Source organism: Coprococcus sp. RTP21204st1_G4_RTP21204_210225, assembly GCF_040915385.1.
Lineage (GTDB): Bacteria > Bacillota > Clostridia > Lachnospirales > Lachnospiraceae > Allocoprococcus > Allocoprococcus comes.
The window spans coordinates 115,344-173,014 of record NZ_JBCPDP010000001.1 but is presented as its reverse complement, the minus strand read 5'-3'; the positions used below and the strand labels follow the sequence as shown (position 1 = coordinate 173,014).

The following is a 57,671-nucleotide window of genomic DNA, read 5'->3' as shown; positions in this document are numbered from 1 at the left end:
GAAGCAGATCCTTCTTACCTCGGTGGACCGATTCCGATCGCAGGAGCAGCAGGAGACCAGCAGTCCGCACTGTTTGGACAGACATGCTTCAATGCAGGCGAAGCAAAGAATACATATGGAACTGGATGTTTCATGCTGATGAATACCGGTGAGAAACCGATCTTCTCAAAGAACGGACTGGTAACAACCATCGCATGGGGACTGGATGGAAAAGTAAATTATGCACTGGAAGGTTCAATTTTCGTGGCAGGAGCTGCAATTCAGTGGCTGAGAGATGAACTTCGTATTATTGATTCCGCACCGGATTCAGAATACATGGCTAAGAAAGTAAAAGATACAAACGGATGCTATGTAGTACCTGCATTTACCGGACTTGGAGCACCGCACTGGGATCAGTATGCAAGAGGAACGATCGTAGGAATTACACGTGGCGTTAATAAATATCACATTATCCGTGCAACTCTGGAATCCCTTGCTTATCAGGTAAATGATGTTCTGGAAGCAATGAAAGCTGACTCTGGAATTGAACTTGCAGCACTTAAGGTTGACGGTGGAGCAAGTGCAAATGATTTTCTGATGCAGACACAGTCTGATATCATCAATGCACCGGTTAACCGTCCGCAGTGTGTAGAGACAACCGCAATGGGAGCTGCTTATCTTGCAGGTCTTGCAGTTGGATACTGGGCAAGTAAAGAGGATGTTATTAAGAACTGGGCAATTGATAAGACATTCGAGCCAAAGATTGCAGATGAAGAAAGAGAAAAACGGATCAAAGGCTGGAATAAGGCTGTCAAATATGCTTACGGATGGGCAAAAGAAGATTAGATTTTGACAGTAAAAAGGAAATGAAAACAGAACATTGAATAGGGAAAAGGGGGACTTATCATGTTACCTTATATAGCAGAGTTTCTTGGAACAATGATACTTATTATTCTTGGAGATGGAGTAGTAGCAAATGTGAACCTTAACAAATCCGGTATGAAAGGTGCCGGTGCGGTTCAGATTACATTTGCCTGGGGTCTTGCAGTTCTGCTTCCGGCATTTATTTTCGGAGAGGCTTCAGGAGCTTCCTTTAATCCGGCACTTACGATCGCGCTTGCAGTGGACGGAAGTTTTGCATGGTCGATGGTTCCTGGATATATCATCGCCCAGATCGCAGGAGCATTCGTAGGCGGCTGTATCGTTTATTTACTTTTCAAAGGACAGTTTGACGCCACAGAAGATCCGGGAACAAAGCTTGGTGTATTCTGTACAGGACCTTCGATTGCAAACACAGGACTGAATATTTTCAGTGAAGCAGTTGGAACATTTATCCTTGTATTTGCGATCAAGGGAATTGGAAACGTGACAGGACTTTCCACAGGCGTTGACAAATTATTTGTATTCGGAATTATCGTATCAGTAGGTATGTCACTTGGCGGACTGACCGGTTATGCGATCAACCCGGCAAGAGATTTTGGACCAAGACTTGCACACGCAGTACTTCCGATTAAAGGAAAAGGTGATTCAAACTTCGGATACGGTCTGGTTGTACCGATCATCGGACCAATCATTGGAGCAATCGCAGCAGTATTACTGTATGGGGCAATTCCGTGGTAAAAGTTCAGAATTGAAAATGGTAATGGCATGAGATGAGAGAGCCTGACAGGATAACCGCATAAAGGAAATGCGTTTACTTGGCAGGCTTTTTTTCATAATCAGGAAGAAAAAACAGTTATTAAGGAGTGATCTGGGAATGTATGATGTAATAATTATCGGGGCTGGAGTATCCGGTGCGGCAACAGCAAGAGAGCTGTCACGTTATAAAGTGAAGGCATGTGTAATCGAGAAAGAAGAGGATGTATGCTGTGGTACTTCCAAGGCAAACAGTGCAATTGTCCATGCCGGTTATGATGCGGCAGAAGGATCGCTGATGGCAAAACTGAATGTCAGGGGAAACCAGATGATGGAACAGCTTTCAAAGGATCTGGATTTCCCATTTAAGAAAAATGGATCTCTGGTTGTATGTATGCATGAGGAGGATATGCCGAATCTTCAGGCGCTGTATGACCGAGGTGTTGCAAATGGTGTTAAGGAGTTAAGAATTCTTAACTGTAAGGAATTGAAAGAAATGGAACCGAATATTTCCGATCAGGCGTATGCCGCACTTTATGCACCGACAGCCGGAATTGTATGTCCGTTTAATCTGAACATTGCAATGGCTGAGAATGCAAATGTAAATGGTGTGGAGTTCAAATTTGATACGGAAGTTACGGATCTTAAACCAATAGATGAGGGATGGGAGATCCATACAAATAACGGGGTTTTCCAGACAAGGTACGTGGTAAATGCAGCCGGAGTCTATGCAGACAAGTTTCATAATATGGTAAGTGAGAAGAAGATCCATATTACCCCTAGAAGAGGGGATTACTGCCTGCTTGATAAGAGTGCGGGAAGTCATGTGAGCAAGACGATTTTTGCACTTCCGGGAAAATATGGAAAAGGTATTCTGGTTGCACCGACGGTTCACGGTAATCTGATCCTTGGACCAACGGCGATCGATATCGAAGATAAAGAAGGAACCAATACAACAAGAGAAGGTCTGGATCAGGTGATCGAAAGAGCAGAGATGAATGTGAAAAATATTCCGCTCCGTCAGGTGATTACTTCATTTGCCGGACTTCGTGCACATGAGGACGGACATGAGTTCCTGATCGGGGAAGTGGAGGATGCAAAAGGATTTATCGACTGTGCAGGCATTGAATCACCGGGACTTACCAGTGCACCGGCAATCGGAGAAATGGTGGCACAGATCCTGAAAGAGAAAATGAATCTGGAAGAAAAAGAAGATTTTATCGCAACAAGAAAGGGTGTTCTGGATCCGAATACACTCAGCAAGGAAGAAAGAATGGAACTGATCAAAGAGAAACCGGAATATGGAAATATTATTTGCCGTTGTGAAATGGTTACAGAGGGTGAGATCATGGATGCGATCAACAGACCGCTCGGCGCCAAATCTCTGGATGGGGTAAAACGCAGAACAAGAGCCGGAATGGGACGATGTCAGGCTGGATTCTGTTCACCGAGAACGATGGAAATCCTGGCGAGAGAACGCCATGTGAGTATGTTCGAGATCACAAAATCCGGTGGAGATTCTAAAATTGTCACAGGTACTAATAAGGATTCGTTATAAGAGGGAGGCATTGCATCATGAGAGCTTATGATATTGTTATCATTGGAGGAGGACCGGCAGGACTTGCGGCTGCAATTTCGGCGAAGAAAAGCGGAGTGGACAGTGTCCTGATCCTGGAAAGAGACAAAGAACTTGGCGGAATCCTGAATCAGTGTATCCACAACGGATTCGGACTCCATACATTTAAGGAAGAACTGACCGGACCGGAATATGCAGGACGTTTTATTGATCAGGCGAAAGAACTGAATATTGAATACAAGCTGAATACAATGGTTATGGATATCAGCCCACAGAAGGTTGTCACCGCAATGAACTGGGAGGAAGGTCTTTTCGAGATTCAGGCGAAGGCAGTTGTCCTGGCAATGGGATGCCGTGAACGTTCCAGAGGCGCACTTAATATTCCGGGCTATCGTCCGGCGGGTATTTTCTCAGCAGGTACGGCACAGAGACTGGTCAATATCGAAGGCTATATGCCGGGGCGGGAGGTCGTGATCCTTGGTTCCGGCGACATCGGACTGATCATGGCGAGACGAATGACATTTGAAGGCGCAAAGGTTAAGGTTGTTGCAGAGCTGATGCCGTATTCCGGAGGACTGAAGAGAAATATTGTACAGTGTCTGGATGATTATGACATTCCGCTGAAGCTGAGCCATACGGTTGTCGATATCAAAGGAAAAGAGCGTCTGGAAGGCATTACACTGGCACAGGTGGACAGTCACGGAAAACCGATTCCGGGAACCGAAGAAGAATACAGCTGTGATACCCTCCTCCTTTCCGTAGGTTTGATTCCGGAAAATGAAATTTCAAGAGGTATGGGCGTGGATATGAACCCTGTCACATCAGGACCAAAGGTAAATGAGAGCCTGGAAACAAACATCGAAGGCGTATTTGCCTGCGGAAATGTCCTGCATGTGCATGACCTGGTTGATTTTGTATCGGAAGAAGCCGGAACTGCAGGAAGAAATGCTGCGGAATATGTAAAACAGGGAGAAGCGCGCAGACAGGGCGGAAAAGAGATTCGGATGAATCCGATTGAAGGTGTCCGCTATACTGTGCCCGGAACAATTAACGTAGACCGGATGGATGAAAATCTGACTGTGCGTTTCCGTGTGGGCGGTGTCTACAAGAACTGTTATATCAGTGCATATTTTGATGATGAGAGAGTGATCCACAGAAAACGTCCGGTTGTTGCACCAGGTGAGATGGAAGAGATTAAGCTGACAAAAGAGCAGCTTCTGAAATATCCGGATCTGCAGACCATCACAGTAAAGATTGAGGAGGCGTAGACGATGGAAGAGAGAAAATTGACATGTATCGGCTGTCCGATGGGCTGCCCTCTTACAGTTGTAATGAATGGGAAAGAAGTAGTGGGTGTAACCGGAAATACCTGCAAGCGCGGTGATGTATACGCAAGAAAAGAAGTGACGAATCCGACGAGAATCGTAACTTCGACCGTGCGGGTGTCCGGCGGAAGCATCGACATGGTATCGGTGAAGACGAAAGAAGATATCCCGAAGGGCAAGATCTTTGAATGTGTGAAGGCGCTCAAAGGAATTGAAGTTCCGGCTCCGGTTCATATTGGGGATGTGATTCTTGAAAATGTGGCGGACACGGGCGTGGATATTGTTGCGACGAAGAATGTTGAATAAAAGGAAAAGAAGGAGAAGTCCTGTATGGTGACGGAAAGGGTTGCCATATGGGACTTTTTTAATGTGAAAGACTGTGACTTTTGTTTGAAATTATGCAGAATACTTAACAAACTTAAAAAAATTACACATTTTTTGGAAGAAATTTATAAAACCAAAAAATTTTATACATTCACATAAAAAATGAATATAGTGAAAAAACAGGCGCCATTCTAAAATATTCACATAACAAAGAATCGTTTGAAATGAACGACAGGAGAATATGAAAGTTTAAGGGAGGAACGAGAAATGAAAAAAGCAAAATGCTTTAGTGACATCCATTACGACATTGGAAAAATTGATGACAAAATGTACTCGTCTTTTACAGAACATCTGGGACGAAGCATTTATACAGGAATCTACGAGCCGGGGCATCCAAATGCAGATGAAGACGGATATCGTAAAGATGTCATGGAATTAGTAAAAGAATTAGGCGTTCCGGTAATTCGTTATCCAGGTGGAAACTTTGTATCATGCTATGACTGGCATGATGGAATTGGACCAAAAGAAAAAAGACCAAAACGTATGGATTATGCATGGTCAAGTATTGAAACAAACCAGTTCGGTATTGATGAATTTTGCCAGTGGGCAGAAAAAGTTGGTATTGAACCAATGATCGCAGTCAACCTTGGAACAGGAAGTATTAAAGATGCCGGCGATCTGGTTGAATATTGCAATCATCCGGGTGGAACCTATTGGAGTGATTTGAGAGCCCAGAACGGACATCCAGAACCATATAATATCAAATATTGGTGCCTTGGGAATGAGATGGAAGGAAGCTGGCAGGCAGGACATTTGTCAGCAGAAGATTATACAAAGAAAGCACTTGAAGCAGCAAAGATCATGAGATGGGTTGATCCTTCTATTAAACTGGTTGCCTGCGGAAGCAGTTATGAAATGTTACCAACCTATATGGAATGGGACAGAACAATGCTGACAGATCTTTATAATCAGGTTGATTATTTATCAACTCATAACTATACAATGAACTCAGGACAGGGAACAACAAATTATCTTGCTTCCTATAAACAGCTGGATTCTCATATCAAAAACAGCGCAAAAGTTATTGAGTATGTAAAGGCTAAAAATCATTTTGATAAAGATTTAAAGATTTGTCTGGATGAATGGAATGTGTGGAATTTCCAGGACATCAAACTGGATTCTCTGGATGATTTAATGGGACTTACAACGTTCGAGATGACATCAGCTGGAAAATGGGAAATCGCACCACCGATTCTGCAGGAAAAATACAGTCTGCTGGACGCAGTTGTTGTTGGAGGACTTGGAATTTCATTGTTGAACAATGCAGATACAGTTGAAATTGCATGCCTGGCACAGCTTATCAATGTGATTGCTCCGATTACAACAATTCCGGGAGGCGGAATTTTCAAACAGGCGATTTATCATCCGTTCCATATGCTCAGCAAATATGGACATGGAACTGTTAAGAAAGCCATTGTGGATGCACCGAAATATCAGTGCGATTTAGGTGAATTAAATGTTGTTGAACCAGCAGTTATCTATAATGAGGAAAATGATGAAGTAAGAATCTTCGTTCTGAACTGCGATCAGGAAGAGGACGTTGAATTTGAAGTTGATTTACAGGGATATGGAGATAAGAAAGTAAAGAAACATCTGGTACTTGCCGGAAATGACTATTCTGTAATGAACACAATTGAACATCCGGATGCAGTTGAAATGGAAGAGAAAGAGGTAACAGCTGCAAATTCTGTAGTATTACCAAAAATGTCATGGAATGTAATTGTTTTAGGATAATAAAACAAGAAGGAAAGAGGGAGGTGGCAACGAAATGAGCGTGATTTTGGAAGCAAAACATATTTCAAAAAACTTTGGACTTACTCAGGCATTGAAAGACGTTTCTGTAACCATTGATGAAGGAGAAGTTATTGGTCTGATCGGAGAAAATGGTTCCGGAAAGTCAACTCTTTCCTCTATTATTTCCGGAGTTTATCCGCAATCTGAAGGAGAGCTTACTCTGGACGGAAAACCATATAAACCAGCAGACACATTGGATGCACAGAATCATGGAATCAGTATGATTGCCCAGGAAATGGGAACACTTCCGGGAATTAAAGTAGCAGATAATCTTTTTATCGGAAAAGAGCAGTTGTTTACAAAACATGGTGTTGTTGACAGAAAAAAGATGTATCAGGAAGCAAGAAAGGCACTTGAAAAAATCGGAATTGACAATATTCATCCGGAAGATCCGATCATAAAATACAGTCTGGAAGAAAGAAAACTGATTGAAGTTGTAAGAGCACTGTATACGAATCCAAGGATTTTCATCGTTGACGAAACAACAACTGCCTTGTCTCAACGAGGAAGGGATATCATTTACCAGGTTATTAAGAACATGAAGAAGGAAAATAAGACAGTACTGTTTATTTCCCATGACCTGGAAGAACTGATGGAGGTTTGTAGCAAGCTGATTGTTTTGCGAGACGGTGTGTTTGTTGCTGAACTTGAAAAATCTGAGTTTGAAGAGGAAAAGATAAAAGAGTTGATGGTAGGACGTAAACTTACCGGAGATTATTATCGAAGTGATTACGATGGAAGCTATGGGAAAGAGGTTGTGCTTTCAGCAGAAAAACTGTATGTAGGAGATAGCCTTAAAGGTGTCTCACTGGAACTTCATAAAGGAGAAATCCTTGGAATAGGTGGGTTAACAGATTGCGGAATGCATGAACTTGGAAAAGCGTTGTTTGGAAATGTTAAACCGTTGTATGGTGAAGTAAAACTTGGAAATGGAAAAAAGATTACATCAGAAAAACAGGCAATCAAGAACAAGATTGGATATGTATCCAAGAACCGAGACCAGGAAGCACTGATCTTATCAGCAAGTATCATGGAAAATACCGTTTTACCATCCTTGTCAATGATCGCAAAAGGTGGTGTAATTACCAAAGGTGCTGAAAAGAAATTTACCGATAAACAGGTAAAAGATATGAGCATTAAATGCAGAGAGATTGGACAAAACGTAGGTGATTTAAGTGGTGGTAATAAACAGAAAGTTGTATTTGGAAAATGGCTTGGTAATGAGTCAGAAATTTATATCCTGGACTGCCCGACACGAGGAATTGATATTGGTGTAAAGGCATTTATGTATCAGCTGATGTACCGCCTGAAAAAAGAAGGAAAATCTATTTTGATGATTTCAGAAGAACTTCCGGAACTGATTGGAATGAGTGACCGTATTCTGATTATGAAAGATGGTCAGATACAGGATTCATTTACCAGGTCAGAAGAGTTAAATGAATCTGTATTAATCAAGAAGATGGTTTAGGAGGGATAAAAGTGAAAGAGAAAGCTAAGGCAAAAGAAATTCTTCAGAAAATAATTCCTTTCCTTGGAATCATTTTAATGATTATCATATTTCAGGTCGGAGGAGAAGGGAAACTGCTGACAAAAGGTAATATCAATAGTATTCTGAATCAGACCGTATATATTGCGATTATGGCATTTGGTGCAATTTTCGTATACTCACATGGCGGAATGGATTTGTCATACGGTGGTGTTATCGGTTTCAGCGTTTTAGTTGCGATTTTAGTTGCGAACACAGGAGTACCTGCAGGAGTAGTATTTATTACAAACATTCTTGCAGCACTGGTATGGTTCGTATTGAACGGAGTTGTTTCCGTATATTTGCAGGTTTCGCCATTTATCACATCACTATGCATCATGTATATGTGTCGTGGAATCTTAAATACGGTATGTGCATCACAGAAATATAGTATTCCGGTTGAACTCTTTGAATTTGATAATCAGAAATTTAAGCTGGGAATGCTGTTAGGAGTCTTTATTATCTGCTATATTTTATTTGAAAAAACAGCAATTGGAAAAGATAATAAAGCAATTGGAGGAAATCCAGCCGCTGCAAAGCAGGCAGGCGTAAACGTTAATAGAACCAGAATGATCGCTTACATTATCAGTGGTATCACGGTAGGTATTGCAGGATTTATCCTTATGGCAAGAGCCGGAAGTGTAAGTACTTCAACCGGTCAGGGAATGGAAATGAACGTTGTCACAGCATTGGTACTTGGAGGTGTGCCATTGTCCGGAGGTTCTAAAGTAAAAATGATCGGAGCTGTGGTCGGAAGCTTTTCTGTTATCCTTTTGAGAAATGGATTGATTATCCTGGGTGTTAACGAACGTGTGGTTGAAGGAATTCAGGGACTGGTACTGTTACTGTTAGTATTCCTTACATATGTAAAGAACAAAGATGGTGTACTGGAGTAATAGATGAAACAAGGAGAAAAAGAGGAGGAAAAGAAATGAAAAGAATTAAACGAGCAGTAGCTGTTTTATTAGCAGTTATGATGGTATTCTCTGTAATCGGTTGTGGTGGTTCTTCAGGAAGCAAGAAATCAGACAGCAGTTCAAAAGAGACAAAAGATGCAAAGACAGAGGAAGTCTGGGGAGACAAATCAGGTCAGGATGAAATTTGTGGAGATCCAGATGGTAAATACACAATTGGTGTAGTTATCCATACAACAACAGATTTCCTTTGCGCAAAATACAAAGCATACACAGATTATCTTGGAAAAGCATATGGTGTAAAATTTAACTATTACATTATTGAAAACTTTGCAGATGAAACATATCTTTCTGCAATTGAGAACCTCTGTGCACAGGGTGTTGATGGTATTATCACAACAAACTTCTCAGGAACAGCAGTCCTTCAGGGATTAAAAATTTGTGAAGAAAATGAAGTTTATCTTGGTGTAGGCTGGTCACAGATTGATGAAAGCATCAAAGATCAGGTTTACAAGAGTGATTACTTTGTTGGTGGATCTTATGAAGCAGATTACGATGCAGGATATGAAATCGTAACAAGCCTTATTGATTCAGGATGCAAGAACATTGCAGCAATTGGCTATGAACCTGGAATTACCTGCCATGACAGAAGATGGGAAGGTATGATGAAAGCATTTGAAGATCATCCGGAAGTTAAAAAAGCTGGTGAATACAGAGGCCTTGAATTCACAAAAGCAGTAGAAGATTTCCTTGCAGCGGATGATTCTATCGATGGTATTGCAATTACACTTCTTGGTATTGAATACTGCTCAGAACCAATCAAATCAGCAGGACGTGAAGGTCAGGTTAAGATCGCATTCTGTGACCTTTCAGAAAACTGTCAGGGAAGCCTTGACAATGGTGAAACAGTATGTGCAATCGGTGGACAGTATGCTGATGCAGTATTCCCGTTCGTACTTATCTACAATGCACTGGAAGGAAATGCTCTTGACAAAGTAGAAGTACCGGTTAACTTTATTGTATGTAAATCTGGTCAGGAATTCTCTGATTACATGACATACCTTCATAATGATGGTGTATATGCATGGACAACAGATGAAGTTGATCAGCTGATTAAATCAAAAAATAAAAATGCATCTTCTGATGAGCTGCTTGAAATGGGCAAGAACTACAGTATTGAAGATACAATTGCAAGACATGGAAAATAAATTACTACTTTAACGGATATGGAAAGGGAAGGCGTATGAAAACGAAATCAGATACAGTTAAAAATGTATGCAAAGTCGTTATGCTCCCGGTATTTGTATATCTTCTGTTTTTCATATGCTCCGGCGGAGCATTTGGAAAACCGGCGAGTCTTATTATGAACCTGAAGCAAACGCTGGCCCCTACGCTAATTTCATTCGCAATGTGTTCGAACATGTTGTGTAACAGAATGGATCTTAGTGCAGGTGCGGTTGTAATGCTCTCGGCAATGTTCGGAGCAAAAATGGTATATCTTTACGGAATCGGATTGATACCATTTGCATTGATTGTGGTTGGAGCGGGCATTGTACTTGGAACAATCTCAGGTGTTATGTATATGTTACTGAGAGTTCCGGCAATTGTTACAGCACTTGGTGTTTGCATGGTATATGAGACATTATCCAACCTGGCAAGTATTTCATGGGTAACAGCTATTAACGGAGAAATTACAACACTTGGAAGATTTCCGTATTGTTTGATTATTTTTGCGATCATGTTTGTACTGTTCTACATCATTTTCAACTATACAAAGTTTGGATATAATGTAAGAGCATGTGCAAGTTCACAGAGAATTGCAAAAAATTCAGGTGTCAATACCAAGAAAACAGCATTCCTCTGCTATGTAGTTTCATCATTATTCCTTGGAGTTGCGGCACTTTTGAAGATTTCTATACAGGGATCAATTGATACGCCGATGTACATGTCAAGTACGAATATTATTTTCAACTGCATGCTTGGAATTTATGTTGGACTGGCACTTGAACAGTATTGTAATCTGGTAATCGGAATCTTTATCGGAAACTTTATTTTAAATATGCTGACGACAGGACTTCTCAGCATGGGACTTTCAGCTTCGCTGCAGGATACAGCATCTGGAATCTTCCTTCTGGTTATTATGATCTTTACTTACAACAACCAGAGAGTAATGAACTTTATCAGTGAACGAAAGCTGAAAAAAGAGCTTGTGAGAACAAACGCACAATAAAAAATAATTTAAATGACACCCGGAGTATACGCATCCTGTCAGCTTGCGATACTCCGGGTGTCGCTGTATAATCGGAATAGACAGCATTTGACAGGGCATAATGGGAGGAAGAAAATATGATAAAAGTATTGTTAGTGGATGATGAAAAGCTGGCACTGGAGTATTTGGAGCATATTATTGATTGGGAGTATCATGGATTTGAATTGATCGGGGTAACGACAAATCCAGAACAGGCACTTGCAATTTACAAGACACACAGACCGGATCTGGTGATATCAGATGTAAAGATGCCTGGATTAAATGGATTGGAATTAGGGGATGCAATTCGCGAATATGGTGGAAATACACATATTCTGTTCCTTTCAGCATATAAAAATTTTGATTATGTAAAACAGGCAATCCGGTTAGGAATTGATGATTATATCTTAAAAAGTGATCTGGAGGAAGATGGGTTTTTAAGAAAAATACTAAAATTAAAAGAAGAAATTATAAAAGAAAAAGCAAAAAAGCAGTATACAATTACAGCAATTTTAGAGGAATTATTTAGAAAAAATATTTCAGAAGAGGTATATAAAGATATTCTTGATGAAAATGATTATATAGGTTTGCATAAGAAATATTATTATATTATCGTTTCTCAAAGAAAGGTTCCGAAGATTTTAAAGAAATATATTCCACTTGATAACAATCAGATGACATTGGATAATCGGCTCATAAAAAGAGCGTGCGAAAATGTATCTGAAAATACTGGGATTCATGTAGGGGCCAGGTTTCCGGTAAACGAAGATGAATATCTGATTTTGCTTGAATTCGGAAAAGGAATTGTTTCACAAAAAGAAATAAATGACAGAATTTATGATTTTGCAAGAAAGCTGTATGAATATATTAACAGAGAAGAAAAACTGTATCATGTATATTATTGTTTGCATGGAAGTATGGTAAGGCAGTTCCGGTCTAATTTTACAAATTATCAAAGACAACTGGAAAATAATATTTTAAAAAATGAAGTAGAGTTACAGGAGCTGCGTTATGACGGAAAAGAGGAAAATGAGAAGAAACTGTCAGGAATTTCATCAGAAGAAATTTATCAGTCTTTACAACAGGGAAAAACAGAAGAAATTGAAAAAATAGAAAACCGATTGCATGAAACAGAAAAAAAACAGAATGTTACAGAATACTTGGAATATATAGAACATATTTTGGAGGCTCTTAGTTTGTTTGATGGAAAACTGATTGGAGAAACAAGCGGTCAGAGATTTTTGATGACCGAGGGATGCAGTTCTTATGATTTTAGAAAAGTAACAGATCTTCAGGCATATATTGAATACAAGATAGAAGAAATTTGTCGAATGAAAAATGAGAAAGAAAAAATGATTTATTCCGATGTGACAATCAATGCAATGGCTTATATCAATCAGAATTATGGTGATGCAAGTATTACAGCAGCGGAAGTTGCGGAGCATGTTGGTGTGACATCTTCCTGGTTATCAACGAAATTTAAAACAGAAACTGGAATACGGGTAAATGATTTTATCAATAATGTCAGAATAGAAAATGCAAAGAAAATGTTCCAGGATAAAGAATATATGGTTTATGAAGTATCAGAAAAGACAGGTTTTACTTCCAGTCAGTATTTCAGTAAAATTTTCAAAGAATATACAGGACTGACACCGAACCAATATCGCAGGAAATTATTAGCCGGAGAGTAGAAGAGGTCATGAAATTAAGAAATAAATTGGTTATAGCACAATTATGTGTGTTTTTAGTAATTATGGGAATATTGCTCACGGCATTACCGGAACTGGTATATAGAAATATCAGTGTGAAAGACAGAGAGGATACTATGATTCTGAATGAGCAGATCATGTCTCAGTTAGATCAGAATTTTGAAGAACTGGTAAGATTTACAAAGATTGTGGCAGAAGAACCAGAACTTATTCAGAAAATAGATCAATATATGTCGGAGCCGAATGAAGCAAATAATGCGAAAATAAGTCTTTTTTTATCCCAGCTTGGTGTAAAAAATAAAATTCAGTCATATGGAATCATCGGGATTTATCTGGATGTCCAAAAGGCGGATGAAATATATGATTTTTCAACAGTAGGATTTTCGAATAAAGTAAAAGAACATATTTGTAGTGAAATAAAAGAATTAGATTTAAAAGGGAAAAAGACAAGTTTTTTGAATCCTTTTGCTTATGACGGGGAATCAGATACAGCATTTGGAAATATATTTAACATGGTTTATGGATATACGATGGAATATATATATCATGGGCAGAAAGGCAATCTTACTGTTATAGCATCTTTTGACCAGTTGTACTATATTGCAAACCAGATGAAAGATTACAGTAACGATTATCTGTTTCTTGATAAAAATAATCAGATTTTACAGCCAAGTGTTAAGGAAACACAAATAGATGTAAACGCAACTCTGAAAAACATGAAGTATGGAAAAAGCTATAAGGAAGGTTATTGGCAGCAGGAAGATGGGATTACTACAGTACGTTTTTCAGAAGAAGATGGGTGGAAGATTATTTGCAGGCAGAGCAGAAAAGATATTCTGGACAATAACCGTTCGCTGATTTTTCTGGTAGAAATACTGATTTTATGTTTTGGGCTTGGAATTGTGTTAGTTATGATTCCGATTGTAAATCATTTTACCGGTCCGCTTACGGATGTATCAAAACAAATGAATGAAATAGCAGAAGGAAATCTGGATGCACGAATCGAGGTGAATTCAACAGATGAAATAGGAGAAGTAGGCGCTTCGTTTAATGTTATGGCAAAACGTTTGCAGGAAAATATTGTTGAAATGGTCGAACAGGAAAAGAGAGAGCAGCAACTGAAGTATGGTTTGATGATTTCGCAGGTGGATCCGCATTTTATTTATAATACCATGAATATGATTACATATCTGGCACAGAAAAACCGGAATGAAGATGTGATTGCAGTGAATAAAGCTATGATTCAGATTTTAAGGGACAGACTACGTATAGAGGTGGATAATGTTTATGATACAGTAGAGCAGGAAATTAAAGTAGTGAGAGAATATTTACTGATTCAGAAATATCGATATACAGGAATATTTAAAAGTGTTATTGATATCGAAGCGGGGGTTGAGCCATATCTGATTGCAAAAAATATTTTGCAGCCACTTGTAGAGAATGCGTTCTTTCATGGAATTCTATGTAATACGGATGAAGAAGGCGAAGTAATAGACGGATGCATTACGATTCGTATCAGAATGGAAGAAGATGAAGTTGAGATTATTGTAAAAGATAATGGTGCAGGGATGTCTCAGGACAAACTAGATGAATTAAGCAAACCGCAGCGTAAACTGTCAAGTATGGAAAGAGGAGAACATATCGGTATAAAAAATATTAAAGAAAGACTGGACTATATTTATGAAAATAAATACAGATTTCAGATATGGTCAAAAGAGGGCGAAGGTACGATCGTTACGATCCGGATTCCGGCAATTGTATCAAGTGAAACTGAGAAATAAAAGAATGGAAGAGGTTCTATGTAGCAGTAAAAACTGTTATATGGAGCCTTTTTATATAAGTAATGAAGGGAATTTATGTGTCTGAAAGAAGCGGAAAAGGGCCAACATTTTGTGATTTCGTTAAGAAACGGGTATAAACATTTTCTATTTTCGTTAAAAACTAGCGTAAAACATTTCTGTTTTTCGTTAAAAAGCAAGGAAAAACATTTCGTGTTTTCGTGAAAAAATGTATAATAGGAGAATCGAAACATTGCGCAGGAGGACTTTCATGGAACCATTCTATTATACCAAAATGACGAAACAGCAGCAGGCAGCATACCATGTAATCATGCAGGGAGCAAATGCACTTGCGGATGAATTTCAGATACCGCGCATAGAAAGTGCGGAGCTTTATGATGTCTTTTTCAGGCTTCGGCTGGATCATCCGGAGATTTTCTGGATGACAGGATATAAGTATAAATACTATCAGGACTCTCCGAATCTGATCTTTGTACCGGAGTATCTGTTTGACAAAAATAAAATCCGAGAGCATCAGAGGGCAATGTCCTCCAGAGTAGAAAAACTTGCGCGGGCGGCAAAAGATTTGTCTGAATGGGAAAAGGAGAAATATATTCATGATTTTATCTGTGATAATGTGACTTATGATAAGCTGAAAAAGGCGTATTCCCATGAGATCATCGGTCCACTTGGACATGGAGTTGGCGTATGTGAAGGGATTGCAAAATCTGTGAAAGTACTCTGTGATGCGCTTGGAATCTGGTGCATGATCGCAGTCTGTGGTAACAATCCGGAAAAAGGGATCAAGTACCGTCATACTTGGAATATCGTAAAAATTGGTGGTACATATTATCATCTGGATGCAACTTTTGACAATACGCTTGGTAAACACAGTGCGGCAGGACAGGAGATCCGCTATGATTATTTCAATCTGGACGACAAGAAGATTTTCCGGGATCATGAACCGCTGATCGCACCGGCACCGGTCTGTACGAATGGGGATCATTTTTATTATCGGGAGAAGAAACTTTCCTTTACAAAAGAAGAAGATGTCCATAAACGGTCGCTGCAGGCGGCTAAGAAGGGCAGGACATTGACCTTTCAGTGGAGAGGCGGCTATCTGACAAGAGAAGTTTTGGAGAAACTTTTGGATCTGCTCCGGAAAGCCGGAGAAGAGAAGCAGAAGGCTGCCAGGATCAGCCTAAACTGGTCGCAGGCAGTGATCCGTGTCAGTTATGTGGAGGACAGAGGACTTGCCTGTGTGGATATGGAAGAGGCAAATGAAGGAGAAAAGGAATAGATGAGTGAACTGGAAATACAGGAAAATATGTCAGCAGAGGAAGCGTTCATGGATACAGAAAGTGCATATGAAGAAATTCCGGAGGCCTTCCAGAAGCTTGCCCAGTTACTCGGTCAGGATCAGTTTGAACTTCTGTTTCCAGACAAAGATGTGGAAAACCAGGATGAAATGCGTCTGGTGTATCTGATGAATGATGCAGTGGAAAGCTTTCTGGTATTCTCTGGTGCAAGAATGACCGGACATTATCAGAAAGATTATGAAGGAGAGCTGGACGCAACTTTAAGCCAGGAGGATGGAGAATATGTACTTGTCGTATATCAGGGCGAAACGGTTGTGACTATTTTCTTCCAGGATCTTTCGCTGGAGATGAATCTCTATAATTACGGAGATGTGGGACATTTCTGGGTGAAAGGGTATGAGTATCTGCGGATTCTGGAATACCGTCTGGCGATTCTGAGTGATAAATGTGAATATCTTGGAGAAAAGGCAACAAGTGATACAGAACGGAAACTTGCAAAACTGGTACATTTTCCTCCGCTGAACTATACCTGTTATCCGGCAGTTCCGGCAAAATATATTGTCCCGATGGAAGATCCGTGGAATCCGACCGAAGAGGCAATGGTTGTGATGGAAGAGCTCGTTAAAGAAGCAGGGGATAAAAGTCTGTTGTGGTGGCTGCAAAGATACCGGAGATATCATGGAAAAAGAATGAGCAGATGGATTGCCCGATTATTACAGCGGGAGAAACATGCGGCGGTTGTAGACTTGCTAAATAAAAAACTTGCCAAAGAAGCGGAAAATTATCCACGGAGGGATTTTGGGGAGAAATTTAATCAGAAATATCAGAACATTTTGAAAAAAGCCGAAAAAAGAAAAGCAGAGCTGGAGTCAAACGGACAGAAAGTTACACTTGTACGTGAGGAGCCATTTGCTGCGGCAAGAGATTCGGTAGATTTCAAAGTGTACCTGATGATTTGGAAAGAAAAACAGGGGAACCGTGTTGCTGAAATAGAAGAATTTTAGCAATGGATGATATGAGAACTTAGAAAATAGAAACAGGTCAACGGAGTGAGACTCAATTGATATTCAAAGAGAGGAACAAATACAAATGATCAACCGAGAAGATATGCTGGAATTGACGCGGCGGATGACGCCTGCAAGAACATCATTCACAAGAATAGCAGGCTGTTATGTAGATGCAGACGGAGATTTTGACGGAAGCTTTAACATTAACTTCCTCAAACTCTCTGCGTCAGAAAAAACAAAAAATCTCGCAATCGCCAAAACGATTCCATTTGCAGAGACAAACACAAAACTGAAAAAATACGAGATCCAGCCGGAAAATCAGAAAGCCGGAAGTATGTGGCAGCTTTTGATGGCGCTCAGAGACTGTGAACTCAAAAACGATGCCCTGATGGATACTCTTTATGATATCATCATGGAAAACATCCGGATCACCACCCCTTACGCGATCTATGTTTTCCATGATAACTACGATATCCCAGCCAAAGCCACCGATAAAGAACGCCTCGGAGAATCCGAAGAGATGTTTCCTTACCTCATCTGCGCCATCTGTCCTCTTGTCGGCGAATACGAACCCGGATCCCCAACATCCGGCTTCCTCTTCCCCGCCTTTACAGACCGCAGCGGTGACCTGAACCACATAAATATCTATGGCATAACTGAAAAGAAACGTGAAGAACTTGGTAGACTTATATCTTTATAATAATGTGTTGTTGGAAATATTTTAAAGATACAAATTTTTAAAAACTAAAACAAATCATTATACTCAAATTTATGAATATGGTTAAAACCCTAGACAAACAAATCACCATTAGCCATGCGCAGCGAGCTGATGTTCCATAAGGGAAAATTTTCAAGTTGCAGGAGTACCAGAAAAAACGGATAAATAAATGAATCGGGTCAGATTCCCTTGAGCACTATGGAGATGAGACTCAGTATATTGTGGAAGCCATTGCTGACACAATATACGCTTTCAGAGGCTCATCGGAATGCCCAGTGCGTGGGAAGCATACCCGATTCATTTATTTATCCGTTTTTTCGTCCCCCTCCAACACCTTAAAACCTACCTTATTCATCCATCAGCAAGCTCCGGAACTCCGTAAAGAAACGTCCCTGCTCTTCTTTGGTCATCTTAACCAGTATCTCCAGGCTTTCCATACTGATCCGCCCGGCTGAGAACAGCAGTTCCGTATAATCCCATTTCGTATATCCATACTCTTTTTCCCAGTCGCAGATTTTCTTCATTCCATAATAATAGCAGGTGAAATATCCCGGCGCATTCTGGTGTGCCTGTACCTGGGCGCGGGCAGTTACGCGGTCAAAGCCAAGCTCTTCTTCGTAGATTTTTACAGCATCCTCCAGTGTCACTCCAAAATAATACAGCTGCAGATCAACCAGGATACGGACAGAGGCATGATGACGGCGGAATGCAACGAACAGAGGGAAGAACGGGTCTTCTGCAAAGATAAAGGTAAATGCGCGTTCAGTCCGAATACAGGTTCCCTCTTCCAGAGGTACACTTTTTGCTCCTATTTTTACAGTTTCCGGTGTCGGATCGATCGCTGCACGGATAAACTGGACATGGTGTCCCGGATAAGTTTCGTGCATGGTATTCATCTTGATCCAGCCATCGGTAATGTTCTGATAATTATACTGATTCAGGAACATCTGGCCGCGGAGCGGTTTGACACGGAAATCACCACCCTCATAACCGCCCCAAGGGTAAGAATCCTTATAGCAAGGCGGAAGAGGAACGCACAGACAGGTTTCATCTTCCGGAAGACGTACATATTCATGAGCGACAGCACGGGTACGTTTCAGATAATTTCTGGCACGTGTATACATTTCCTCGGCACTGTCACAAGGACCGGCATAGCGGAAAAGCACATCGCTGACTTCTTTCATTGTCTTCGGAGTTCCTTCCGGAAGCTCTAATTTGGAGGCGATTTCGAATACTTCAGCACGGGTCTTTTCAATTTCTTCTTTATGCCATGCAAGCAGTTCGTCGAGAGATACACCAAGACGGTTTTTCAGAAGGCTGCGGTAAGCTTCCGGATCCATCTTGATGGTCTTTGAGAGATCATCCTTTAACAATTCTTCAGAGTCAGACTGGCAGTCAGAAACGAGTAAATCTGCCATTTCCTGAAGCTGATCGATAAAAATCCGGAAGGACTGTGATAAAGATGCAATCTGTTCTTCTGTGAAATCCGGGAAATATTCATTTAACAGTTTCTGGTCGCGCTGCATATCCAGCCTTGCGAGGGCAAAGGCAGAAGAAAGGGAAGCTTCATTTTCTCCGTATTGTGTGTGGATCAGATTAAGGATCAAATCCTGATTTTCATGAAATGCCTGTAATTTTCTGGTCAGGACATCGAGACGTACTTCATTAGAACGCCTGTCACAGCGAGCAATTTCCTGAAGATAATAGACAAAATCCAGGAGAGGTGCTTCCGGATTGTGTTCTTTTTCTTCGATAGTAAATTTAAGAGAATCCAGGAAGTCATTCAGATGATGCTTCACCAGACGATAGACATTGTCCGGTGCATCCAGGTTTTCAACCTGTGTTTTTAAATCGTTCCATTTTTCGCGGACCGACCTGATCTTTTCGGGAGTCGGGAGAAAAAGGATATTTTCAAAAGAACGGTGGCTTTCGAGTTGGTCATGCAAAATGGCAAGTTCTCTGTCAAGTTCGCGGTAAGTATTGGTTAAGTCAGTATTTTTCATGAGTAAATGGCACTCTCCTTTTTTAGAAATTTGTTCTGATTGTATCTTACCGCAGAAAATGTCAAATGAAAAGCAGGACAGATAAAAAGATTCGCGTGTCGACTTATGCCCCTTTCTGTGATATGATAATCAAGAGATTATTATGAGCAGAAAGGGGCATTTTTTCGATGGCAGCAACATCTGAAAATAAGCCAAAACAATATATATCTGTCGGGATCCTGGCGCATGTGGATGCCGGAAAGACGACACTTTCGGAAGGAATCCTTTATCTTACCGGTCAGATCAGGAAGCTTGGAAGAGTTGACCATGGAGATGCGTTTCTGGACACGTATACACTGGAGAGAAGCCGGGGGATTACCATTTTTTCCAAGCAGGCGAATTTTGTGCTTGGAGACAAGCAGGTGACTCTTCTTGATACACCGGGGCATGTGGACTTTTCAGCAGAAATGGAGCGTACCTTGCAGGTTCTTGATTATGCAATCCTGGTTGTCAGCGGAGCGGATGGTGTGCAGGGACATACACGAACCCTGTGGAATCTTCTTGCAAGGTATCAGGTTCCGACCTTTATTTTTATAAATAAGATGGATCAGGACGGTACGGACAGACAGGACAGACTTACTGAATTAAAGCGGAAGCTCAGCGGAGAGTGTATGGATTTTGCAGAAGCGGGTGAAGAATTTCTGGAAGAGCTGTCTATGTGCGACGAGACGGTAATGGAAAGCTATCTGGAAAATGGAGAGATCACGGCGAGCCAGATTCAGACGCTGATCCGGGAACGAAAGGTATTTCCATGCTATTTCGGTTCGGCACTGAAGCTGGAAGGTGTGCAGGAATTACTGGACGGACTGGGAAAATACATGGACGGACCGGTAAGCGGGACGCATGCTGAAGAAGCATTTGGAGCGAAGGTATATAAGATATCCAGAGATTCACAGGGCAGCCGTCTGACACATGTGAAGATCACAAACGGAGTACTGAAGGTCAAAGAGATCCTGGAATATATGGCAGAGGAAGAGCCTATGCAGGAGAAAGTTAACCAGATCCGGATTTATTCCGGGGACAAGTACGAGATGGTGCAGGAAGCAGAAAAAGGCTGTATCTGTGCTGTGACAGGACTTACCCGGACTTATCCGGGACAGGGGCTTGGGATGCAGCAAGGTTCTTCGGCACCGGTACTGGAGCCGGTTCTGAATTATCGGGTGGAGCTGCCGGAAGGCTGTGATGTACACCGGATGCTGCAGAATTTCAGACAACTGGAGGAAGAAGATCCGATGCTCCGTGTAGTCTGGAATGAAGAGGCAGGAGAGATCCAGGTCCAGCTGATGGGCGAAGTGCAGACGGAGATTCTGCAAAGCCTTATAAAAGAACGGTTTGACGTGGATATTTCCTTTGGAAGCGGGAATATTGTTTACAAAGAAACGATTAAAAATACAGTTGAAGGAGTAGGGCATTTTGAGCCGCTGCGTCATTATGCGGAAGTGCATCTGATACTGGAACCGGGAGAGCCGGGAAGTGGAATCTCGATCGATACGATCTGCAGTGAGGATGTGCTGGACAAGAACTGGCAGCGACTGATCCTGACGCATGTGCTGGAAAGAGAGCATCGGGGCGTTCTGACGGGATCGGTGCTTACTGATGTGAAGATCACACTTGCCAGTGGACGTGCACATTTGAAGCATACAGAGGGCGGAGATTTCCGCCAGGCTGTGTACCGTGCGATCCGCCAGGGACTGATGCAGGCAGAGAATGTACTGCTTGAACCGTATTATGCATTTCGTCTGGAAATTCCGTCAGAGATGACAGGCCGTGCACTTACGGATATTCAGCGGATGAATGGAGAATTTGACGGACCGGAGACGGAAGATGATATGGCTGTGGTCACCGGAAGTGCACCGGTGTCTGAAATGCAGGATTATCAGAGAGAAGTAACCACATACAGCAGAGGAAGAGGGAAACTGTTCTGTACGCTGAAGGGATATTTTCCATGCCATAACCAGGACGAGGTTGTAGAGGCGATTGGTTACGATCCGGAGAGGGATGTGGAGAATCCGACGGGCTCTGTATTCTGTGCTCATGGAGCGGGATATAATGTACCGTGGCAGGAAGTGCCGGAACATATGCATATTGAGGCACAGCTTCCGAAGATCCTGGAAGAGCGGAAAAGGCTGGCAGGAGAGACAGAAAAAAGTCTGGATGAGACTGTACCGGTAAATTTACGCAAGGAGAAAAGCGGATCAGCTGAAGCAGCAGCCAGAGGCGGCAGGCATTATGCACGTAATGCCAGAGAAGACAGGGAACTGGAAGAGATTTTTATCCGGACTTACGGACGGGTAGAGCGAAAAGCCGATCGTCTTCCAAAGACTGTGACTGCAGGGAAAACGCCAAAAGCAAAGAAAGATGAAGAAGGCGTACAGGAATATTTGCTGGTAGATGGTTATAATGTTATTTTCGCATGGGATGATCTGAAAGAACTGGCAAAAGAGAATATTGAAGCAGCAAGAAATAAACTGATGGATGTGCTTTGCAATTATCAGGGGTTCAAGAACTATCCTCTGATCCTGGTATTTGATGCCTACAAGGTTGAAGGCGAAGCAATGGAAATCTTCAAATACCACAACATTCATGTTGTGTATACAAAAGAAGCTGAGACGGCGGATATGTACATTGAAAAGGTAGTACATGAAGTCGGAAGAAAGTATCATGTGACGGTAGTTACATCAGATGGTGTGGAACAGGTGATCACACAGGGACAGGGAGGTACGATCATATCTTCCCGGGAGTTCCTGGAAGAGGTGAAGATCGTGAACCGGCAGATTCAGGAAGAATGGGAGCTTCACAAAGAGAGTGCGAAAAATTATCTGTTCGATCATATGGACAGAGAGCTTGCCGGTCATATGGAAGAGGTCCGCATGGGCCGGAAAGAATTGGGTGAGAAAGCAAATGATCAATAAAGAGGAATTTCTGAAAACCTGTAATCTGACAGAGGATGACCTTACGGCTGCCCGGATTTCCTGGGAGGAGCTGACAGAGATCTATGAAGATTATATGTCAAAAACGAAATTGTTCCGTCATCTGGGAAAAGAATTTGTAGATGAATATATTTATGATATTGAGCGGGCAGGGATCCATTCCTACCGTTACAGAACCAAGAATCCAATGCACCTTCTGGAAAAGATCATCCGGAAGCGGAAAGAAAATTATGCAAAATTTGAACATATCAACAAATCGAATTACCACAAATACATCACAGATTTGATTGGTATCAGGGTTTTCTTCCTTTACCGGGAGGACTGGATCCATTTTCATAAGTTCATCACTTCGATGTTTGAAAATGATCCGAACAATTATATAGAGGACAGGCTGCGGGATTTTGATGAGGATCCGGAGCACTGCTATATCGCAGAACGTCCAAAAGTATATAAGCGTTCCGGGGATACAAGGATTTATGACAGTACGCAGATTGAAGTGCGGACAGGCGGGTATTACCGTTCACTGCATTATATCATCAAGTATCACGGATACTATCTGGAAATCCAGGGCAGAACGCTTTTTGAAGAAGGATGGAGCGAGATTGACCATGATATTGTGTATCCGTATTACAAGGATGATGAGATGCTGACGGAGTTTTCCGGACTGCTGAACAGGCTTTCGGGAATGGCAGATGAGATGAGTTCGTATTTCAGAAAGATGAAAGAACTCAGAGAAGAAGAACCGGATAAAAAATAAAGGATCTCTTGTAAAAATTAAAAATAGAAAGCAAAAGACGTTTAAAACAAAAGGAAATAAAGTATTGTAAAATTTGTTTGACAAATAAAAATTGTCTAATTATAATTACACCCATATTAAACGCGACGGGGCATAACAAAAAGTTATGTTCCGTTTGTTTTATATACTGGGAAATTACATTTCAAAGTATATAAGAACAGAAAGGTCAAATGCAAAGAGGCATAGCTGCAGAAAATTGCGGTTATGCTTTTTTGTTAGGCCAAGTGCCTGTTTTCATTGTGGAGTTTTTCGTTGATCCGAAAAACGGAACTTTGAAAACAAAAAAACCACCTGCAAGGTGAGTCAGCATTGCTTTAGCTTACAGAAAAACCTCCTGTGATACATAAGTGTATCAAGTTTTGTAGGGTATCTAAAGGGGAAGAGTACGTTAATGATCTTCGAAAGACATGCAAATTTGAAATATAAATTTGGGAACAGACATTTCTGGTGTCGAGGATATTATGTAGATACAGTAGGAAAAAATGCGAAGAAAATACAGGAATATATTCAAAATCAATTAAAAGAAGATTATGAATATGACCAGATGACGTTGCGGCTGGAGAACCATTTCGATGAGTCTTTAGACTCCAGCGTCGGGAAAAAGCCCTTATAGGGCGTGAACAAACCACTGGCTAAGCCGGTGGTTCTGATTAAATATTTTTTTCAGAATGAAAAATTGAATCATTTAGTATAAAACAGGCAACAGTTGACAACCCTGCGAAAATCAGTGTAATAGCAGCAAGTCCCAAAAAGAAAAATCCAAGAGAAATCTGATCAAATACCTTTCCCATAATTCCATAGCACAAAGCAGTGCTGCAAGTGCGCAGCATAGAAACAACGGATAAGATAGTGGCACGATATTTGGAGTCTATATAATCCTGGATAATACTGTCAGAAACAGCAAAAAGTATTTCCGGTATAAAACAGGCAATAATTGTAAAAATCAGGAAAACAGAAGGATTTTTCATGCGCATCAATAGCAGAAACAGAAATCCCTGTATGAATAAACCATATATAAATATCTGTTTCCGGTTTAATATTTTCAAAATAAATCCAACTAACAGGTAGGCTGCTGAATTGATAAAATACGATGCGGAAAAGAAAAGTCCAATTGTTGCAACAGTAATGTGAATTCGATCTAAAAACAATTGATTCATATTATAATATCCGCAAAATATACCATCTGTTATGCTGGAAATGAGGATGAAAAAGCATAAGATTGTTCCAGGTCTGTATTTTTTGAAATCGGTTTTGAGATGAACTGTTTTGGAATTATGTTCCGGTTCATCAATATTTTTTAAAAATACAATTGCAAAGAGCATGGTAATTATCTGAATACCATAAACAAGATTCCATGAATATGCAGCCAGTTCTCCACCGATAAAGATTGAAATACCAATTGTCAGTGATTCAAGTGAAAGAACTTTTAAATTTATTTTCAAATAGTCATTTTCAGTATGCTCTCTTTTTAAAATATCATATAATAATGCACTGTTACTACCGGTGACAAATGTGTAGGCAAATCCTTCCAATCCTGCTAGAATCATAAAAGCAACCGGTTTTTTGGAGATTATCATTGTAAATGAATGAAGTGCGAGTAAAAAGCATCCGAGCATCAGGGAGTTACGTTTTCCGAATTTATCACCAAAATAGCCGGTAGGTATTTCAAAAATGGTGATGGAAATATTTAACACAATGGAATAAAGTGCCACTTCGGAAACGCTTAAACCTTTGTGGGTTAAAAACAGCAGAAAAATTCCGCGGGTCAGGGCGATGGAAGTTAGTACCGTATATAGTGTGTAAAAAAGTAAGTTTTTGCTTTTATAAAATGGTTTCATGAGTGTACCTTTTTGTGATAATATTTGTGAATGAAATACAGTTATTCTTTAGTATATCATGCGTGAATTTATAAAGAAAGAAATATATAGAGAAGTGGGAAGCGAGCGTTGCTTACTTCCCACTTCCCGGTTATAATTGGAATAACAGAAATTAAGTCAGAAAGGATGGATTCAATGGAATATATAACATCTCTACAGGCAGCAGATAAATGGAATCTTTCAAAACGTCAGGTAAATGCGCTGTGCAAAAGCGGACAAATATATGGTGCAGTAAAAAAGGACAGCGTTGGATGATACTGGAGGATGCAACTTTTGAAAAATATCTCAATCATTACGATGTGATTTATCTGGATATTACCTTGTAGGAATTAATTACAAAAAAGCAACGAAAGAACATACCTGTGAAATAGAAGAGATTATTCTTTAATCAGGCATTTATGGAGGAAGAAAACCATGCGATTTCTTCATTTATCGGACCTGCACCTCGGCAAGCGTGTGAATGAATTTTCCATGCTGGAGGATCAGGCATATATTTTAAAAGAGATACTGAACATTATCGATGAGCAGAAGGTGGAAGCGGTTCTGATCGCGGGCGACATTTACGACAAGGTGATTCCGTCCGCAGAGGCGGTGAGGCTTCTGGATGATTTCCTGACAAGGATCGCCGCGAGGGAGCTGCCGGTGTTTCTGATCAGTGGAAACCATGATTCTGCAGAAAGAATTGCTTTCGGTTCAAGATTGATGAGCAGCAGACAGATCTATCTTTCACCGGTATTTGAGTCGGATGTAGAACCGGTAACGATAAGTGACCGGTACGGTGAGATCAATATTTACATGCTTCCATTTGTGAAGCCGTCTTTGGTAAAAAGAGTGTATCCGGAGGAAGAAATCATCACCTATCAGGATGCTGTAAATGCGGCAGTGCAGCATATGGAGATCGACACAGACAAACGAAATATCCTGCTTGCGCATCAGTTCGTGACCGGTGCGGCAAGATGTGATTCAGAAGAACTGTCTGTAGGCGGTGTGGATGATGTGGACGCATCTGTCTTTGACGGATTTGATTATGTGGCGCTTGGACATCTCCATGGCCCGCAGAAGATCGGGAAAGAGACAGTGCGGTATTCGGGAACGCCGCTCAAATATTCTTTTTCTGAAACCAATCACAAAAAAGCAGCAGTCATCGTTGATGTAGAAGAAAAAGGCAAAATAAATATTCAGCAGATTCCATTTTTGCCGAAACATGATATGCGGGAAGTCAGAGGCACGTATATGGAAGTGACTGCGCTGGATTTTTACAAGGATATGAACACGGACGATTATTTTCACATTACGCTGACTGATGAAGAGGATATCCCGGATGCGATCGGGAAGCTACGATGCATTTATCCGAATATCATGAAGCTGTCTTATGACAATCTGCGGACGAGAGCGGCAGGGACAGTGAGAGGAACGGCGGAAGTAGAGGAGAAATCCCCGATGGAGCTTTTAAGAGAGTTCTATGAGCTTCAGAACAACCAGCCCATGACGGATGAACAGGAAGAGATTGCCAGAGGAATGATGGAAGAAATATGGGAGGATGAGAGATGAGACCGATAAAACTTACGATTTCTGCATTCGGACCGTATGCAAAAGAGACAGAGATCATTCTGGATGAACTTGGTGAGCGGGGGCTTTATCTGATAACCGGCGATACCGGTGCCGGAAAGACCACAATTTTTGATGCAATCGCATTTGCACTTTACGGGGAAGCGAGTGGAAATGAAAGAGAGCCGGGGATGCTTCGGAGTAAATATGCGGATCCGAAGACGCCGACTTTTGTGGAATTGGAGTTCTTCTATCAGGGGCAGAACTACCATATCCGGAGAAATCCGGAGTACATGCGTCCAAAGGACAGGGGCGAGGGCATGACGCTGCAAAGAGCGGATGCGGTACTGGAATTTCCGGATGACAGGCTTCCGGTCACAAAGGCAAAAGAGGTCACGAAAGCAGTGACAGAACTGATCGGGCTCGACCGCGGACAATTTACTCAGATTGCAATGCTGGCGCAGGGAGATTTTATGAAGCTTCTGTTTTCAAAAACTGAGGAGCGGAGCAAAATTTTCCGGGAAATTTTCCATACCAGACCGTATCTTGCGTTTCAGGAGAAAATGAAAAATGCAAGCGGCAGACTGCAGGAACAGTATGAGGATGTCAGCAAAAGCATTTTGCAGTACATGAAGGATATCAGCTGTGATGAGGATGACGTGCTTGCTGCGGATGTGAAAAAGATCCGTGAGAGCAAAGCGGTGGTTCATGCGGACAAGGTTCTGGAACTTTTGGAAACTCTGACAAATCAGGATGCAGATTCGGTGAAAGAAAAGAAGAAGAATTTAACGAAGATCGAGAAAGATCTGGAAGAGCTGAACCAGAGAATCGGAAAGGCAGAGGCAGTGATCCGTGCAAAAAAGGAACTGGAAAAAGCGGAGCAGACGATAGCAGAGAAGACACCAACGCTGGAAGAACTGGAAATGGCACTGAAGAAAGAACAGGAAAAAGTGCCGGAAAGAGAGCAGTTAACAGAAGAGATCGGAAAGAGGCAGGAAAAGCTTGCAGAGTATGACGAATTAAAAAAACTTCAGAAGCAGATTAAAGAGCTTGAAAAACAGATTGAGATATTAAAGGGCCGGGAAAGCCAGTATCAGGAAAAGAAAGCGCAGATGCAGGCGCAGCTGGAACAGAAAAGGAATTTACTGGAACAACTGAAGGATGCGGAAATTAAAGTTCTGAAAGTTACAGCAGAACAAAAAGAGGTTTCAGTAAGAAAAGAAACGGCAGAAGACATTCTTATTCAATATAAAAGATACCAAAGACAGAAGAAAAGTGTGAAAGAGGCGCAGAAAGCATACCTTGTCATGCAGGAGGAATGTACAGAGCGAAAGACACAGCTTGCCTGGATGGAGAGGGCATTTCTGGATGAGCAGGCGGGGATTCTTGCAAAGGTTCTAAAAACGGGAGCGCCGTGCCCGGTGTGCGGATCGGTCCACCATCCATGTCCGGCACAGATGACGGAGGGTGCACCGGAGAAAGAAGAGCTTGAAAAATACCGGAAAGAGACTGCCGATGTGGAGAAAAAGACGAATGATGCAAGCTTTAAGGCAAATGAAAAGCTGGTCCAGTTAAAAGCGCTGGAAGAAGAAATCCAAAAGAGTGTGAAAAGCTTTGACAGCAGCATACAGGAAGAAGAGATTGAAAAATCGCTGGCGTTGATCGGTCAACAGATGGATGCCCTCGAAAAGTCAGAAAAGGAATTACAGAAAAAGCTGGAAGTAGCTAAAGAAGCAGTGGCAGAAAAGCAGAAGCTGGAAGCTGAGATCCCGGAACTGGAGCAGATGCAGAAAAAGCTTCAGGAGGAAGAACAGGAGCGAAAGGATCAGCTCCTTGTGTCTGAGAGAGATAAAGCAAATGCAGAAGAGCAGGCTGTGAAGGTGCGTGGCAAACTGGAATTTCCGGAGAAAGCAGAAGCAGAACAGAAGATCAAAGAGCTGGATAAGCAGAAAAAAGAGATCGATAAGAATCTGAATGCTGCCCAGAAGGCATTCCAGGACTGCAGTCAGTCGGTAGAAGCGGCAAAGACGAAGAAGAAAACGCTGGAGAAGCAGATTGCAGGTAATAAAGAAACCGATATGGAAGAGCTTGTGCAGGCACGACAGGAAGTATCAGGTGCGAAAAAAGAGCTTCAAAAACAGATGGAAGAGATCAGGATCCGTTATGAGAACAATCTGAAAATCAGGAATGCGATTGACAAGCAGAGTGCGAAACTTCTTGAGCTTGAGCGGAACTGGACACAGGTGCGTGAAATTTCCGATACGGTAAATGGAAAGATCAAAGGCGGATCCAAAGAAAAGATCAAGTTTGAGACCTACATCCAGACCAATTATTTTGACCGGATCATTGCCCGTGCAAATACGCGGTTTATGGTGATGAGTGGAGGACAATATGAGCTGAAACGCCAGACTGATACGGATGACCGGAAGAGTCAGAGTGGTCTGGAACTGAACGTAATCGATCACTACAATGGTTCTGAGCGAAGCGTGAAGACGCTTTCCGGCGGGGAATCCTTTAAAGCTTCTCTTTCGCTGGCACTCGGACTTTCTGATGAGATCCAGGCATCGGCAGGCGGAATCCAGCTGGATACTATGTTTGTCGATGAAGGATTTGGTTCACTGGATGAAGAGTCACTGGAACAGGCGATGAAAGCACTGAACGGTCTTACGGAAGGCAACCGTCTGGTGGGAATCATTTCCCATGTACAGGAATTAAAAGCAAGGATTGAGAAACAGATTGTGGTGACAAAGGAAAAAGCAGGCGGAAGCAGAGTGGAACTTAAGATTGACTGATCTGTGCCGGAGAAGAATTTCATGCTGAGATGAAGCGGAGCATCAATGGAGGTGGGGAAAATTCACCGAAACTGGAAGGAGAAGATGATTTTTATGAGCTGTTTTTTGCAGGACTGGAGCAGAAGGAAAATAAAAATCTAAATGAATAAAAATACTATGAAGAAATGGTTTTGACTTTCAGATATGCAACAAGTGTGTTAAGATAGGTACAGACTATTCATAAAATGTGCAAGAATATACAATTTGAAAAGAGCGAATATAAAAGGAAAAAGGAGTAAAAATCATGCCAGTTTTTGATTTTAAACACACACCAGATGAAAAAAAGACCCAGGAATGTACTTATACAACATTCCGCTCGAATGAGACAGAAGCGACAGCGGAGAAACCGATGCTGGTTCTGGATAACAGCAACCGGAAATGGAAGCATCATTCCTGTGGTGTTTTCACCAACCCGATTAAGAAGACATCCTTTGAATTTGACGAGGAAGATGGAACTGTAAGTGCGGACATTCTCCAGATCGATGCGAGATTTGTAAGCCTGATCAAATGGCTGGGCGAGAATCACATCAATGTCCGCCTTTCCGGTGAAAACCGTGCAGACGGCTATGCAGTATACAAGATCCGGGAGATCGCATTCGGTGGGGCAACCAAGCTTTCAGCTGAAGATGGTTTCCTGCAGTTCATGATCGAGCGTCTTTTCGCAAGCAGTGCGCCGACAGAAGAAGCAGTGGATGAGGAAATGGAAGAGGACGGCGACAGCATGAAGCTGACAAGCCTGCAGAGTATCACCGATTTTATGAACTGTGCAGGAAGAACCCTTCCGGACAATATCCGTCTGTGGGCAAGAAGAAACCTTGCTGTTGCAAGATCACACGAAGTGTCACCGGAAGAAAGAAGACATGCGCAGAGAGCTCTTTCAATCATGATGAATATTCAGTGGAAGAGCAATTATTTTGAATCCATTGATCCGGATGAGGCAAGAAGAATCCTGGATGAAGAGCTTTACGGAATGGAACGTGTCAAACAGAGAATCATCGAAACGATCATCCAGATCAACAGAACGCACACTCTTCCGGCGTATGGAATCCTTCTGATCGGACCGGCCGGAACCGGTAAATCGCAGATCGCTTATGCAATTGCACGTATCCTGAAGCTTCCGTGGACAACTCTGGATATGAGTTCCATTAACGATCCGGAACAGCTTACAGGAAGTTCCCGTGTATACGCCAATGCGAAACCGGGAATTATTATGGAAGCATTTGCGGCAGCCGGAGAATCCAACCTGGTATTCATCATCAATGAGCTGGATAAAGCAGCATCCGGAAAAGGAAATGGGAATCCGGCGGATGTACTTTTGACACTCCTTGATAACCTTGGATTTACGGATAACTATATTGAGTGTAACGTTCCGACAGTTGGCGTATATCCGATTGCAACTGCCAATGAAAAAGATCAGATCAGTGCACCGATCATGTCCCGTTTTGCAGTTATCGATATCCCGGATTATACACCGGCAGAGAAGAAGATCATCTTCTCCAGATTTGCACTTCCGAAGATCCTGAAGAGAATGAGCCTTCGTCAGGACGAGTGTACGGTGACAGATGAAGGTCTTGATGTGATAATTGAACTTTATTCCAATACATCAGGAATCCGTGATTTGGAGCAGGCAGCCGAACATATTGCGGCAAATGCACTGTACCAGATCGAGGTAAATCATGTAAAAGAAGTTGTGTTTGACGGAGAAGCAGTGAGAGCATTGCTTTCATAAGAAAATTAAAATATGAAAATGTAAATGATGATACCAGGGTCAAAAGATTCTATTTCTGTTAATATTTATAGATGCAGTAAAATTGCAGAAGGAGTCGGAAAAGAAAAATAGGGTACGGGTGACTTTGCACTATGGAGATGAGATCCAGTCAATTGTGGAAGCCATTGCTGACACAATTGACGGTTTCGGGAGCTCATCGGAATGCCCAGTGCAACGGAACCCGTACCCTATTTTTCTTTTCCGGCGGTGCTTATCATTCTACCCCTGTCTATAATAACTCAGGAAATCAGAAATTTTTCCCACAGCTTCTTTCAGAACTTCAATTCGTGGCAGATATACTACCCGGAAATGATCCGGCTGTTTCCAGTTAAATCCACTTCCCTGTACGATCAGGATCTTCTTATCCTGCAGCAGATCCAGTGCAAATTTTTCATCATTTACAATGTTGAACTTCTTTACATCGATCTTCGGGAACATATAAAATGCAGCCTGCGGTTTGACGGCAGTGATTCCCGGAATGTCAGTCAGTGCCTTGTAAATATATTCGCGCTGTTCGTAAATACGTCCGCCCGGAACGAGGTAGTCGTTGACGCTCTGATTGCCCCAGAGAGCGGTCTGAACGACAGACTGTGCCGGAACATTGGAGCAGAGACGCATATTGGAAAGCATCTTGATTCCTTCGATATAATCTTTTGCGATTGCTTTATTTCCGCTGAGAACCATCCAGCCAATACGGAATCCGGCGATCATATGGGATTTGGAAAGACCGCTGAAGGTGACGCAGAACAGATCCGGTGCCAGTGAAGCAATGGAAATATGTTCTTTTCCGTCCATAACAAGGCGGTCATAAATCTCATCTGAGAAAATGATCAGGTGATGTTCCCTTGCGAGATCAACAATCTTCTGCAGCACCTCTTTCGGATAAAGTGCTCCGGTCGGGTTGTTCGGATTGATGATTACAAGAGCTTTGGTACGGTCTGTGATCTTACGGCGCATATCTTCGATGTCAGGATACCAGTCAGACTGTTCATCGCAGATATAGTGAACAGCCTTTCCGCCGGCAAGTGTGGCACAGGCGGTCCACAGAGGATAGTCTGGTGACGGAATCAGGATTTCATCTCCGTTGTCAAGAAGAGCTGACATACACAGATTGATCAGTTCGCTGACACCATTTCCGGTGTAAATGTCACTGATCGTGACATTTGGCAGCTTTTTGATCTGGGAATACTGCATGATTGCTTTACGTGCAGAGAAAAGTCCCTGAGAAGGAGAATATCCTTCGCAGTCAGAAAGCTGCTGACTCATATCATAGATAACTTCATCCGGTGTACGGAAGCCGAACGGAGCCGGATTACCGATATTGAGCTTCAGTACATGGGTACCGCGTTCTTCCATACGGGCAGCTTCTTCAACAACCGGTCCACGGACATCGTATAATACATTATCGAGTTTGGATGATTTTTTGAATATATGCATGGCAGAACTTCCTGCATTATCGTTATCATTTTTGTCGGTTATTGTCTTTTTCATCGGTGTAGTTCCCCTTTTTGAAGAGTTTGAAGTTCCGACAGAACCAGAAGTCTTAGTGGTAGACGGAGCTTTTGGGGGAACGGAGTTGTTTTCCCGAGCAGTAAAGTTTTCCTGACTGTCACCGAGCAGCCAATCGGCATCTACGTGAAGCGTATCTGCCAGAAAATGGAGGATATCATTTCTCGGAACAGTTTTTCCGCTCACGTACTGGCTTACATGGCTTTTACCTAATTTTACATTATTTTCTGAGGCGATATGAACCAGATCAATCTGTTTCAGGTTCTGTGCATACATCGCCTCTTTAAGTCTATCTGAGAAAGTTGTCATTTGAGAATCTCCTTTCAAACTAAAAAGTTCAATTTAAGAATAAAACAGCGAAGTTCAAAACTTAAATTGATTATAGCACTTCGAATGATTTGGTTCAATAACAAATAATATTTTTGGTTCAAAAAGTTTGATTCTAGCAACGGCACCCTGAAAAAAGGCGGTATCCAGCCAAAATTCAGATGCTCTGGTAACTTAGTTGCCGAGTAGTTCACAAATAATGATAAGTATTACGTTTCAGGACGATAAAAGTTCCGGTAACGCATAAAGTTAAAAGTTCAGCAATTGCAACCGAGCACCAGACTCCGTTGATACCGAGAAGCAGTGGAAGTAGCAGAACCACTGCCATCTGGAAGACCAGTGTTCTGAGAAACGAGATCAGCGCAGAGAGCAGACCGTTGTTCAATGCGGTAAAAAATGCAGAGCCATAAATATTGAACCCGTTGATCAGGAACGTAAAGCTGTACAGACGGAACCCACTGCGTGTCAGTTCAAAAAGCCCCTGGTCATAACCGACAAACAATGTGGCGAGTGGTGTTGCGATGAGCTGCGCGATGATAAATAAGGAAACAGCCCAGGTTCCAATCAGCCGGATACTCTTGTGGAAAAGATTCTTTAGTTCATCCTGATTGTTGGCACCGTAGTGATAGCTGACGATCGGGGCACTTCCAATCGCATAACCAAAGAAGATCGAAACAAAGATAAAATTGACATACATGATCGTTCCGTAAGCTGCAACGCCGTCTTCACCGGCAAATTTCATGAGCTGCATATTATAAAGAGCATTTACAACAGAGCTGGAAAGATTGGTCATAAGCTCGGACGAGCCATTGGTACAGGTCTTTAATAAGATTCTGTCATGAAAATGTGTTTTTCCAAGCTTTAATAAGCTGGAATTTTTCCGTCCAAAGTAGAATAACGGGAAAAGCCCTCCGATAAACTCTCCACATACAGTCGCAAACTCGGCACCGGGAAGTCCGAGGTGGAGTACAGCTACAAATAAAAAGTCGAGAACCATATTGGTCACACCGGCGATCACGATCACGCGAAGTCCAAGATGTGGCTTTTCGGCAGTTACAAAAAAGCTCTGAAATACATTCTGCAGCATAAAAGCAGGCAGCGAAATGCAAAGAATGCGTCCATATAAAATGCAGTTGTCAAGAAGAGTACCGCTTGCACCGAATAAAATGGCAACCGGTTTTACAAGGAACATACTCAGGATTGCGATAATGATTCCTCCGATAGCAGTGATATAGACGAGCATGGAAAAATACTCATTGGCATTTTCGATCTTTCCTTCACCAAGCGTCTTTGCAACAATGGCACTACCACCGGTTCCGATCATGAAACCGAGAGCGCTGATGCCCATCAGAAAAGGCATGATCAGATTAACCGCTGCAAAAGCGCTTTTTCCAACAAAGTTGGAGACAAAAAGTCCGTCAACCACACTGTAAATGGATGTGAAGATCATCATTATAATAGAAGGAAACACAAATTGCAGAAGTTTTTTATAAGTAAAGTGTTCGGATAATTGAATTTTCATAGTTTATAGATCCTCCTCAAGGTTAGAAAGTCTAGAACGTAAGGTCTGATTATATTTGGCATTCAGGCGCAGAAGCTGTTCACATTCTTCGGGACTGAAAGAAGCTAAAGTATCATTTTCAATCTGGATGAGAGGAAGCAGCTTTTCCTGAATAAGCTTCTTGCCGGAAGCTGTAAGATGGATATGCATACTTCGTCCTTTTCCGGGTGAGAGGGTAAGATAACCGTCGGTCTGCAGTTTTCGTATAGATGAATTAACCGTCTGCTTTGGCATGCAGGAAGCTTTGCAGATATCACGCTGCAGGCAGTTATCGCCTATTTCAAAAATTGTATAGAAGATGTCTAACGCACTGTCCGAAAGTTGAAGTTTTCGGGCAATCTCGTGATAGATGTCATTTGCTTCTTTATATATGTGATTGTATTCTTTTAAATATTTGCTGATAAGTACAGTAGAATCCGTGTTCATGGCTCACCTCATTTAAATAATTATGTAGATTTCGAAATCAGATGATAGTAAGTCCGAAATCGTACTTGGTATATTGTAGTCTGAATTCTGACTTATGTCAAGTGGATAATAAAAAGAAATAAGCTGTGCATAATGCATAAAATCTATAAATTTTTAAGGAATGATTAAGGCTGTGTATGTATAATATCAAAAAAGAAAAAAGGTATGTAATCATGTGATTTGTATACATTTACAATACAAGTATAGAGAAAATGAAAGTTGTATTGTTAGCTCATGAAAATTTTACACATAACGCACAAAAATCTAGTTTTCACTGAAAAAAAACGATCACTATAAGGACATAATGCACAAAATGAATAAAAATATTACATTTTTGATGGATAAAATACACGTTTAAAATACAACTTTGAACAAAAACTTTCTTGTATTTTCTTGAAAAGCACAGACTCAAATAATATAATCAAATCATCAAGAAAACGGAGATGGAGGAGAAGATATGAAAAAAGTTTTCAAAAAAGTAACAGCAGCTACAATGGCAGCTACAATGGTAGTCGGACTTGCTGCATGTGGTGGTAGTGGAAGTGGATCTTCTGACAAGAGTGCTTCAAAATCAGACAAGATCAAAATTGGTGTTTCTATTTGGTCTTCAACAGACGTACTTGGATCACAGTGTAAGAAGATCCTTGATGAAGCAGCAAAAGCTCTTGATGTCGAAGTACAGTATGTTGACCAGGGACATGTTTCTGAAAAAGTTACAGCATCTGTAGAACAGCTTGCAGCAGCAGGATGCCAGGGAATCATCATCTGTAACTCATCTGATACAGAAATGACATCTGCTATCAAGACATGTAATGACAACAAAGTTTATCTTGCACAGTTCTTCCGTGTAATCAGTGAAAAGAACAGCGCAGATATTTATCAGGTAGCTAAAGATTCTGATTACTACATCGGAGCTGTACATGAAGATGAACCGGCAAACGGTGAAGAACTTGTAAACATCCTTCTTGAAAAAGGAGATCGTAACATCGGTCTTATTGGCTGGGAGCAGGGAGATGCTACATGGCTTGGAAGATGGGAAGGTTACAAAGCAGGCGTTGAAAAATGGAATAAAGAAAACCCGAACGATAAGGCAACTCTTTCTGAACCACAGTATGCAGGTACAACTTCAGAAGGTGGATCAAAAGCAGCAGAAGCTTTAATGGCAGCAGATCCAGATCTTGATGCACTGATCCCAGCTGGTGGTGGTGGAGATCCACTTCAGGGAGCAATCGCAGCAGTTGAACGTGCAGGCAAGACAAGTGATATTGATATCGTTTCTACAGACTTCCTCCCAGACCTTGGAGAAAGACTTGAAAATGGATCTATGGCTGGTGAATCTGGCGGACATTACTGTGACCCGCTGATTTCCTTCATGATGGTTTACAATGCAATCAAAGGAAACTACAAAGACTTCGGTGGCAAATTCGAAGATGTTCCATTCCCATATCTGTATGTATCATCACCAGATGACTACAAAGCATATGAGAAATATTTTGTAGACCAGCTTCCATACACAGATGAAGAACTGGTTGATATGTCTAAACTCAGCATGGAAGACTTAAAGGCAACAGCTGCTAAGTTATCTATTGAAGATGCAGCATCACGTGCAGGTAACTAGGATAGACAAATAATAACGACTATTAACTCGGAAAGGGTGACGTCGCAAAGGCGATGCCACCTTTTCTAAATCAGAAATGACAATTATGAAGAGGTAGATAATATGGGCACTAGTAAAAAACTTTCAGGGAAAGTGATGGGATATCTGATCTTAATCGGTCTGGTCGTACTTTCCTGGCTGATCTTTAAAATCTTGACACCACATAACTTCGGTTCCTTTTCCAATATGCTCAATTACTTTCAGGCGAGCCTGATTGCTACCGTAGGTGCAGTTGGTTTTTATTTTGTAATGGTAATGGGAATGTTCGATTTCTCAATTGGTGCAAACATCATGCTTTCCGCAATCGTTGGATGTGTATTTGCAACCAGATTCAACATGGGCTATTTGGGACTTATTATTGGATGCGTTCTTACAGGCGCAATCGTTGGAATACTGAACGGTATCTTCTATGTAAAGCTTCGTATTCCATCAATGATCGTAACAACCGGTCTGGCTCTTATTTATGAGTCAATCGCAAACTATATTGCAGGCGGTGTTGAGCAGACGCTTCCGGCAAATATTCGTGCATTTGGTCAGATGCCATGGGATATTATTCTTGCATTAGTGGCTTGTGTAGTAGCTTACATATTCTTAAACTATACTAAAATCGGAACTTATACCTATGCAATCGGAAGTGATGAATTCGTTGCAAAGAATATGGGTATTAACGTAAATAAATATAAAGTACTTGCATTTATCTTAAGTGGTGCGTTCCTTGGGGTTATGGCAATCCTGACAATCAGCTATGGTTCATCTATGGTAGCTGTTACCGGAATGGCATCTATGAGCCGAAACTTCGTTCCGACCATGGGATGTTTCTTCGGCCTTGCATTTAAGAAATACGGAATGCCGCTTCCGGCAATCATCATCGGTGAGTTCGTAATCAACATCATTTTCTTCGGTTTCATTGCTCTCGGAGCACCGACTGCAATTCAGGATGTTATCACAGGACTTGCACTGCTTATTATCATTACTGTGACAACAAAGGCTACTAAGGGCGAAATCGTCAAGTAATGAAGGGAGGAAGACAGCAATGAGTGAAGTAAGATTACAGGTAAAAAATCTTTGTAAAAACTTCGGTATTACAAAAGCAGTTCAGAATGTATCCTTCAATGTAAATAAAGGAGAGGTTCATGCGCTGATCGGAGAAAATGGTTCTGGTAAATCAACTCTGACCAACATGCTGACTGGTATCTACAGCATTGGAAGCGGACAGTTCATTCTGGACGGAAAAGAAATCCATCCGAAGAATCAGGTAGAAGCAAATAATGAAGGTGTATCTATCATCGTACAGGAACTTGGAACTCTGTCAGGGCTTACAGTTGCAGAGAATATTTTCCTTGGACATGAGGATCAGTTCGTACATTTTGGAATTAAAAATACAAATGCTATGAACAAGAAAGCAACAGAGCTTTTAAAGAAATATGGTTTTGACAGAATCAAAGCAGCTGATATGATCGATCATTACAATTTTGAAGACCGTAAGCTGGTTGAGATTGTAAAGGCTACATACTTTGATCCGAAGATTGTTGTTATTGATGAGACAACAACTGCTCTTTCACAGGAAGGACGTGAAGAGCTTTACAAACATATGGAAAGAATCAAAAAGAGTGGAAATACAGTTATTTTCATTTCTCATGACCTTCCGGAAATTCTTGACAAGTCTGATACAATTACAATTCTTCGAGATGGTGTTTACATCGATACCGTTAAGAGTAAAGATGTAACAGAAGATGATCTGAAGAAGCTGATGGTAGGACGTGAAGTAACAGGTGATTATTATCGTGCAGATTATGGCGAAAAAGTATCTGACGAAGTTGTATTATCAGTAAAGAATGTTACTGTTCCTGGATTGATCGAAGATGTAACATTTGATCTTCATAAAGGTGAAATCCTTGGATTCGGTGGACTTTCAGAATCTGGTATGCATGAAATCGGAAAAGCTATTTTCGGTGCATCTTATGACCGTACAGGTAGCGTAACACTGGCAGATGGAACACAGATTAATGATATTCCGACTGCGATCAAACACAGCATTGCGTACACATCAAAAGACCGTGATAATGAATCTGTTGTTCTGAATCAGAGTATCGGAGACAATATCTGCCTCCCATCACTGGATGAACTGGCAGGAAAGTCACATCTTTTAAGTGATAAGAAGCGTAAAGAATTTGCAGACAAATATGCAAAACAGATGTCTGTAAAGATGGTAGATGTAAACCAGTTTGTATCAAATCTTTCAGGTGGTAACAAACAGAAAGTCGTTCTTGCAAGATGGATCGGAAAAGATTCTGACATTGTTGTACTGGACAGCCCGACACGTGGTATTGATATCAAAGTTAAACAGGATATTTACCAGTTAATGAATCAGATGAGAAAAAATGGAAAATCCATTATCATGATTTCGGAAGAGCTGATGGAGCTGATCGGTATGTGCGACCGTATCGTAATTATGAAAGATGGAAAAATCAGTGGTCAGCTGGATAGAGATAAGAACCTTGATGAAAACGGTCTTATTTCTATGATGGTATAAGGAGGCAGCTATGGGAAGTCAAGTAAGTGCAAAAACAAATGATAAAGAGCAGCAGCTGAAAAAGGCATCTAAAATGGCCTTAATTCGTTCGCTCCTGCCAATCGTAGGATTGGTTGTTATTTTCCTGTTATTCAATGTCCTGACAGATTTCCGTATGATGGGAAATATGTCACTGGTACTTTCACAGGTATATGTAACTATGATTGCAGCTATGGGTGTTTTCTTCATTATGACAATGGGAGGTCTGGATTTCTCTCAGGGATCTATCCTCGGTATTTCATCCATCGTTGTATGTATTCTTTCACAGAAAAGCATTCCACTCGCAATTATCGGTGGCATTGCATCTGGTGCGGCAATTGGAGCTCTGAATGGTTACTTCTATGTATTCCGTAAGATTAAATCCTTCATTGTTACAATTTGTACCATGTTCTTATTCCGTGGATTTATCAAATACTTTACAACAAATGCACCTGTTGCGGGTTCTGCAAAACTGATCAACTATGACAGTACAGGACTTAAGATTGCATGTACGGTAGTTATTTTGATTATTGGATTCATTGCATTCCGTTATACAAAGTTCGGAACTTATCTGAAAGCAATCGGAGCCGGTGAAAAAGCAGCAATGTTCTCTGGTATCCGTACAGATAAGATGAAATTCCTCATCTATGTACTTGCAGGTGCAATTACAGGATTTGCGGCATTTATCAATGTAATCAAAGTCGGATCGGTTACATCTTCAGGTGGTAACCAGCTGGAAACACAGATTCTGATCGCGCTGGTATTAGGTGGTATGCCGATTTCCGGTGGCGCAAAGGTTCGTTTTGAAAATATTGTTGTTGGATCTTTACTGTACATCGTACTGAACAGTGGACTGACAATGATGGGATTCACAACACAGATGATGCAGCTCATTCAGGGTGTTGTATTCCTGATCTTCGTGGCAGTATTCGCAGACAGAGAATCTATCCAGGTAATCAAATAATAATTTACATATTGGGGAACTGACAGTTCTCGTTTACGAGAAGAATTTTCCGGATGTATACAGATCGGAAGTCAGGATTTGCAGTCCAAATAAGATTGCGAATCCTGATTTTTGGTCTATGTGGCAGAAATGGAGAGTTTATGCATAAGACAGAACAGGAAGGACTTAAATACCAAAAATTATATAATTGGGCACACACACTGATCACCAGTGGTGTGATTAAAAATATGGATAAATTTCCGTCAGAGACAAGCCTTCAGAAGAAGTTTGGATATTCCAGGCAGACGGTAAGGACTGCATTGCAGCAACTGGAGGAAGAAGGCCTGATTACCCGTGTGAGGGGAAGCGGAACCTATGTTTCTTATGACAGCAGTGGAGTAAATGGAGAAAGACCACAAATAGGTCTTCTTTTGAGCTATTATTCTGATTATCTGTTTCCGCGGGTATACGACGGGATTGAAGCTTCGCTGACAGAAAAAGGATATGGAATTGAGGTTGCGGTAACGAAGAACCGCCTGAATGATGAGGCGATTTATCTGGAAGGTCTGCTCAAAGGAAATGTCAGTGGTCTGATCATTGAAGGATCGAGATCGGCATTTCCAAATCCAAACATTCGTCTTTATAAAGAAATCAAAAGAAGAAATATTCCGACACTGTTTATTCACAATCATTATGAAAATATGCCATTTGACAGTGTAGAAATGTCGGATTCCAGATCAGCTTACGAGTTGACCAGGATTCTGATCGAGAACGGGCACCGAAGGATTGGCGGAATCTTCAAGTATGATGACAGGCAGGGGATTGAGCGGTACAAAGGATTTGTTCAGTGCCTGTCAGATTACGGCGTGAAATTTGATGATGACTGTATTCGTTGGTATTCGACGAAGGATATGGAGGAGAAACTGAGCAAAAAGGGACTGCTTAGGATGTACAGACGGACGAAGGATTGTACGGCGATGATGGTCTACAATGATGAGGTGGCGGATTATTACATGGAGTTCCTGGAAGAGAGAGGGCTGCATGTGCCGGAGGACATTTCGCTGGTATCTTTTGATGATGCAGAGCTTCAGGATTCGAGTACCAGTATTCAGCTGGTGACAGCGGTGCATCCAAAGTATCAGCTCGGACGTATCACAGCAAAACATCTTCTGCGGATGATGGAGGATCCGGAATGGCAGCAGAAAAATTATTCGTACCGGTTTCCTGTAAAGATTAGAGATGGAAATTCAGTGCGGAAAATATAGAAAGAGTGAAAAGCAGGTGACGAAATCCGGAAGGACTGTCATCTGCATTTTCAATATAAAATTTTATCCCATAATCGTGAAAAAAGTAAAAATTATTTCAGACAGTACTTGAGATTTGTCAAAAGAAAGGAAGAGAGATCATGATCTATAAACAGATCATTCGGATTGCGATCGGAGAAAAGGGAGAGCCATTATTAAAGGTGATTGATTCCTGTAACGAGGTGTGTCTGAAGGTAATCAGTACTGTTATGTATTTTACACCGATTGGTGTATTTTGTACCATTGTTCCGGTTGTAGAAGCAAATGGAACGAGTACGATCGTATCACTGGCAACACAGCTGGTCATTCTGTATGTTGCATTTTATGGATTTGCATTTATTGTGTACGGCGGTGCAGTAAAATTTCATGGAAAGACAAGTCCGTTCAAGTTTTTCCGTGCGATCATGCCGGCAGCACTGAATGCATTCGGAACCTGTTCAAGCTCGGCAACCATTCCGATCAGTAAGAGTTGTGTGGAGAATGAACTTGGTGTTTCCAACCAGATTTCCAGTATTGCAATCGCATCCTTTGCGGCACTTGCTACGATGGCAGGACTTCCGGCAGGTGTTATGGGCGTTTATATCAGTATCAATACGCTTTGCGATATGGGAGCAACCTGTGTAAATGTTATTGGTGATATGGCAGGCTGTGTGGTATTGCAGGAGAAGATTGATCTGGAGTAGGACGAAAGAAAATAGACGAAAACATAGGCAGCTGGTCTGAAAAGATCAGCTGCCTTTTTACATATTATTCATCTAATAATTTGAATTTCATATACACCGGATCATGATCCGAGTAGCTATATCCGGTATTTACATTTTCATATTCTGTGTATTCAATATTATCGGAAGTAATAAATCCGTCCAGCGTCACCGTGTAGGTCACACCAGGTACATATTCCATATCTGCATTCCGTGCACTGTCCCAGAGAGCATCCTTTTCACTGTCAGAAAGATTGTCCAGGCAGAATGAAAAGTGTTCCGGAAGCTCTTCGCGTGGGAATGGATAAGCCCAGGACTCACAATTTTCTGCATCTTTTTCGGATGCTTTAAGGTCATGGTTGAAATCACCACCGCAAAGTACATAATTACCGGCTTCGTATTCCTTTTCCATATCTGCACTCAGCATACGGATCTGTGCTTCGCGAATCGCATCACTGTTGCCGTAAGCAGACATGTGAAGCAGGAAGATAACCAGTTCCTTCCCGTTATCTACAGGGACTCTGGAAATGCTGTAACAGCGGTCAAGGTCAAAGAACTTGCTGAAGCTTGTCGATATCGGAAAGCTTCTTCTCAGAGAATCCGTAACCGGATATTTGGAGAAAAGAGCAAGTCCGGAACGGCTGCGACCATGCGGCTGTGTGAATGGATAAAAAAGGAATGCGGAATCGTAATTCTGTGCAAATACCGTATTGTAACTTGGAATCGTATCCTTTAAAATTGAATATTCATCTACATGGTAGCTTCGTGTAGAGTTCAGATCAACTTCCTGGATCAGTGCGAAATCCGGATCTTTGGAAGCAACCAGTTCTCCGGCACCCTGAATATCAGATTCGACACTCTCCTTACTTTTTGCCCAGGAAGATTTTCCGCCGTCCATAAAGAAGCTGAAGTCCGGCGTGTAGGCTCCGAAACCAACATTGTAGGTCAGAGCGGAATATTCTTTCTCGGTTGTCAGTGTGTCAGCTGCAGCTGTTCCATCGGAAGTTTTCTCAATCTTCAAAGCTTGATTATCCGGAATGCGGTGATAGCTTGCAAAGAGATAGATCAGATATGCAATCAGCGCAACCAGAATGATAAGCAGGAAGATTCCGAGAACTTTTAATATCTTTTTTATGTTCTTTTTCATAATATCCCCTTTTTGTTTGTTAAATTATAGATAAATCTATGTAAAATATAAGTTTACTATAGCATGTCTAAAAAATTATTTCTATAGAATTGAGAAAGGAAAACAGGTATAGTAAACTATAAAATAAAGCGAAAAATCTCATTGAAGTTCTTATTGCATCTCGTTATAATAGGAAATGGAGAAATGAAATCACAATAATATTGGGGAAATAATATGTGATTAGATCCGAGTATTTATTTAATGTTTGGGAGGTTTACCATGAACGAAAAGAATTACAGCAAAGTACCAGTATTTGAGAACGGACTTGCACAGCCGGTATTTCCACTTACAGATGGAAAGACAGGAGAAAAGTATGATCCGGCAACATCCAGTATCGTAAGATATTGTGTTTATGTGGAAACGGATTACGATGTGGACGGAGATGGAAAAAGAGATCTTGTGAAAGCTGTTGTCCAGGTACCAAGAAGTGCAGTAGAGGGGAATTATAAGGCTGCAACTTTATATGAGGCACGTCCATATGCGGCGGGAGTCCAGGAAGATGGATATCCGCATATGAAAGAAGTGGCAGAAAAAGAATATCATCCGGTTAATTTTGCAGATCTTGACAAAAAAGTGGATGCGCATGTTCCGCAGGGATGTATCAGTGCAATGGATCTTTCTTTAAAAGCAGATCCGGCAGACTGGTATTATCCGGATAAAGGAAATAATAACATTATGGTTTTTGAAAATATCGACACCTTTGATTATTATCTTGTACGTGGATTTGCAGTTGTTTTAAGTGCGGGATTTGGTTCAAAAGGATCTGACGGATTCAATTATGTTGGTTCAGACTATGAAAGAGACGCTTTCAAAGCAATTGTAGAATGGCTGCATGGAGACCGTATCGGATATGCAGACCGCGAAGGAACGGTTGAGACAAAGGCAGACTGGTCAAACGGAAAGGTTGCCATGACAGGAAGATCTTACGCCGGAACCATGCCGTTTGCAGTGGCAACAACAGGAGTAGAAGGACTGGAGACAATCGTACCGATCGCAGGAATCGCGGACTGGTACAGCCAGCAGAACATGCAGGGCGCACAGCGGTACTGGCCGAAAGAAATGCTGAACAGCTTCCTTGCCTATTTTTGTTCCAGCCGTTACAATGATGAGACATTAACCGAGAAGCAGCGGGAGGATATGGCAGCATTCCATCATGAGATGAGTCTTCAGCAGATCAAGGGTGGATTTGACTATAATCCGGAATTCTGGGGTATGGGAAATTATCGTCTTCATGCAGACCGGATCAAATGCAGTGCACTCATCGTACAGGGACTGAATGACGAGAACGTGTCTACCAAGCAGTATGAGATGATGTACAAATCTTTCCAGAAGGCAGGAAAGAATGTAAAAGCAATCCTTCATCAAGGTGCACATATCACACCAACGATGCCGAAGCGATATGGAATCCTTGTGGATGGTAAATTCTATGATGATATTATCAATGAATGGATTTCTCATTATTTATACGGAGTTGAAAATGGTGCAGAGAATAGACCGGCAATCCTGGTGCAGATGAACTATGACCAGAGAAAATGGGAGACAGCAGATTCCTGGGAGACAGCATATAAGATGAATCTTACATGCGAAGAACAGGGAACAACTGTAATCGATACAGACTGGGAAGCAGCGGGTGTCAGTGCAGAGAACTTCGATGATGTGATGGGTGTGAGATCAAGCAATATGGCACAGCGTTATGTGACGGATCCATTTAAAGAGGCAGTGACATTACAGGGAACAACCTGCGTAAGATTAAGAGCAGCGTTAAAAGATGGAGATGCAGAAGCAGATTTCAATCCGGTAAACAGTAATGATGCAGATACTCTGACGATGAAGCTTGGAATGCATGAAATGTCAGGACGTATGGATGATGTGAAGCTTACTCTTCTTCTTTGTGACGTGTGCGATGAAGAATTTGACAGCATTCAGTCTGTAGATCCGCAGAGAAATACAATTCCGGTCAATGTGGTAAAAGAAGGCGGAATTATCAGCGGAGGAGAGGTTCCGGCATGGAATGAAGCGGAGTTTGCTACTGTACATAAGAAATACCGTGTGATCACACGGGCATTTGCAGATCTGTGCAATCCGGAAGCAGGATATGAACCGGAGACAGCACAGAACAGTATCGAACTGAAAAAGGGTGAATACCATGATTACCATATTTATCTGAATGCGACAAGATATACGGTAGAGCCTGGACATAGCCTGGCACTGGTCATCACGACAGAAGATCCGATCAACTGTCTGATCCACAAGACCTATTCTGTGGAAATCGAGAATGCATCAGTGACAGCGGAAGTTCCGATGACTGAAGCGGTAGAAAATCGCGTGATGACGAGAAAATAAATTACATAAAAGGATAGTTATATAAGTATTTCATGAAGGATCACCAATTCCCGGAAACAGGTTTTGGTGGTCCTTTTTTCACAGTAATGCAGATGTAGCCTATGTTTCACAAAAATTTTTTCACATATATCGGGATAATTCTTTTTATTTTTTGTAAATATTGTAAAATAATTAGAAATGAAAATAACAGGAAACTGCGTAGTAGAAGTCTGGAGGACAAGACATGAATGCGGAAGAACGAATGACAAAAGGACAATTAGAAGAAGAAATCCAATATTTTCGGAAGATCTTTCAGGAGATCCGTCTTTTCCCAATTGGAAATATATCAGATATTGATGAAGAATGGAGAAAAATCAACGAGGGGCAGAACTGCTATCATTATTGAAAACGGGAAACACCCTGTGATAACTGTGTAGCGATGCGTGCAGCGACCACGAAAGAAGAAAAAGGAAAGCTGGAGATTGTAAATGGCAGGATTTATCAAGTGATCGCACGTTATATAGAAGTGGATGAGAAGCCATATGTGCTCGAGCTGATCCGTTGCCTGGATGGTGTCTAAAGAAGAATTTGAGACTATGAAAGAGCATACGCTGATTGATGCTTCTATGCTGGATAAGCTGGAGCATTATAAGGATGAGAAGATGATCAAGATCGCGTATCAGATCTGCAGATGGCATCATGAACGTTATGATGGTAAAGGGTATCCGGATGGTCTGATTGGAGAACAGATTCCAATTGCGGCACAGGTTGTATCTGTGGCAGATGTTTATGATGCACTGGTGAGTAAGCGTGTATATAAAGATGCGTATTCACATGAGCAGGCGATGAAGATGATCCTGAACGGAGAGTGCGGAGCGTTCAATCCGCTTTTAATGGAAGTTCTTGTGGAAATCCAGGATAAAATAAAAGAAGAAATACGTTACGAGGCATAAAAAAGAAGAAACGTCCGCCATGAAAAAGCAGTTGTATTTCCCTGACGAATTGTGTATAATAAATAAAATATTCATTTTATATACCAAAAATAAGAAAATGAAAGATGAAGAGGAAAATCTTTCAATCCTGGAGGGGAATAAGGGATGTTATCTACAATTGAGTCGGTCAATAATGTAGTCAATAATTTTATCTGGGGTGTGCCGGCAATGATCTGTATCATCGGAGTAGGACTTCTGCTCAGTGTCAGAACCGGATTTATCCAGATCAGAAAATTTCCATACGCTATGAAGGTGACGATTGGGCGCATGCTTCGGAAAAAAGATGCCACAGATGGTGCAATGACACCATTTCAGGCGGTCTGTACCGCGCTTGCGGCGACGGTTGGAACCGGGAATATTGCAGGAGTTGCAGGAGCGATCGCAATCGGCGGACCGGGAGCAGTCTTCTGGATGTGGATCTCCGCACTTCTTGGAATGTGTACTAAATTTTCAGAAGTAACACTTGCCGTACATTTCCGTGAAAAGAATGCAGAAGGGGATCTGGTCGGTGGGCCAATGTATTATATTAAGAATGGTCTGAATAAAAACTGGCACTGGCTTGCATATTTGTTTGCTGCATTCGGTGTGCTGACAGTATTTGGAACTGGAAATGCGACACAGGTCAATACGATTACGACAGCAATTGATTCCGCATTATTCAATTACGGGGTGATTGGAGTGGATGCAGCAAAGACGGTCAATCTTGTGATCGGAATTGTGCTTGCGGTGTTGATTGCACTGATCCTTCTCGGTGGAATCAAGAGAATCGGACAGGTAACGGAAAAGCTTGTACCGTTCATGGCGGTTATCTATGTTCTGTTAGCTGCCGGAGTGGTTCTGTTGAATTTAAAAAATATACCACATGTATTTGTTTCAATTTTTGAAGGTGCATTTACACCGACATCTGTTACCGGAGGGGCAGTCGGAAGCTTCTTTATCAGTATGAAAAAAGGTGTGTCCAGAGGAATTTTCTCTAATGAGGCAGGTCTTGGTACCGGATCGATTGCACATGCATGTGCAGATACAAAAAAACCGGTGAAACAGGGATTCTTCGAAATCTTTGAGGTATTTATAGATACGATCGTAATCTGTACACTGACCGCACTGGTAATCCTGTGCAGCGGAGTTCCGATTGGTTACGGGGAGGCAGCAGGTGCGGAGCTTACGATTCTTGGATTTACTTCTACATATGGGAGCTGGGTATCGATCTTTACCGCGGTTGCAATGTGCTGCTTTGCATTTTCAACGATTATCGGATGGGGACTTTATGGAACCAGATGTATTGAATTTTTATTTGGAACGAAGATCAACAAACCGTTTATGGTGCTGTATTCACTGGTTGCGATCGTCGGAGCAACGATGGATCTTGGACTGATGTGGAATATTGCAGAGACATTTAACGGACTGATGGCAATCCCGAACTTAATTGCAGTATTCCTGTTATCAGGAGTTGTGGTAAAACTTGTAAAAGAATATTTTGCAGGGGAAGGGAAAGGCGTATAGAAAAATGAAAAACCTGGCAGAAAGTGAATTTTGCTTTCTGCCAGGTTTTTTTAATTTCCAAAATTAACACCATACACTTGAAAGTGGGCTTTAATTCGGTGTTTGGCTTCCCATAAAATCTGAACAACTTCTTTTTCTTTTTCCCCAGAAATACGGAAAGTTGGCATGGATACACTTAAAGCTGCGATTGGCGTATTATTGTAATTCAGTGGTAAATGGTGATCCGCAAAAAGCAGCACAGATGGATCGGTACATAGAATGGAAGAGCAGAAGAATATGTATTTGGATATTCCGTATTTAATGATCTTTCTTCAAGAGATCTGCAGACCAGACATGGATAGTGGCTGATTGCAGAATTGTCCAAAGGAATTACTCTGGAGGCTGGTGACATTATTGCAACCGGTACACCAGTTGTTACAGTTTTTGATGAAAATGAAAAACCGGATTATGAAGGGAATAAAAAGGTAATTGATTTCCTGATTGAAGGAGGCGTTGATGGAATTCTTGTGTTGGGATCGTCCGGTGAATTTACAGGACTTACGAAACAGGAGAAACATGATTTCTTCAAATTCTATGCAGATTATACTGCAGGGCGCACAAAGCTTTATGCTGGAACCGGAAGCCTTAATTTTGAAGATACGGTGGCGTTGTCAAATGAAGTAAATGAAATGGGCTATGAAGGAGCAATGGTTATCGGACCATGTTATTATGCATTGGATCAGGAAAAGATTTTTGTATATTATGATACGCTTGCAAAGTCAATAAAAGGAAATCTTTATATCTATAATTTCCCGGCAAGAAGTGGACATTCCATCGCTCCGGAAACCTTGAAAAAACTGGTAGAAAATAATACTAATATTAAAGGTTTAAAGGACTCCGTGTCAGAACCAAATCATACAAATGAACTGATGCCACTCTATGACATGGATTCAAATTTCTCGCTCTTGTTCAAAAAACTAATGCAACATAGAGGAGTAGAAGTTTCGGATCGCGCAATTTTCCCATACAATCAGATGGATGAAGAAGTGTATAAAAAAGCAGAAAGCTTGATGGATAAGGTGATTGAGGAGTATCAGAACCTGAAATAAGAAGAAACAAACAAAGCAGACATTCTGAAATGGAGAATCATCCGTTCCGGTATCAGCCGGGGACTGGGAGAGATTCTCCATTTTTATTTAATCATGATTTATTCATTTATTTCAAAACGCCATTGCTGCCTGATCCCCGGATATTTTTGGTGATCGACTTCGCTCATAAACATATCGTATGGTCTTGCACAGATTTTGAATGGTGCATACATTGCCTGGTAGACAACCAGCTTTTCGCCTGTTTCGGTATGTTCAGCAAAAGCCAGTACCTTGTAGAGGTATTTGGTGCTCTCTTCTGATACCCATTCTCTTTTGAAATGGCGCACGATATCGCCAACATGGATTTCATGGAGGGGTTCTGCGTTATTTTTTTCGGTATTGGCAGAAAGCGTAGAAGCAGGCTGTGCTTCTGGGATAACCGTACTGGTTTGTGTTGAGGCAGACGATTCCGGGTGGGAAATTACAGACGAAGAATCTATTTTATTTTCCGGATCTGCATCCAGATAAATATACTCATCTTTATCAAGAGAAACCGGTGCGCCGGTCTTGCCGATGATATGAACACCACCATACCAGGTGCCCTCGATTTTAAAAGTATCTCCGATCTGATATTCGGAAGAATATTCATCGTTCTTTTTTATGATTTTGATTTTATTCATAGATAATACACTCCTGTTTGTATTTGAAAACTAATCTAATTATATGTGCATTTTCCAATTTTTCCAACCTAAAAATGGGAAAAATCGTGTATACTGGAAAGTACTAGTTGCTGGTCACAGATACTGTGAACAGTAACTAGTACTACGGAAAGGGGAAAGATAAAATGGTAAAACCAATTATGAGAGATCTCTTTTTTCTGCGCCAGAAGGCAGAGAAAGCAACGAAAGGAGATTTTCCAGTTGCAATTGATTTACTGGATACATTAAAAGCGCACGAAGATGGCTGTGTGGGAATGGCAGCAAATATGATCGGGGTAAATAAAGCGATCATTGCAGTCAATATGGGATTTATGAATGTTGCGATGTTCAATCCGAAGATTGTAAAGAAAAACGGAAAGTATGAGACAGAAGAAGGATGCCTGTCTCTGGATGGTGTAAGAAAATGTGTGCGCTATCAGGAAATAGAAGTAGAATATGAAGATATCAATTTTAAACGGCAGAGACAGAAATACAGCGGATGGACGGCGCAGATTATCCAGCATGAGTGCGATCATCTGAATGGGATTATTATTTGATGGTATCCCAAAATCAAAGATCCGGCATTATGGTTTCGCGTTTTGTGGAAAGAAAGTCTTGATTGGAACAGATAAATCGGAATAATGTTGCTATTACAACAGAAATGAAAATCCAGAAACCGTATACTTATCCATACAAAAAAAGAAGGTATGAGGAATGAAAATATGAGTAATACAGCGACGATTTCGCAGGGACAGGAGATTTTAGCACTCCAGATGAACTGACCGGTGCGCTGATCGGTCTTGCCAGATCCTGTGGTAACAATCCAAAGACAGAAAACACAGATGAGATTATCATCGAAGGTCTTGTGCATACGATTACGAACAGTAACACCGGGGCAGCAGCTTTAAAAGCGATGATCGAAAAAGTAAGAGAAGAAAAAAATACCGTCGCACCGGATTGCGCAGTCTGCGCAGCACCGTGTGGCAATACCTCCGAATATGATGTGAGCAATATCTGGAAACACGAAACAGATGTGCGCGGCGTGGAGACTGCAATCCTTTTCGGAATCCGGGAGATGGCAGCTATCATTTACCCGGCGGTCATTATGGGGAAAACAGATGCGGAAGTGAACGAATTTTTCTATAAGGCACTCTGCATGATCAGTTATGGAATGAGTAAAGAGGATCTGTTACCGGTTGTGCAGGAACTGGGTGAGATGAACCAGAAGTGCAGAGAGCTTCTGGGACAGGTGTAGCAAGAGAAAAGTCTGAAAAATGAGATTTCTTGACAGAGAACAGGGGATTTGGTATTGTTTAAAAGATGGAAAAATCTGACAGACGAGAAATAAACCGATAGAAAAGAAATGAAATAATAGGAAGCGGGTTGCGTCTGGCAATCCGCTTCTTTTAAAATTGGAAGTTGGACAGTGGCGTAGCGAGTGTAACGTAGCTATGCTTTTAGATTTTAACGAAAAGGAAAAGAGGGCAAAAATGGAACTGAGTATACTTCTGATGGAACAGATTGCAAAATTGTTTATTATGATCTTTATGGGATATGCGGTAGTCAAAATGGGATTGTTGAAAGATGAAGACAGTAAAGTACTGTCAACATTGGTGCTCTATTTGATTGTACCATGTGTGATTCTGAATGCATTTCAGGTAGACTATACGCCGGAAAAAGTAAGTGGACTGGAGCTGGCTTGCATTGCATCGTTATTGCTTCTTTTTATATTACTTCCAATCGTCAACCTGATTGGAAAGGTTCTTCATCTGAATGAAGTGGAAACGATATCCATTTACTATTCCAATTCTGGAAATCTGATCGTACCACTTGTTGCATTTATGCTTGGAGATAAATGGGTATTTTATGCGTGTGTATTTATGGGACTTCAGACTATCTTTTTCTGGACACACTGTAAAAAAGTACTTAGTCATGAAAAAGGATTTAATCTGAAGAAAATATTCTTTAATATCAATATCATTACGATTATCATTGCGATTACTTTGTTTTTTGCAAAAATACGTCTGCCGGAAATCATTACAGGAACGCTTAGTTCAGTCGGAGCAATGATTGGACCGGCAAGTATGTTTGTAATTGGGATGCTGATCGGTGGAATGGATTTAAAGAAAGTATTGACGAATAAGAAAGCATATTTTATTTCGTTTATGCGACTGATAGTGATTCCGCTTATTGCGTTGCTTATCCTGAAGGTAAGTGGTCTTGTGGGATGGAATAAAGAAGGAGAAGAAATCCTTTTGATTGTATTTATGGCGGTAATTTCGCCGGTTGCTTCAACTGTTACACAGATGTGTCAGGTATATGACAATGATTCCAGATATGCCAGTACGATCAGTGTGCTGACTACACTTGGAGCGATTGTGACGATGCCTTTGATGGTATTGGTGTTCCAGATGGTGATGTAAATAGAGAAATGGAAAAGAATGTTCTTGGAAACAGGGGCGTTCTTTTTTAATTTCCACTTGACATTCCCTCACTTTCAGCATAACATTTTGTAGAATGTTTATTGTTATGAAAAGTGGACTTACAGAAAAGGGGAAAATCACAGATGAAAAATTGGAATCAGGTTAAGTTGGTGCCGGAATTTAATGAACAGGGTGTAGCCTGTTATAAACTGGCCGGTGGGAACTATGTAAATGAATATTATGTTGTATCGGAAGCAGAGACAAGAAAGCTTCTGAATACACCGGAGATCGTCGGATATGAGGTATATGACTGCCTGATTCCTTCTACATCTCAGATGCTTTACTATTTTAAGGAACAGAAGAAAGTGACAACTGCAAATATTCTTTCTATCTTGAGAGGAGCGTTGAACTATCCGTTGGAGGAAAGCTGCTACAGAGAGCACATCCGTGTACACGATATCAGTTTCTTATCCAGTGAACGTGTATTTGCGGATGAAGAGATTGCAGGGCTTGAAATCAAATATAGTAAGCTTACCATGGTTCCGGACAGCACACTGATGATCGGAGATATCATTGCAAGTGGGGAGACTCTGATCCACTGCCTGCGCTATGTGACAGATTTTTACAGGAAGAACGGAGCAAAGCTTCGTAATATTATCATTTTCACAATTGGTGGGACAAAGGGAATTGAGATTCTTGAGAATCTTACCAGAGAGATCCGTGAGTTCTGGCCGGAATTTGAAGGGTTCATTACCGTGTATTATGAAGGAATTTTCAGTACTTATCAGGATAAAGGTGTGTCAGGAATCAACCTTCCGGATGTGGACTTCTACTGGAAGGGCGGAATCATCGCGCCGGAGTTCAGAAGAGAGACACTTTCCATGTGCAGTCCGCTTTTTGAAAAATGTATCATCTACGATGGCGGGGCAAGACGCTATGAGATTCATGAGCATGTAGAGGAAGTTCTGGAATTCTGGGAAGGAATCAAAGAGAGAGCAGATAAGATCGATTTTAAAGAACTGCTTGATGAAAAGATTGGATACCCGACACCGATCAGTTATGAGGACTGGATCGAGAAGAACCACTATGAGAAGATCCGTCCGGCAGACACCAAGTGGCTGTACCGTCAGGAACAGGGATATATCGAGAGTATGAAAAATATTACATTAAAAGAACTGGCAGATCAGAGAATTACCGAATTTACCGATTCTTTGAAGAAATATATGCTATAAAAAGAATGAACTTGTTGATCACAGAGAATGGAATGAGGTAAAAAATGAGCAAAAACACGAAAAATACAACTGTTGATATTGACTATGCGGACCAGGCAGTCCCGAAAGAGGGCAGAAAAGGTTTCCTGACCATGTTTATGATCATGCTGGGATTTACATTTTTCTCGGCAAGTATGTGGGTTGGGCAGCAGATGGCAGCAGGACTTGATTTCTGGGGATTTATCAAGTCCCTTCTCCTTGGAGGAGCGATCCTTGGTATGTATACAGGACTTCTGGGATATGTAGGTGCAAAGACCGGACTTAGCATGGATCTTCTGGCAAAAAGAGCGTTTGGAGAAAAAGGATCTTATCTTTCTTCTGCAATGATCAGCTTCACTCAGATCGGATGGTTCGGTGTGGGTGTTGCGATGTTTGCAATCCCGGTATCAGGAGAACTTCTCGGTGGAAGTAAGGCTGCGATGTGGGCTCTGGTATTGGTTGCAGGAGGCTGTATGACCGCTTCTGCATATTTCGGAATTGATTCCCTTACGGTGGTAAGCTATATTGCAGTTCCGCTCGTTGCGATTCTTGGAACGGTAGCAATGGTGATGGCAGTTCGTCAGGGAAATGGAACAATCGTTGACCAGTTTGCAGTATCCAGTGGATCTGTGACCGTGATCGGTGGAGCGGGTATGGTAGTCGGTTCCTTCGTATCAGGCGGAACGGCAACTCCGAACTTTGCAAGATTTGCAAAGGATGCCAAATCAGGTACAATTGCAACGGTTGTAGCATTCTTTATCGGGAATTCACTGATGTTCTTTTTTGGGGCGATTGCCTATATTTTCGTTGGCGGAAATGATATCTTTGAGGTTATGATCCGTCTGAATCTGTTCTATATGGCGATTCTGGTTCTGGGACTCAATATCTGGACCACCAACGACAATGCGCTGTATTCAGCAGGTCTTGGACTGGCAAATATTTTCCGGCAGAAGAAGAAACCGATGGTTCTGATTTCAGGAATTATCGGAACACTTCTTTCCGTATGGCTGTATTACAATTTCTGTAACTGGCTGAACGTACTGAACTGTACCCTTCCGCCGGTAGGGATTATCCTGGTGCTCTCGTATTTCATAAATAAGAAGGAGTACGACAGTGATAAAGTAGAAATCAAAACTGTAAACTGGTTTGCTGTGATCGGTGTAATCGCAGGCGCAGTGGTAGCAAATCTTGTGTCATGGGGAATTGCTTCGATCAATGGTATGGCAGTTGCAGCGGTCTGCTATGTGGCTGGACAGGTGCTTTGCAAAAATCGTGAAGAAGCGGCAGAAAATGCATAAATGAATAGCGTAAATGAACGGGCAGATTCGGGGAACAGAGTCTGCCCGTTGTTATATTATGGAGCAGGATTACGCATAAGGTTATCAGTCTAAACAATATTATTAAAAAACTGACCATAAGTCAATAAACAAATTGACTTATGGTCAGTTTTGTTGTATATTGGTTTTGTAAAATAAATGACCGGCAGTCATTAAGAGAGAAAGAATAAAAAGAAAAGAGGAATAAAGTATGGTAAAGGTTGGCAAAAAGATTGTTAAATTCAGAGTACCGATACTGATACTCAGTATTATCCTTTTGATTCCGGCTGTGTGGGGGTATGTGAACACCAGGATCAACTATGATGTACTGACTTATCTTCCGGAAGACATTGAGACAATGCAGGGACAAGAGATCATGACGAATGATTTTGGGATCGGGGCATTTTCGATGCTGATGGTAGACGGCATGGAAGATAAAGAGATTGTGAAGCTGAAAGAAAAGGTAGAGAAGGTAGACGGAGTAGAGAATGTACTCTGGTATGATTCACTGGCTGATATTTCGGTTCCACAGAGCGTGCTTCCGTCAAAGCTGTATGATGAGTACAACACAGAAGACGGAACAATGATGGCGGTATTTTTCAAAGACGGAACTTCATCCGATGAAACCATGAAGGCAATTACCGAGATCCGTAAGATTACCGGAGAGCAGTGCTTCTTAAGTGGAATGTCTGCGATTGTAGAGGACACCAAAGAGCTTGCCGAAAAGGAAACACCACTTTATGTACTGATTGCAGTCGCACTTTCTGCACTGGTTCTGGCAATTACGATGGAATCGATTTTTGTTCCGGTATTGTTCCTTTTGAGTATCGGAATTGCAATCGTATATAATCTTGGAACGAATGTATTTTTTGGAGAGATTTCTTATATCACGAAGGCACTGGCAGCGGTACTTCAGCTCGGTGTCACTATGGACTATTCTATTTTCCTGATGCACAGTTATCAGGAGCAGCAGGTGCGCTATAACGGAGATAAAGAGCGGGCGATGGCACACGCGATTTCCCAGACCTTTTCATCCGTAATCGGAAGTTCAGTTACGACAGTTGCCGGATTTATCGCACTCTGCTTTATGAGCTTTACGCTTGGAAAAGATATCGGTATCGTTATGGCAAAAGGTGTTATCTTCGGAGTTCTGGTCTGTGTAACCGTTCTTCCGTCCATGATCCTGTGCTGTGACAAGCTGATCGAGAAGACAAAACACAAACCGCTGCTTCCGGATATTGGAAGAATTTCGGATAAGGTGACAAAGCGTTACGTGATTTATGTAGTCGCATTTGTGATCCTTCTGTTTCCGGCGATTTACGGAAACAATCACACAGGTGTTTACTACAATCTGGACGAATCGCTGCCAAAGGATCTTCCGAGTGTCATTGCGAACACGAAATTAAAAGAAGATTACAATATGAACACCACACATATGATCCTGGTGGACAGCTCGGTTGCAGGTTCTGATGTCAAGAAGATGTCACAGGAGATTGAAAAAGTAGATGGTGTTAAATGGGTACTTGGACTGGATAACCTGGTCGGCTCAGGTGTTCCGGCAGATATGCTCCCGGAATCTGTCACCGGTATGCTGAAAAATGATAAGTACCAGCTGCTGATGGTAAATTCTACTTACAAAGTAGCAACGGATAAAGTAAACAAACAGATTGAGCAGATTGATAAGATCATGGATAAATATGATAAGGGTGCAATGCTGGTAGGAGAAGGACCATTGACAAAAGATTTGATCAACATTACAGACACGGACTTTAAGCGTGTAAGTGCAGTGTCTATTGGAATCGTATTTGTGATTATTCTGCTTCTGTTCAAATCAGTTACTATTCCGGTGATCCTGGTCGGTGTGATCGAATTTGCGATCTTTGTGAATATGGGTATTCCGTTTTACACTGGAACAAAGCTGCCGTTTGTGGCATCAATCGTAATCGGTACGATCCAGCTTGGCGCGACTGTGGATTATGCGATCCTGATGACCACCAGATATCAGAGAGAGAGAAGCCACGGCGCAGGCAAATTTGACGCGATCACAACAGCGCATAAGTTTTCTGCGCAGTCGATCATCGTTAGTGCGCTCAGCTTCTTTGCTGCAACGATCGGTGTCGGACTTTATTCCAATATCGATATGATCAGTTCACTGTGTATCCTGATGGCGAGAGGTGCACTGATCAGTATGGT

Annotated in this window: 44 protein-coding genes and 3 pseudogenes (2 of these 47 cut by a window edge); 40 read left to right on the top strand and 7 right to left on the bottom strand. The window is 41.5% G+C overall.

What is annotated here, in order from left to right; all coding sequences use genetic code 11:
* From glpK to AB5213_RS00760, 15 genes are all read left to right on the top strand, one after another.
* A protein-coding gene (glpK, locus tag AB5213_RS00830) for a glycerol kinase GlpK (protein WP_008373317.1) crosses the window boundary here: on the top strand, nucleotides 1-825 show its 3' portion. 672 nt of this gene lie to the left of the window's left edge; only the last 825 of its 1,497 coding nucleotides appear in the window; the start codon falls outside the window, past its left edge; the stop codon is at nucleotides 823-825.
* A 60-nt stretch (nucleotides 826-885) separates the two neighbouring features.
* The gene (locus tag AB5213_RS00825; RefSeq protein WP_195255346.1) at nucleotides 886-1,599 is read left to right on the top strand and encodes an MIP/aquaporin family protein; all 714 of its coding nucleotides are present in this window, start codon (nucleotides 886-888) and stop codon (nucleotides 1,597-1,599) included.
* A 136-nt stretch (nucleotides 1,600-1,735) separates the two neighbouring features.
* Complete coding sequence (locus tag AB5213_RS00820; RefSeq protein WP_368276213.1) at nucleotides 1,736-3,172, top strand: NAD(P)/FAD-dependent oxidoreductase; 1,437 nt, start codon at nucleotides 1,736-1,738, stop codon at nucleotides 3,170-3,172.
* Nucleotides 3,173-3,189: 17 nt separating this feature from the next.
* Nucleotides 3,190-4,458 carry an NAD(P)/FAD-dependent oxidoreductase gene (locus AB5213_RS00815; protein ID WP_368276212.1) on the top strand — a complete coding sequence of 423 codons (1,269 nt, stop codon included), beginning with the start codon at nucleotides 3,190-3,192 and terminating at the stop codon, nucleotides 4,456-4,458.
* 3 nt (nucleotides 4,459-4,461) lie between these two features.
* Complete coding sequence (locus tag AB5213_RS00810) at nucleotides 4,462-4,821, top strand: DUF1667 domain-containing protein (RefSeq protein ID WP_008373328.1); 360 nt, start codon at nucleotides 4,462-4,464, stop codon at nucleotides 4,819-4,821.
* Between the two features lie 285 nt (nucleotides 4,822-5,106).
* Nucleotides 5,107-6,633, top strand: coding sequence for an alpha-N-arabinofuranosidase (locus AB5213_RS00805; RefSeq protein WP_055247446.1), 1,527 nt, complete (start codon nucleotides 5,107-5,109; stop codon nucleotides 6,631-6,633).
* Nucleotides 6,634-6,667: 34 nt separating this feature from the next.
* Nucleotides 6,668-8,161, top strand: coding sequence for a sugar ABC transporter ATP-binding protein (locus AB5213_RS00800; RefSeq protein ID WP_055247449.1), 1,494 nt, complete (start codon nucleotides 6,668-6,670; stop codon nucleotides 8,159-8,161).
* Between the two features lie 11 nt (nucleotides 8,162-8,172).
* Nucleotides 8,173-9,114 carry an ABC transporter permease gene (locus tag AB5213_RS00795; protein WP_055247451.1) on the top strand — a complete coding sequence of 314 codons (942 nt, stop codon included), beginning with the start codon at nucleotides 8,173-8,175 and terminating at the stop codon, nucleotides 9,112-9,114.
* A gap of 35 nt (nucleotides 9,115-9,149) precedes the next feature.
* Entirely contained in the window at nucleotides 9,150-10,340 is a 1,191-nt protein-coding gene (locus AB5213_RS00790; RefSeq protein ID WP_055247453.1) for a substrate-binding domain-containing protein, read from the top strand.
* 35 nt (nucleotides 10,341-10,375) lie between these two features.
* Nucleotides 10,376-11,362 (top strand): ABC transporter permease, encoded by a 987-nt coding sequence (locus AB5213_RS00785; protein WP_055247455.1) that lies wholly within the window; start codon nucleotides 10,376-10,378, stop codon nucleotides 11,360-11,362.
* 116 nt (nucleotides 11,363-11,478) lie between these two features.
* Nucleotides 11,479-13,071, top strand: coding sequence for a response regulator (locus AB5213_RS00780; RefSeq protein WP_055260329.1), 1,593 nt, complete (start codon nucleotides 11,479-11,481; stop codon nucleotides 13,069-13,071).
* A gap of 47 nt (nucleotides 13,072-13,118) precedes the next feature.
* Nucleotides 13,119-14,870, top strand: coding sequence for a HAMP domain-containing protein (locus AB5213_RS00775; RefSeq protein WP_173795272.1), 1,752 nt, complete (start codon nucleotides 13,119-13,121; stop codon nucleotides 14,868-14,870).
* 268 nt (nucleotides 14,871-15,138) lie between these two features.
* Nucleotides 15,139-16,167, top strand: a complete 1,029-nt coding sequence (locus AB5213_RS00770) for a transglutaminase domain-containing protein (protein ID WP_368276211.1) — start codon at nucleotides 15,139-15,141, stop codon at nucleotides 16,165-16,167.
* Complete coding sequence (locus tag AB5213_RS00765; protein ID WP_175306320.1) at nucleotides 16,168-17,190, top strand: DUF3878 family protein; 1,023 nt, start codon at nucleotides 16,168-16,170, stop codon at nucleotides 17,188-17,190.
* Nucleotides 17,191-17,275: 85 nt separating this feature from the next.
* Entirely contained in the window at nucleotides 17,276-17,893 is a 618-nt protein-coding gene (locus tag AB5213_RS00760; protein ID WP_195253493.1) for a DUF4317 family protein, read from the top strand.
* Nucleotides 17,894-18,258: 365 nt separating this feature from the next.
* On the opposite strand, the gene AB5213_RS00755 is transcribed toward AB5213_RS00760, so the two are convergent.
* Nucleotides 18,259-19,914: a DUF885 family protein gene (locus AB5213_RS00755; RefSeq protein ID WP_368276210.1), complete on the bottom strand. Its 1,656-nt coding sequence runs from the start codon at nucleotides 19,912-19,914 to the stop codon at nucleotides 18,259-18,261.
* Nucleotides 19,915-20,081: 167 nt separating this feature from the next.
* Between AB5213_RS00755 and AB5213_RS00750 the strand changes: the two genes are divergently transcribed.
* From AB5213_RS00750 to tnpA, 3 genes and pseudogenes are all read left to right on the top strand, one after another.
* Nucleotides 20,082-22,865: a translation factor GTPase family protein gene (locus AB5213_RS00750; RefSeq protein ID WP_175305761.1), complete on the top strand. Its 2,784-nt coding sequence runs from the start codon at nucleotides 20,082-20,084 to the stop codon at nucleotides 22,863-22,865.
* The gene (locus AB5213_RS00745) at nucleotides 22,855-23,640 is read left to right on the top strand and encodes a hypothetical protein (protein WP_008373342.1); all 786 of its coding nucleotides are present in this window, start codon (nucleotides 22,855-22,857) and stop codon (nucleotides 23,638-23,640) included. The genes AB5213_RS00750 and AB5213_RS00745 overlap by 11 nt, the downstream gene beginning before the upstream one ends.
* A 382-nt stretch (nucleotides 23,641-24,022) precedes the next feature.
* Nucleotides 24,023-24,292: pseudogene (tnpA, locus tag AB5213_RS00740) on the top strand (IS200/IS605 family transposase); the annotation flags it as partial.
* A gap of 37 nt (nucleotides 24,293-24,329) precedes the next feature.
* Here tnpA and AB5213_RS00735 read toward each other — a convergent pair.
* Nucleotides 24,330-25,517, bottom strand: a complete 1,188-nt coding sequence (locus AB5213_RS00735; protein ID WP_368276209.1) for an MFS transporter — start codon at nucleotides 25,515-25,517, stop codon at nucleotides 24,330-24,332.
* A gap of 453 nt (nucleotides 25,518-25,970) precedes the next feature.
* Between AB5213_RS00735 and AB5213_RS00730 the strand changes: the two genes are divergently transcribed.
* The 3 genes from AB5213_RS00730 (at nucleotide 25,971) to AB5213_RS00720 (ending at nucleotide 31,664) form a co-directional block, all read left to right on the top strand.
* Nucleotides 25,971-27,107: an exonuclease SbcCD subunit D gene (locus AB5213_RS00730; protein WP_008373349.1), complete on the top strand. Its 1,137-nt coding sequence runs from the start codon at nucleotides 25,971-25,973 to the stop codon at nucleotides 27,105-27,107.
* Nucleotides 27,104-29,896 carry an AAA family ATPase gene (locus AB5213_RS00725; protein ID WP_368276208.1) on the top strand — a complete coding sequence of 931 codons (2,793 nt, stop codon included), beginning with the start codon at nucleotides 27,104-27,106 and terminating at the stop codon, nucleotides 29,894-29,896. Before AB5213_RS00730 ends, AB5213_RS00725 begins: the two co-directional genes overlap by 4 nt.
* Nucleotides 29,897-30,179: 283 nt before the next feature.
* Nucleotides 30,180-31,664, top strand: a complete 1,485-nt coding sequence (locus AB5213_RS00720; RefSeq protein ID WP_173685266.1) for an AAA family ATPase — start codon at nucleotides 30,180-30,182, stop codon at nucleotides 31,662-31,664.
* A gap of 258 nt (nucleotides 31,665-31,922) precedes the next feature.
* Here the strand turns inward: AB5213_RS00720 and AB5213_RS00715 are convergent, their stop codons facing one another.
* The 3 genes from AB5213_RS00715 to AB5213_RS00705 form a co-directional block, all read right to left on the bottom strand.
* A complete protein-coding gene (locus AB5213_RS00715; protein ID WP_252198690.1) occupies nucleotides 31,923-33,521 on the bottom strand; it encodes an aminotransferase class I/II-fold pyridoxal phosphate-dependent enzyme in 1,599 nt (532 codons plus the stop codon).
* Between the two features lie 208 nt (nucleotides 33,522-33,729).
* A complete protein-coding gene (locus tag AB5213_RS00710; protein ID WP_368276207.1) occupies nucleotides 33,730-35,061 on the bottom strand; it encodes an MATE family efflux transporter in 1,332 nt (443 codons plus the stop codon).
* A gap of 3 nt (nucleotides 35,062-35,064) precedes the next feature.
* Nucleotides 35,065-35,526, bottom strand: a complete 462-nt coding sequence (locus AB5213_RS00705) for a MarR family winged helix-turn-helix transcriptional regulator (protein WP_022220036.1) — start codon at nucleotides 35,524-35,526, stop codon at nucleotides 35,065-35,067.
* Between the two features lie 496 nt (nucleotides 35,527-36,022).
* Between AB5213_RS00705 and AB5213_RS00700 the strand changes: the two genes are divergently transcribed.
* The 6 genes from AB5213_RS00700 (at nucleotide 36,023) to AB5213_RS00675 (ending at nucleotide 42,703) form a co-directional block, all read left to right on the top strand.
* Nucleotides 36,023-37,183, top strand: a complete 1,161-nt coding sequence (locus AB5213_RS00700; protein ID WP_055247479.1) for a sugar ABC transporter substrate-binding protein — start codon at nucleotides 36,023-36,025, stop codon at nucleotides 37,181-37,183.
* Nucleotides 37,184-37,285: 102 nt separating this feature from the next.
* The gene (locus tag AB5213_RS00695) at nucleotides 37,286-38,236 is read left to right on the top strand and encodes an ABC transporter permease (RefSeq protein ID WP_022220034.1); all 951 of its coding nucleotides are present in this window, start codon (nucleotides 37,286-37,288) and stop codon (nucleotides 38,234-38,236) included.
* A 19-nt stretch (nucleotides 38,237-38,255) separates the two neighbouring features.
* Nucleotides 38,256-39,755 carry a sugar ABC transporter ATP-binding protein gene (locus tag AB5213_RS00690; RefSeq protein WP_008373376.1) on the top strand — a complete coding sequence of 500 codons (1,500 nt, stop codon included), beginning with the start codon at nucleotides 38,256-38,258 and terminating at the stop codon, nucleotides 39,753-39,755.
* 10 nt (nucleotides 39,756-39,765) lie between these two features.
* Entirely contained in the window at nucleotides 39,766-40,737 is a 972-nt protein-coding gene (locus AB5213_RS00685) for an ABC transporter permease (RefSeq protein WP_008373378.1), read from the top strand.
* A gap of 140 nt (nucleotides 40,738-40,877) precedes the next feature.
* Nucleotides 40,878-41,981, top strand: coding sequence for a GntR family transcriptional regulator (locus tag AB5213_RS00680; protein WP_022220032.1), 1,104 nt, complete (start codon nucleotides 40,878-40,880; stop codon nucleotides 41,979-41,981).
* Nucleotides 41,982-42,121: 140 nt separating this feature from the next.
* Complete coding sequence (locus AB5213_RS00675; RefSeq protein ID WP_022220031.1) at nucleotides 42,122-42,703, top strand: cation:dicarboxylase symporter family transporter; 582 nt, start codon at nucleotides 42,122-42,124, stop codon at nucleotides 42,701-42,703.
* 64 nt (nucleotides 42,704-42,767) lie between these two features.
* On the opposite strand, the gene AB5213_RS00670 is transcribed toward AB5213_RS00675, so the two are convergent.
* Nucleotides 42,768-43,868, bottom strand: coding sequence for an endonuclease/exonuclease/phosphatase family protein (locus AB5213_RS00670; protein WP_368276206.1), 1,101 nt, complete (start codon nucleotides 43,866-43,868; stop codon nucleotides 42,768-42,770).
* A gap of 258 nt (nucleotides 43,869-44,126) precedes the next feature.
* Here AB5213_RS00670 and AB5213_RS00665 point away from each other — a divergent pair, with 258 nt between their 5' ends.
* The 7 genes and pseudogenes from AB5213_RS00665 to AB5213_RS00635 all read left to right on the top strand — a co-directional run bounded on the left by AB5213_RS00665 (nucleotide 44,127) and on the right by AB5213_RS00635 (nucleotide 49,812).
* Nucleotides 44,127-46,250, top strand: coding sequence for a CocE/NonD family hydrolase (locus AB5213_RS00665; protein ID WP_022220029.1), 2,124 nt, complete (start codon nucleotides 44,127-44,129; stop codon nucleotides 46,248-46,250).
* A gap of 223 nt (nucleotides 46,251-46,473) precedes the next feature.
* Entirely contained in the window at nucleotides 46,474-46,635 is a 162-nt protein-coding gene (locus AB5213_RS00660) for a hypothetical protein (RefSeq protein WP_156333039.1), read from the top strand.
* A 33-nt stretch (nucleotides 46,636-46,668) separates the two neighbouring features.
* Nucleotides 46,669-46,809, top strand: coding sequence for a hypothetical protein (locus tag AB5213_RS00655; RefSeq protein ID WP_156339386.1), 141 nt, complete (start codon nucleotides 46,669-46,671; stop codon nucleotides 46,807-46,809).
* A pseudogene (locus AB5213_RS00650) lies at nucleotides 46,802-47,182 on the top strand (HD-GYP domain-containing protein); the annotation flags it as partial. The gene AB5213_RS00655 and the pseudogene AB5213_RS00650, both read left to right, overlap by 8 nt.
* A gap of 144 nt (nucleotides 47,183-47,326) precedes the next feature.
* On the top strand, nucleotides 47,327-48,724 hold the full coding sequence (locus AB5213_RS00645; RefSeq protein WP_368276205.1) for an alanine/glycine:cation symporter family protein: 1,398 nt from the start codon (nucleotides 47,327-47,329) through the stop codon (nucleotides 48,722-48,724).
* A gap of 272 nt (nucleotides 48,725-48,996) precedes the next feature.
* A pseudogene (locus AB5213_RS00640) lies at nucleotides 48,997-49,065 on the top strand (hypothetical protein); the annotation flags it as partial.
* 3 nt (nucleotides 49,066-49,068) lie between these two features.
* Nucleotides 49,069-49,812, top strand: a complete 744-nt coding sequence (locus AB5213_RS00635) for a dihydrodipicolinate synthase family protein (protein ID WP_368276255.1) — start codon at nucleotides 49,069-49,071, stop codon at nucleotides 49,810-49,812.
* Nucleotides 49,813-49,910: 98 nt separating this feature from the next.
* Here the strand turns inward: AB5213_RS00635 and AB5213_RS00630 are convergent, their stop codons facing one another.
* Nucleotides 49,911-50,471 (bottom strand): DUF1653 domain-containing protein, encoded by a 561-nt coding sequence (locus tag AB5213_RS00630; protein WP_211133812.1) that lies wholly within the window; start codon nucleotides 50,469-50,471, stop codon nucleotides 49,911-49,913.
* Nucleotides 50,472-50,635: 164 nt separating this feature from the next.
* Here AB5213_RS00630 and AB5213_RS00625 point away from each other — a divergent pair, with 164 nt between their 5' ends.
* From AB5213_RS00625 to AB5213_RS00600, 6 genes are all read left to right on the top strand, one after another.
* Complete coding sequence (locus AB5213_RS00625; RefSeq protein ID WP_368276204.1) at nucleotides 50,636-51,046, top strand: peptide deformylase; 411 nt, start codon at nucleotides 50,636-50,638, stop codon at nucleotides 51,044-51,046.
* A 308-nt stretch (nucleotides 51,047-51,354) separates the two neighbouring features.
* The gene (locus AB5213_RS00620) at nucleotides 51,355-51,744 is read left to right on the top strand and encodes a hypothetical protein (protein WP_368276203.1); all 390 of its coding nucleotides are present in this window, start codon (nucleotides 51,355-51,357) and stop codon (nucleotides 51,742-51,744) included.
* A 235-nt stretch (nucleotides 51,745-51,979) separates the two neighbouring features.
* On the top strand, nucleotides 51,980-52,912 hold the full coding sequence (locus tag AB5213_RS00615) for an AEC family transporter (RefSeq protein ID WP_368276202.1): 933 nt from the start codon (nucleotides 51,980-51,982) through the stop codon (nucleotides 52,910-52,912).
* Nucleotides 52,913-53,055: 143 nt separating this feature from the next.
* Complete coding sequence (locus AB5213_RS00610; RefSeq protein ID WP_270223482.1) at nucleotides 53,056-54,144, top strand: hypothetical protein; 1,089 nt, start codon at nucleotides 53,056-53,058, stop codon at nucleotides 54,142-54,144.
* 44 nt (nucleotides 54,145-54,188) lie between these two features.
* The gene (gene codB / locus AB5213_RS00605; RefSeq protein ID WP_195601569.1) at nucleotides 54,189-55,460 is read left to right on the top strand and encodes a cytosine permease; all 1,272 of its coding nucleotides are present in this window, start codon (nucleotides 54,189-54,191) and stop codon (nucleotides 55,458-55,460) included.
* Nucleotides 55,461-55,689: 229 nt separating this feature from the next.
* A protein-coding gene (locus AB5213_RS00600; RefSeq protein ID WP_368276201.1) for an RND family transporter crosses the window boundary here: on the top strand, nucleotides 55,690-57,671 show its 5' portion. The gene runs 97 nt beyond the window's last position; only the first 1,982 of its 2,079 coding nucleotides appear in the window; the start codon lies at nucleotides 55,690-55,692; the stop codon falls past the right edge of the window.

Excerpts from the sequence above, each read along its gene's own strand:
- AB5213_RS00825 (WP_195255346.1), top strand. The coding sequence starts at position 886 with ATGTTACCTTATATAGCAGAGTTTCTTGGAACAATGATACTTATTATT.
- AB5213_RS00820 (WP_368276213.1), top strand. The coding sequence starts at position 1,736 with ATGTATGATGTAATAATTATCGGGGCTGGAGTATCCGGTGCGGCAACA.
- AB5213_RS00815 (WP_368276212.1), top strand. The coding sequence starts at position 3,190 with ATGAGAGCTTATGATATTGTTATCATTGGAGGAGGACCGGCAGGACTT.
- AB5213_RS00810 (WP_008373328.1), top strand. The coding sequence starts at position 4,462 with ATGGAAGAGAGAAAATTGACATGTATCGGCTGTCCGATGGGCTGCCCT.
- AB5213_RS00805 (WP_055247446.1), top strand. The coding sequence starts at position 5,107 with ATGAAAAAAGCAAAATGCTTTAGTGACATCCATTACGACATTGGAAAA.
- AB5213_RS00800 (WP_055247449.1), top strand. The coding sequence starts at position 6,668 with ATGAGCGTGATTTTGGAAGCAAAACATATTTCAAAAAACTTTGGACTT.
- AB5213_RS00790 (WP_055247453.1), top strand. The coding sequence starts at position 9,150 with ATGAAAAGAATTAAACGAGCAGTAGCTGTTTTATTAGCAGTTATGATG.
- AB5213_RS00785 (WP_055247455.1), top strand. The coding sequence starts at position 10,376 with ATGAAAACGAAATCAGATACAGTTAAAAATGTATGCAAAGTCGTTATG.
- AB5213_RS00780 (WP_055260329.1), top strand. The coding sequence starts at position 11,479 with ATGATAAAAGTATTGTTAGTGGATGATGAAAAGCTGGCACTGGAGTAT.
- AB5213_RS00770 (WP_368276211.1), top strand. The coding sequence starts at position 15,139 with ATGGAACCATTCTATTATACCAAAATGACGAAACAGCAGCAGGCAGCA.
- AB5213_RS00765 (WP_175306320.1), top strand. The coding sequence starts at position 16,168 with ATGAGTGAACTGGAAATACAGGAAAATATGTCAGCAGAGGAAGCGTTC.
- AB5213_RS00760 (WP_195253493.1), top strand. The coding sequence starts at position 17,276 with ATGATCAACCGAGAAGATATGCTGGAATTGACGCGGCGGATGACGCCT.
- AB5213_RS00755 (WP_368276210.1), bottom strand. The coding sequence starts at position 19,914 with ATGAAAAATACTGACTTAACCAATACTTACCGCGAACTTGACAGAGAA.
- AB5213_RS00750 (WP_175305761.1), top strand. The coding sequence starts at position 20,082 with ATGGCAGCAACATCTGAAAATAAGCCAAAACAATATATATCTGTCGGG.
- AB5213_RS00745 (WP_008373342.1), top strand. The coding sequence starts at position 22,855 with ATGATCAATAAAGAGGAATTTCTGAAAACCTGTAATCTGACAGAGGAT.
- AB5213_RS00735 (WP_368276209.1), bottom strand. The coding sequence starts at position 25,517 with ATGAAACCATTTTATAAAAGCAAAAACTTACTTTTTTACACACTATAT.
- AB5213_RS00730 (WP_008373349.1), top strand. The coding sequence starts at position 25,971 with ATGCGATTTCTTCATTTATCGGACCTGCACCTCGGCAAGCGTGTGAAT.
- AB5213_RS00725 (WP_368276208.1), top strand. The coding sequence starts at position 27,104 with ATGAGACCGATAAAACTTACGATTTCTGCATTCGGACCGTATGCAAAA.
- AB5213_RS00720 (WP_173685266.1), top strand. The coding sequence starts at position 30,180 with ATGCCAGTTTTTGATTTTAAACACACACCAGATGAAAAAAAGACCCAG.
- AB5213_RS00715 (WP_252198690.1), bottom strand. The coding sequence starts at position 33,521 with ATGACAACTTTCTCAGATAGACTTAAAGAGGCGATGTATGCACAGAAC.
- AB5213_RS00710 (WP_368276207.1), bottom strand. The coding sequence starts at position 35,061 with ATGAAAATTCAATTATCCGAACACTTTACTTATAAAAAACTTCTGCAA.
- AB5213_RS00705 (WP_022220036.1), bottom strand. The coding sequence starts at position 35,526 with ATGAACACGGATTCTACTGTACTTATCAGCAAATATTTAAAAGAATAC.
- AB5213_RS00700 (WP_055247479.1), top strand. The coding sequence starts at position 36,023 with ATGAAAAAAGTTTTCAAAAAAGTAACAGCAGCTACAATGGCAGCTACA.
- AB5213_RS00695 (WP_022220034.1), top strand. The coding sequence starts at position 37,286 with ATGGGCACTAGTAAAAAACTTTCAGGGAAAGTGATGGGATATCTGATC.
- AB5213_RS00690 (WP_008373376.1), top strand. The coding sequence starts at position 38,256 with ATGAGTGAAGTAAGATTACAGGTAAAAAATCTTTGTAAAAACTTCGGT.
- AB5213_RS00685 (WP_008373378.1), top strand. The coding sequence starts at position 39,766 with ATGGGAAGTCAAGTAAGTGCAAAAACAAATGATAAAGAGCAGCAGCTG.
- AB5213_RS00680 (WP_022220032.1), top strand. The coding sequence starts at position 40,878 with ATGCATAAGACAGAACAGGAAGGACTTAAATACCAAAAATTATATAAT.
- AB5213_RS00675 (WP_022220031.1), top strand. The coding sequence starts at position 42,122 with ATGATCTATAAACAGATCATTCGGATTGCGATCGGAGAAAAGGGAGAG.
- AB5213_RS00670 (WP_368276206.1), bottom strand. The coding sequence starts at position 43,868 with ATGAAAAAGAACATAAAAAAGATATTAAAAGTTCTCGGAATCTTCCTG.
- AB5213_RS00665 (WP_022220029.1), top strand. The coding sequence starts at position 44,127 with ATGAACGAAAAGAATTACAGCAAAGTACCAGTATTTGAGAACGGACTT.
- AB5213_RS00660 (WP_156333039.1), top strand. The coding sequence starts at position 46,474 with ATGAATGCGGAAGAACGAATGACAAAAGGACAATTAGAAGAAGAAATC.
- AB5213_RS00655 (WP_156339386.1), top strand. The coding sequence starts at position 46,669 with ATGCGTGCAGCGACCACGAAAGAAGAAAAAGGAAAGCTGGAGATTGTA.
- AB5213_RS00645 (WP_368276205.1), top strand. The coding sequence starts at position 47,327 with ATGTTATCTACAATTGAGTCGGTCAATAATGTAGTCAATAATTTTATC.
- AB5213_RS00630 (WP_211133812.1), bottom strand. The coding sequence starts at position 50,471 with ATGAATAAAATCAAAATCATAAAAAAGAACGATGAATATTCTTCCGAA.
- AB5213_RS00625 (WP_368276204.1), top strand. The coding sequence starts at position 50,636 with ATGGTAAAACCAATTATGAGAGATCTCTTTTTTCTGCGCCAGAAGGCA.
- AB5213_RS00615 (WP_368276202.1), top strand. The coding sequence starts at position 51,980 with ATGGAACTGAGTATACTTCTGATGGAACAGATTGCAAAATTGTTTATT.
- AB5213_RS00610 (WP_270223482.1), top strand. The coding sequence starts at position 53,056 with ATGAAAAATTGGAATCAGGTTAAGTTGGTGCCGGAATTTAATGAACAG.
- codB (WP_195601569.1), top strand. The coding sequence starts at position 54,189 with ATGAGCAAAAACACGAAAAATACAACTGTTGATATTGACTATGCGGAC.